Annotated in this window: 55 protein-coding genes and 1 other RNA gene (2 of these 56 cut by a window edge); 39 read left to right on the plus strand and 17 right to left on the minus strand. The window is 45.3% G+C overall.

What is annotated here, in order from left to right; genetic code table 11:
- From ACXAC1_RS15100 to yegD, 3 genes are all read left to right on the plus strand, one after another.
- Positions 1-552 carry the final stretch of an ATP phosphoribosyltransferase regulatory subunit gene (locus ACXAC1_RS15100; RefSeq protein WP_475062514.1) on the plus strand. It extends 624 nt beyond the left edge of the window, so 552 of the gene's 1176 nt are visible here — the last part of the coding sequence; its start codon lies off the left edge, out of view; the stop codon is at positions 550-552.
- Positions 553-593: 41 nt separating this feature from the next.
- Positions 594-1892 carry an adenylosuccinate synthase gene (locus ACXAC1_RS15105; protein WP_475062516.1) on the plus strand — a complete coding sequence of 433 codons (1299 nt, stop codon included), beginning with the start codon at positions 594-596 and terminating at the stop codon, positions 1890-1892.
- A gap of 357 nt (positions 1893-2249) precedes the next feature.
- Entirely contained in the window at positions 2250-3611 is a 1362-nt protein-coding gene (yegD, locus tag ACXAC1_RS15110; RefSeq protein WP_475062518.1) for a molecular chaperone, read from the plus strand.
- A 30-nt stretch (positions 3612-3641) separates the two neighbouring features.
- On the opposite strand, the gene ACXAC1_RS15115 is transcribed toward yegD, so the two are convergent.
- The 5 genes from ACXAC1_RS15115 to ACXAC1_RS15135 all read right to left on the minus strand — a co-directional run bounded on the left by ACXAC1_RS15115 (position 3642) and on the right by ACXAC1_RS15135 (position 7816).
- Complete coding sequence (locus ACXAC1_RS15115; protein WP_475062520.1) at positions 3642-4046, minus strand: DUF2069 domain-containing protein; 405 nt, start codon at positions 4044-4046, stop codon at positions 3642-3644.
- 99 nt (positions 4047-4145) lie between these two features.
- Entirely contained in the window at positions 4146-4748 is a 603-nt protein-coding gene (gene wrbA, locus ACXAC1_RS15120; protein ID WP_133559352.1) for an NAD(P)H:quinone oxidoreductase, read from the minus strand.
- A complete protein-coding gene (gene arsC / locus ACXAC1_RS15125; RefSeq protein WP_475062521.1) occupies positions 4745-5092 on the minus strand; it encodes an arsenate reductase (glutaredoxin) in 348 nt (115 codons plus the stop codon). Before arsC ends, wrbA begins: the two co-directional genes overlap by 4 nt.
- 93 nt (positions 5093-5185) lie before the next feature.
- Positions 5186-6913: a proline--tRNA ligase gene (locus ACXAC1_RS15130; RefSeq protein ID WP_475062523.1), complete on the minus strand. Its 1728-nt coding sequence runs from the start codon at positions 6911-6913 to the stop codon at positions 5186-5188.
- A gap of 33 nt (positions 6914-6946) precedes the next feature.
- Positions 6947-7816, minus strand: coding sequence for an SMP-30/gluconolactonase/LRE family protein (locus ACXAC1_RS15135; protein WP_475062524.1), 870 nt, complete (start codon positions 7814-7816; stop codon positions 6947-6949).
- An 85-nt stretch (positions 7817-7901) separates the two neighbouring features.
- Here ACXAC1_RS15135 and ACXAC1_RS15140 point away from each other — a divergent pair, with 85 nt between their 5' ends.
- The 25 genes from ACXAC1_RS15140 to mutT all read left to right on the plus strand — a co-directional run bounded on the left by ACXAC1_RS15140 (position 7902) and on the right by mutT (position 36774).
- Complete coding sequence (locus ACXAC1_RS15140; protein ID WP_475062526.1) at positions 7902-8330, plus strand: HIT domain-containing protein; 429 nt, start codon at positions 7902-7904, stop codon at positions 8328-8330.
- Positions 8331-8409: 79 nt separating this feature from the next.
- Positions 8410-10095 (plus strand): DUF2786 domain-containing protein, encoded by a 1686-nt coding sequence (locus ACXAC1_RS15145; RefSeq protein ID WP_475062528.1) that lies wholly within the window; start codon positions 8410-8412, stop codon positions 10093-10095.
- 186 nt (positions 10096-10281) lie between these two features.
- A complete protein-coding gene (locus ACXAC1_RS15150; RefSeq protein ID WP_475062530.1) occupies positions 10282-11799 on the plus strand; it encodes a fumarate hydratase in 1518 nt (505 codons plus the stop codon).
- 177 nt (positions 11800-11976) lie between these two features.
- Positions 11977-12672 (plus strand): response regulator transcription factor, encoded by a 696-nt coding sequence (locus ACXAC1_RS15155; RefSeq protein ID WP_475062531.1) that lies wholly within the window; start codon positions 11977-11979, stop codon positions 12670-12672.
- Between the two features lie 26 nt (positions 12673-12698).
- On the plus strand, positions 12699-14021 hold the full coding sequence (locus ACXAC1_RS15160) for a HAMP domain-containing sensor histidine kinase (protein WP_475062533.1): 1323 nt from the start codon (positions 12699-12701) through the stop codon (positions 14019-14021).
- Between the two features lie 62 nt (positions 14022-14083).
- Positions 14084-14435: RNase P RNA component class A (rnpB, locus tag ACXAC1_RS15165), an RNA gene on the plus strand.
- A gap of 163 nt (positions 14436-14598) precedes the next feature.
- Positions 14599-15054: a division/cell wall cluster transcriptional repressor MraZ gene (gene mraZ / locus ACXAC1_RS15170; RefSeq protein ID WP_133559361.1), complete on the plus strand. Its 456-nt coding sequence runs from the start codon at positions 14599-14601 to the stop codon at positions 15052-15054.
- Positions 15051-15989 (plus strand): 16S rRNA (cytosine(1402)-N(4))-methyltransferase RsmH, encoded by a 939-nt coding sequence (gene rsmH, locus ACXAC1_RS15175; RefSeq protein WP_475062535.1) that lies wholly within the window; start codon positions 15051-15053, stop codon positions 15987-15989. The genes mraZ and rsmH overlap by 4 nt, the downstream gene beginning before the upstream one ends.
- Complete coding sequence (gene ftsL, locus ACXAC1_RS15180) at positions 15982-16260, plus strand: cell division protein FtsL (protein ID WP_475062537.1); 279 nt, start codon at positions 15982-15984, stop codon at positions 16258-16260. Before rsmH ends, ftsL begins: the two co-directional genes overlap by 8 nt.
- Positions 16257-18044 (plus strand): peptidoglycan D,D-transpeptidase FtsI family protein, encoded by a 1788-nt coding sequence (locus ACXAC1_RS15185; protein ID WP_475062539.1) that lies wholly within the window; start codon positions 16257-16259, stop codon positions 18042-18044. Before ftsL ends, ACXAC1_RS15185 begins: the two co-directional genes overlap by 4 nt.
- Before the next feature lies 1 nt (position 18045).
- The gene (locus ACXAC1_RS15190; protein ID WP_475062541.1) at positions 18046-19509 is read left to right on the plus strand and encodes a UDP-N-acetylmuramoyl-L-alanyl-D-glutamate--2,6-diaminopimelate ligase; all 1464 of its coding nucleotides are present in this window, start codon (positions 18046-18048) and stop codon (positions 19507-19509) included.
- On the plus strand, positions 19499-20860 hold the full coding sequence (locus ACXAC1_RS15195) for a UDP-N-acetylmuramoyl-tripeptide--D-alanyl-D-alanine ligase (RefSeq protein WP_475062542.1): 1362 nt from the start codon (positions 19499-19501) through the stop codon (positions 20858-20860). Before ACXAC1_RS15190 ends, ACXAC1_RS15195 begins: the two co-directional genes overlap by 11 nt.
- A gap of 14 nt (positions 20861-20874) precedes the next feature.
- The gene (gene mraY, locus ACXAC1_RS15200) at positions 20875-21957 is read left to right on the plus strand and encodes a phospho-N-acetylmuramoyl-pentapeptide-transferase (protein WP_133559366.1); all 1083 of its coding nucleotides are present in this window, start codon (positions 20875-20877) and stop codon (positions 21955-21957) included.
- A gap of 6 nt (positions 21958-21963) precedes the next feature.
- On the plus strand, positions 21964-23313 hold the full coding sequence (murD, locus tag ACXAC1_RS15205) for a UDP-N-acetylmuramoyl-L-alanine--D-glutamate ligase (protein WP_475062544.1): 1350 nt from the start codon (positions 21964-21966) through the stop codon (positions 23311-23313).
- Positions 23310-24500 (plus strand): putative lipid II flippase FtsW, encoded by a 1191-nt coding sequence (ftsW, locus tag ACXAC1_RS15210; protein WP_475062546.1) that lies wholly within the window; start codon positions 23310-23312, stop codon positions 24498-24500. The genes murD and ftsW overlap by 4 nt, the downstream gene beginning before the upstream one ends.
- Positions 24501-25574 carry an undecaprenyldiphospho-muramoylpentapeptide beta-N-acetylglucosaminyltransferase gene (gene murG / locus ACXAC1_RS15215; protein ID WP_475062548.1) on the plus strand — a complete coding sequence of 358 codons (1074 nt, stop codon included), beginning with the start codon at positions 24501-24503 and terminating at the stop codon, positions 25572-25574.
- Complete coding sequence (murC, locus tag ACXAC1_RS15220; protein WP_475062550.1) at positions 25571-26992, plus strand: UDP-N-acetylmuramate--L-alanine ligase; 1422 nt, start codon at positions 25571-25573, stop codon at positions 26990-26992. The genes murG and murC overlap by 4 nt, the downstream gene beginning before the upstream one ends.
- A gap of 2 nt (positions 26993-26994) precedes the next feature.
- On the plus strand, positions 26995-27948 hold the full coding sequence (locus tag ACXAC1_RS15225) for a D-alanine--D-alanine ligase (protein WP_475062552.1): 954 nt from the start codon (positions 26995-26997) through the stop codon (positions 27946-27948).
- Positions 27949-27952: 4 nt separating this feature from the next.
- Positions 27953-28645, plus strand: a complete 693-nt coding sequence (locus ACXAC1_RS15230; RefSeq protein WP_475063842.1) for a cell division protein FtsQ/DivIB — start codon at positions 27953-27955, stop codon at positions 28643-28645.
- A gap of 65 nt (positions 28646-28710) precedes the next feature.
- Complete coding sequence (ftsA, locus tag ACXAC1_RS15235; protein ID WP_475062554.1) at positions 28711-29985, plus strand: cell division protein FtsA; 1275 nt, start codon at positions 28711-28713, stop codon at positions 29983-29985.
- A 43-nt stretch (positions 29986-30028) separates the two neighbouring features.
- A complete protein-coding gene (gene ftsZ / locus ACXAC1_RS15240; RefSeq protein WP_475063844.1) occupies positions 30029-31285 on the plus strand; it encodes a cell division protein FtsZ in 1257 nt (418 codons plus the stop codon).
- A 111-nt stretch (positions 31286-31396) separates the two neighbouring features.
- Positions 31397-32311, plus strand: coding sequence for a UDP-3-O-acyl-N-acetylglucosamine deacetylase (gene lpxC, locus ACXAC1_RS15245; RefSeq protein WP_475062556.1), 915 nt, complete (start codon positions 31397-31399; stop codon positions 32309-32311).
- Between the two features lie 130 nt (positions 32312-32441).
- Positions 32442-35129, plus strand: coding sequence for a preprotein translocase subunit SecA (secA, locus tag ACXAC1_RS15250; RefSeq protein WP_475062558.1), 2688 nt, complete (start codon positions 32442-32444; stop codon positions 35127-35129).
- A 32-nt stretch (positions 35130-35161) separates the two neighbouring features.
- Positions 35162-36382, plus strand: a complete 1221-nt coding sequence (argJ, locus tag ACXAC1_RS15255; protein ID WP_475062559.1) for a bifunctional glutamate N-acetyltransferase/amino-acid acetyltransferase ArgJ — start codon at positions 35162-35164, stop codon at positions 36380-36382.
- Positions 36382-36774 (plus strand): 8-oxo-dGTP diphosphatase MutT, encoded by a 393-nt coding sequence (gene mutT, locus ACXAC1_RS15260; protein WP_475062560.1) that lies wholly within the window; start codon positions 36382-36384, stop codon positions 36772-36774. Before argJ ends, mutT begins: the two co-directional genes overlap by 1 nt.
- A 63-nt stretch (positions 36775-36837) precedes the next feature.
- On the opposite strand, the gene ACXAC1_RS15265 is transcribed toward mutT, so the two are convergent.
- A complete protein-coding gene (locus ACXAC1_RS15265; RefSeq protein ID WP_475062562.1) occupies positions 36838-37635 on the minus strand; it encodes a response regulator in 798 nt (265 codons plus the stop codon).
- A 90-nt stretch (positions 37636-37725) separates the two neighbouring features.
- On the opposite strand from ACXAC1_RS15265, the gene ACXAC1_RS15270 reads away from it, so the two are divergent.
- The 4 genes from ACXAC1_RS15270 to ACXAC1_RS15285 all read left to right on the plus strand — a co-directional run bounded on the left by ACXAC1_RS15270 (position 37726) and on the right by ACXAC1_RS15285 (position 40575).
- Positions 37726-38004, plus strand: a complete 279-nt coding sequence (locus ACXAC1_RS15270) for a peptidylprolyl isomerase (protein WP_475062564.1) — start codon at positions 37726-37728, stop codon at positions 38002-38004.
- A gap of 18 nt (positions 38005-38022) precedes the next feature.
- On the plus strand, positions 38023-38445 hold the full coding sequence (locus tag ACXAC1_RS15275; protein WP_475062566.1) for a protein tyrosine phosphatase family protein: 423 nt from the start codon (positions 38023-38025) through the stop codon (positions 38443-38445).
- Positions 38446-38577: 132 nt separating this feature from the next.
- Positions 38578-39189, plus strand: a complete 612-nt coding sequence (locus ACXAC1_RS15280) for a helix-turn-helix domain-containing protein (RefSeq protein WP_475062568.1) — start codon at positions 38578-38580, stop codon at positions 39187-39189.
- A gap of 36 nt (positions 39190-39225) precedes the next feature.
- A complete protein-coding gene (locus ACXAC1_RS15285) occupies positions 39226-40575 on the plus strand; it encodes a class II 3-deoxy-7-phosphoheptulonate synthase (RefSeq protein ID WP_475062569.1) in 1350 nt (449 codons plus the stop codon).
- An 88-nt stretch (positions 40576-40663) separates the two neighbouring features.
- Here the strand turns inward: ACXAC1_RS15285 and ACXAC1_RS15290 are convergent, their stop codons facing one another.
- Both ACXAC1_RS15290 and ACXAC1_RS15295 read right to left on the minus strand, forming a co-directional pair.
- Complete coding sequence (locus ACXAC1_RS15290) at positions 40664-41428, minus strand: GIY-YIG nuclease family protein (RefSeq protein ID WP_475062570.1); 765 nt, start codon at positions 41426-41428, stop codon at positions 40664-40666.
- Between the two features lie 99 nt (positions 41429-41527).
- Complete coding sequence (locus tag ACXAC1_RS15295; protein WP_475062572.1) at positions 41528-42154, minus strand: O-methyltransferase; 627 nt, start codon at positions 42152-42154, stop codon at positions 41528-41530.
- Positions 42155-42404: 250 nt separating this feature from the next.
- On the opposite strand from ACXAC1_RS15295, the gene thrS reads away from it, so the two are divergent.
- The 7 genes from thrS to ACXAC1_RS15330 all read left to right on the plus strand — a co-directional run bounded on the left by thrS (position 42405) and on the right by ACXAC1_RS15330 (position 49356).
- Complete coding sequence (gene thrS / locus ACXAC1_RS15300) at positions 42405-44321, plus strand: threonine--tRNA ligase (protein WP_475062574.1); 1917 nt, start codon at positions 42405-42407, stop codon at positions 44319-44321.
- A gap of 29 nt (positions 44322-44350) precedes the next feature.
- A complete protein-coding gene (gene infC, locus ACXAC1_RS15305; protein WP_475062576.1) occupies positions 44351-44884 on the plus strand; it encodes a translation initiation factor IF-3 in 534 nt (177 codons plus the stop codon).
- Positions 44885-44957: 73 nt separating this feature from the next.
- Positions 44958-45152 (plus strand): 50S ribosomal protein L35, encoded by a 195-nt coding sequence (gene rpmI, locus ACXAC1_RS15310; protein WP_055464289.1) that lies wholly within the window; start codon positions 44958-44960, stop codon positions 45150-45152.
- A 40-nt stretch (positions 45153-45192) separates the two neighbouring features.
- The gene (gene rplT / locus ACXAC1_RS15315; RefSeq protein ID WP_133559386.1) at positions 45193-45549 is read left to right on the plus strand and encodes a 50S ribosomal protein L20; all 357 of its coding nucleotides are present in this window, start codon (positions 45193-45195) and stop codon (positions 45547-45549) included.
- A gap of 110 nt (positions 45550-45659) precedes the next feature.
- Positions 45660-46655 (plus strand): phenylalanine--tRNA ligase subunit alpha, encoded by a 996-nt coding sequence (gene pheS, locus ACXAC1_RS15320; RefSeq protein ID WP_199463422.1) that lies wholly within the window; start codon positions 45660-45662, stop codon positions 46653-46655.
- 15 nt (positions 46656-46670) lie between these two features.
- Positions 46671-49055, plus strand: a complete 2385-nt coding sequence (pheT, locus tag ACXAC1_RS15325) for a phenylalanine--tRNA ligase subunit beta (RefSeq protein WP_475062577.1) — start codon at positions 46671-46673, stop codon at positions 49053-49055.
- Between the two features lie 4 nt (positions 49056-49059).
- Positions 49060-49356 carry an integration host factor subunit alpha gene (locus ACXAC1_RS15330; protein WP_067210537.1) on the plus strand — a complete coding sequence of 99 codons (297 nt, stop codon included), beginning with the start codon at positions 49060-49062 and terminating at the stop codon, positions 49354-49356.
- A gap of 83 nt (positions 49357-49439) precedes the next feature.
- Here ACXAC1_RS15330 and ACXAC1_RS15335 read toward each other — a convergent pair whose 3' ends face one another.
- The 9 genes in view from ACXAC1_RS15335 to cheB are tightly spaced (at most 27 nt apart) and all read right to left on the minus strand, a layout consistent with a single transcriptional unit that may run on beyond the window.
- Positions 49440-50762: a methyl-accepting chemotaxis protein gene (locus ACXAC1_RS15335; RefSeq protein ID WP_475062578.1), complete on the minus strand. Its 1323-nt coding sequence runs from the start codon at positions 50760-50762 to the stop codon at positions 49440-49442.
- A 27-nt stretch (positions 50763-50789) separates the two neighbouring features.
- Complete coding sequence (locus ACXAC1_RS15340) at positions 50790-51158, minus strand: response regulator (RefSeq protein WP_133559390.1); 369 nt, start codon at positions 51156-51158, stop codon at positions 50790-50792.
- A 9-nt stretch (positions 51159-51167) separates the two neighbouring features.
- Positions 51168-51926, minus strand: a complete 759-nt coding sequence (locus ACXAC1_RS15345; RefSeq protein WP_475062579.1) for a ParA family protein — start codon at positions 51924-51926, stop codon at positions 51168-51170.
- Positions 51926-52189: a hypothetical protein gene (locus ACXAC1_RS15350; protein ID WP_475062581.1), complete on the minus strand. Its 264-nt coding sequence runs from the start codon at positions 52187-52189 to the stop codon at positions 51926-51928. The genes ACXAC1_RS15345 and ACXAC1_RS15350 overlap by 1 nt, the downstream gene beginning before the upstream one ends.
- A complete protein-coding gene (locus ACXAC1_RS15355) occupies positions 52180-55014 on the minus strand; it encodes a chemotaxis protein CheA (protein ID WP_475062583.1) in 2835 nt (944 codons plus the stop codon). The genes ACXAC1_RS15350 and ACXAC1_RS15355 overlap by 10 nt, the downstream gene beginning before the upstream one ends.
- Entirely contained in the window at positions 55011-55382 is a 372-nt protein-coding gene (locus ACXAC1_RS15360) for a response regulator (RefSeq protein WP_475062584.1), read from the minus strand. The genes ACXAC1_RS15355 and ACXAC1_RS15360 overlap by 4 nt, the downstream gene beginning before the upstream one ends.
- Positions 55383-55394: 12 nt before the next feature.
- The gene (locus ACXAC1_RS15365) at positions 55395-56249 is read right to left on the minus strand and encodes a CheR family methyltransferase (RefSeq protein WP_475062586.1); all 855 of its coding nucleotides are present in this window, start codon (positions 56247-56249) and stop codon (positions 55395-55397) included.
- A gap of 3 nt (positions 56250-56252) precedes the next feature.
- A complete protein-coding gene (locus ACXAC1_RS15370; RefSeq protein WP_475062587.1) occupies positions 56253-56873 on the minus strand; it encodes a HEAT repeat domain-containing protein in 621 nt (206 codons plus the stop codon).
- A gap of 12 nt (positions 56874-56885) precedes the next feature.
- Positions 56886-57528, minus strand: partial view of a chemotaxis-specific protein-glutamate methyltransferase CheB gene (cheB, locus tag ACXAC1_RS15375; protein ID WP_475062589.1) — the 3' portion only. The gene runs 476 nt beyond the window's last position; only the last 643 of its 1119 coding nucleotides appear in the window; its start codon lies off the right edge, out of view; the stop codon is at positions 56886-56888.

A 57528-nucleotide genomic window follows, 5' to 3' on the forward strand; every position in this document is an offset into this window, starting at 1 on the left:
GCTCAAGCTAAGCAATGGTTGCTGGCGTTACCTCGCTTGTGTGGTGGGGTTGAAGTGTTAGTCAAAGCAGAGTCTATCTTAGCGGATGTGAGTGAATCAGTTTCTGACGCATTGGCTCAAATTCGTGCTGTGGCTGACGTAGTGGCGACGCGCTTTAGTGCGGTTGGCTTGCACTTTGACTTGTCTGATATGGAATCATACAGCTATCACACAGGTTTGGTGTTTGCGGCTTACGTACCAGGACATGGAAACGCTGTCGCTCGTGGCGGTCGTTACAACTACATCGGTGAAGTGTTTGGTCGTTCACGTCCAGCAACAGGTTTTAGTACTGATGTGAAAACACTTGTGTCTTTAGTGGATGTGGTTGTTGAAGATCGCTCTAGTGTTCTAGCGCCAGCAACGCACAATGACGCACTTTGGCAAAAAATTAAGTCCCTGCGTGCAGAGGGCTATCGTGTGATCCAGCAATTAGATCAAGACACGAATGCATCAGATTTTGATTTCCAGTTGATTGCCAAAGGTGATGACTGGGAATTAGTGAAAGTTAATTAATCGAATTTCGGTTTAGAACAATCTTAAGCGAGACCATAAAAATGGGTAAGAACGTTGTTATTCTAGGCACTCAATGGGGTGACGAAGGTAAAGGTAAGGTCGTAGACCTTCTAACAGAAGATGTTGCTGCAGTAGTGCGCTTCCAAGGCGGTCACAATGCCGGCCACACTTTGGTTATCGATGGCAAGAAAACCGTTTTGCACTTGATCCCTTCTGGCATTCTTCGTGACGGTGTTCAGTGTATCATCGGTAACGGTGTTGTACTGTCTCCTGCTGCATTGCAAAAAGAAGTTAAAGAGCTTGAAGAGCAAGGTGTGCCAGCCGTTGAGCGTTTGAAAGTCAGCCCAGCGTGTCCTTTGATCCTGCCATACCACATTGCAATGGATCAGGCTCGTGAGATCGCGAAAGGCGACAAGAAAATTGGTACAACTGGTCGTGGTATTGGCCCTGCGTATGAAGATAAAGTGGCTCGTCGTGCGATCCGTGTAGCAGATATCCTAGATAAAGAGCGTTTTGCTGAAAAGCTTAAAGAAGTATTGGCATACTACAACTTCATGCTAGAAAGCTTCTACAAAGTAGAGCCAGTGTCATTTGACGAAGTGTACGAAGAAGGTCTGAAGATGGCTGAATTCCTTCGCCCAATGGTGGCTGACACGATTACTCTTCTGCATGACTTGCGTAAAGCAGGTAAGAACATCATGTTTGAGGGCGCTCAAGGTTCTCTACTTGATGTTGACCACGGTACATACCCGTACGTAACGTCTTCAAACACAACTGCTGGTGGTGCGCCAGCAGGTACTGGTTTTGGTCCTCTGTATCTAGATTATGTACTAGGTATTACGAAAGCGTATACAACACGTGTTGGTGCGGGTCCATTCCCAACGGAGCTTGATTGTGAAAACGGTCAGCGCCTTGGTGAGCGTGGCCACGAATTTGGTGCGACGACAGGTCGTCAGCGTCGTTGTGGTTGGTTCGATGCCATGGTTCTTCGCCATGCGGTACAAATCAACTCAATCTCTGGTATCTGTCTAACAAAACTAGATGTGCTGGATGGCTTTGAAACAATCAAAGTGTGTGTTGGCTACCAAAATGCTAACGGTGAATCTGTTTCAGGCTCGTTGGTTGATAGTGAAGGCTACGAACAAGCTACTCCAGTTTACGAAGAGCTTCCAGGCTGGTCTGAGTCTACTGTTGGTGCGCCAAACTTTGAAGCGCTACCAGCTAATGCTCAGGCTTACATCAAGTTCATCGAAGAGAAAATCGGTGTGCCAGTAGATATTATTTCTACAGGTCCAGACCGTAACGAGACAATTGTTCTACGTGACCCATTCAAAGCGTAATAACGATTTGATTTTTAAAAAAAACCGAGACAGTGTCTCGGTTTTTTTATACACAAATCTAATGCATTGATTTTAGTGGTCCGGAGTTAAGCATAATAGATTTATGCTCACAATCTAATTTGAAACAATCCACTTCTCTTATAACTGTTTTGCTTCTTTTCTCAATATCTTCCTCAATTATGTCATCACAAAACGTGACACGATTTCGTCCATTTTATCTACTGTAATAAAGTACCTAAGCAGCCTTCATCAGCCATTTAGGTGGGATGCCAATAGGAAATACCCATTTTTAACTTATGTTTGACTTTTACTTATGCTAGAGTCCGCGCCCCAGTTTTTGATCAGATAGGTTGTTTTGTGCATTGCGGTTTTGATTACGGTACCTCGAATTGTGCTCTCGGAATTTTGAAAGAAGGTAGGCCTGCTTTAGCTAGGCTAGAAGGGGAGCATTGCTATTTGCCCTCGACTGTTTACGCCATGAGTCGTGATTTGATTAGTGAAGCGGTAGCAAAAGGGTTGCCTGAACATTTTAAATCAGAATTTATTGAAAGCCGCCGTGGGATTCTGAGTCGTGCTCGTAGGTTTCGTGTAGAGGAAGATTATGGTGCTGATGATCAGGTGCTATTTTTTGGTCGCGAAGCTTTCTTAGAATACTATCAATTTCCAGAAGACGGCTATTTTGTTAAATCGCCTAAGTCCTTCTTAGGCGGCTCTGGATTAAGGTCTGAGCATATTGCTTTCTTCGAAGATATCGTCACGCTGATGATGCAAAATGTGAAGGAGGCATCAGAGCGTAGTTTGGGAGTTGATTTACGGCACACTGTGATTGGTCGTCCTGTGAACTTCCAAGGAATCAATGCCGAGGAAAGCAATCAACAGGCGTTAGATATTCTGTCGATTGCAGCGCGTCGAGCGGGATTTGAGAGTGTTGAATTTCAGTTTGAGCCAATTGCTGCAGGGTTGGATTTTGAGTGTAACCTAGATAAAGATCAGACGGTATTGGTTGTGGACATAGGTGGTGGTACAAGCGATTGCGCCATGGTTCGAATGGGGCCAAGTTATCGTGATCGATTAGATCGAACTGAGGATTTTCTTTCGTATACAGGTGAGCGTGTCGGTGGTAACGATTTAGATATTCAGTTAGCTGGACGTCAGATTATGCCTTTGTTTGGTATGGGGGCGGAGCTGAAGACCGGTTTGCCTATGCCAACACAGCTTTATTGGAATGCGGTCACCACAAATGATGTCACAGCGCAGTCGACTTTTAATAGTCTTGAAACGAAACAGCAAATGGATCAATTGCGCTTAGATATGGTTCTACCTACTTTGATGGATCGCTTCAAAACCATGCGTGAACATAAGCACAATTTCCACATTGTCAAAGATGCTGAAGAATCCAAGATTAAGCTTTCAGAGCAAGAGAAAGTGAGTGTGGATTTAAGTTACATTGAAGATATGTTGAGCTTAGAGATTGACAGAGAGCAATTTGCTCAATCGATCATTCACCCTGTCGAGAAAATGGTGACGCTGATGTTGGATGCTATAGAGCAAGCAGGTGAAAAGCCTGATGTGATCTATATGACGGGTGGCTCGGCCAAATCACCAGTGGTTCAGGCGGCAGTGAGAGAGCACATCGGCAATATCCCTTTGCTTGATGGTGACCACTTCGGTAGTGTTGCCAGTGGTTTAACCGTTTGGGCGGACCGTATATTCCGTTAGCGGTTCTCCTTAAAGTCTGTCATAAAGGGGTTAGGTCACAGGTAGTTCACTTAATCCCTTCCAGCGCGCGTACAACATTCCAAGGCAAAACAAACCAGCCCCAAGCAAGGCTTCGCTCATGCCGATAGGCCAAAGTGTAGGGTGAAACCAATGTGTCACTCCAGCAGTGAAGTAGAATAAACTGATGAAACAGATGCCGATGGCACCTTTGTAGCTGCCATTGAGATTGCCCCAAAGTGATAAAGATAGTGGTAATAAGACTGCGCTTAATAAAAGCAGAGGGTGTTGTAGTTCAATCTCAGACAAAACAAGATGCCACCAGATCAAAACGAGCATTAGACCAATATGATTCAATATCAGGATAGGGCGATAAGAGCGGCATAGTCCCTGATAGTGCTGCTGTTCGGATGCGGAGATTGAAAATCGTTTTGCCATGGCTTAGTTCAATGCTTATTCAATAATTGAGCGAGCTATAATACTTTCTAATAGCTCGCCTTGTATTGATTTAGGTCGTATTGAGTGTGGTGAAATGACTTAGCGTTTCTTTAGCTTAATGGCCAATTCGGCAATGCGTTGGCCTTGAGCTTCACACAATGCAATTTCTTCGTCACTTAGGCCAGTGTATTGGGTGTGGGGAGCAAAATGAGTCACACCATAAGGTGTACCGCCTGTAGCCGTGTGTATCAGGTCTTTGTTTTTATAAGGGAGTCCAGCCCAAATCATACCGTGATGAAGTAGTGGGATCATCATGGATTGAATGGTCATCTCATGGCCGCCGTGCATGGTGCTTGCGCTGGCGAAACCACAGGCAGGCTTGTCCGCTAATTGGCCGCTCATCCATATAGGGCTCGTCTGATCGAGCATCAATTTTACGGGTGCCGCCATGCTGCCAAAATAAGAAGGGGAGCCAATGGCTAGGCCATCGCACGCCGCAAAATCCTCAACCTCGCAGTACGGATAGCCATCTTCTGGCAGTGCGGGGCTCGTTTGCTCATGGCTAAATGAGGCTTCGGGCAGTTGGCGAATGACGGCATGAGCATTAGGTACTTTTTGTACGCCACGAGCAATGTGTTTAGCCATGGCGGCTACAGAGCCATGGCGAGAGTAAAACACAACCAGAATATTGGCTTGGCTCATGAGAATAGCTCAAGTACGGATTCTGGCGGGCGACCAATTTTCGCTTTGTCATTATGAATAACGATTGGGCGCTCAATTAGCTTCGGGTTTGCTACCATGGCTTCAATCAATGCGTCTTCATTGGACTCTGACTTAAGGTCTAATTCTTTGTAGATGTCTTCTTTAGTGCGCATAAGCTCACGAGCTGATGTCATACCAAGTTGAGTAAGTAGAGTTTTGATTGCGTCGTTCGATGGTGGGGTTTGTAGGTACAAAACCACTTCTGGTGAAATGCCTTCATGTTCAAGAAGGGCTAAGGTTTCACGGGACTTTGAGCAGCGCGGATTATGGTAAATTGTTGTCATGTTGACCTCAGTAAAGGCTTAAGTTTTGTCTTAGCTGTGGATCAGATAAGGCGGCAAGCCTAGTTGTTTTAGCTTGCCGCCTTTGATTTGAGCTTACGTCAATTTTTCTAGTAAGAAAGCCACGACGTCAGCGACGGCAATGTCTTCGCCGTCACCAGTATCACGGCTCTTGTATTCAAGAGTGCCTTCTTTCAAGCCGCGATCACCTACGACAATGCGATGCGGAATGCCAAGCAATTCACAGTCTGCAAACTTAACGCCAGGGCGTTCTTTACGGTCATCAAGGATGACATCAATGCCTTGTGCAAGCAGTGAGTTATAAAGCTCATCACAAGCCTCTTTCACAAACTCAGACTTCTCGTAGTTCATGCCTACAATAGCCACTTCAAACGGTGCGATGGCCAGTGGCCACTTGATGCCTTTGTCGTCAAAGTTTTGCTCGATAGCCGCCGCGACAATACGAGAAACGCCGATGCCGTAACAACCCATATGCATGATTTGAGCTTTGCCGTTTTCATCCAGCACCGTTGCTTTCATTGCTTCAGAGTAGGTTTGGCCAAGTTGGAAGATGTGGCCTACTTCGATACCACGCTTAATAACAATAGTACCTTGACCATCAGGGGATGGGTCGCCTTCAACCACGTTACGGATATCAGCCACTTCAAAGTCATCACAATCACGGCCCCAGTTTAGGCCAGTGAAGTGGTAGTCGTCTTTATTCGCGCCGGCACAGAAATCAGAAATCACAGCAGCGGAACGATCGACCACGACTTTTACGCCTGCTTCTTTTAAGCCGCGAGGTCCGATAGAGCCAGGTTGACAGCCAATCTTGGCAACAATATCTGCTTCGGAAGCAAATTCGAATGGCACAACAGCGCCCTTTAGTTTTTCTACTTTGATTTCGTTAATAGTGTGATCACCGCGAAGAACCAATGCAATAATCGTGCTTTCACCTTCTTCATCAACACCTTTGATAAGCATGGTTTTAACCGTCTTCTCAACAGGTAGTTTCAAAAATTCAGCGACAGCTGCAATGGTTTTGCAGTTTGGTGTATACACTTGTTCGATTTCTTGAGTGGCTGCATCGGGCGTTGATTTCAGGCTAACGGCTTCAGCAAGTTCTACGTTCGCGGCAAAGTCTGACGTATCGCTAAATGCGATATCATCTTCGCCTGAATCCGCTAAAACATGGAATTCATGTGAGTAAGCGCCACCAATAGAGCCTGTATCCGCGCGAACTGGACGGTAATCAAGGCCAATGCGATCGAATACGTTGCAGTATGCTTGGTGCATAATGTCGTAAGTTGATTGCAAGCACTCTTGAGTAGCGTGGAACGTGTAGGCGTCTTTCATGACAAATTCACGTGAGCGCATCACACCAAAACGAGGGCGTACCTCATCACGGAATTTGGTCTGGATTTGGAAAACGTTTAGCGGCAACTGTTTGTAGCTTGTTAGCTCGTTGCGAGCGATGTCCGTGATAACTTCTTCGTGAGTTGGGCCAAGGCAATAATCGCGATCGTGGCGATCTTTCATGCGAAGCAGCTCTGGGCCGTATTTCTGCCAGCGTCCAGTTTCTTGCCATAACTCCGCCGGCTGTACACCAGGCATGATGACTTCAAGTGAGCCTGCTTTTAGCATTTCTTCACGAACGATGTTCTCGATCTTGCGAAACACTTTCACGCCAGTGGGTAGCCAAGTGTATAGGCCTTTAGATACTTGGCGGATCATGCCCGCACGGATCATTAGCTGGTGGCTCGCGACGACCGCATCAGATGGGGCGTCACGAAGAGTAGAAAAAAGATAGTTGCTTGCGCGCATAATATGTCGTCTTTCTAAAAATAAGTGATGAAATTAACCCGCAAAGCGGAATTCAATTTGGCCTTCATTTTCAACATCTAAGGCGAAGATGCCGCCGGCTTGAGGGAATTGCTCAAGTTCTGCGTCTGTTTGTGCTGCTCGGCAAGTAGATACAAATAATGTCTTCATATCTTCACCGCCAAAAGCCACCATCGTTGGGTACGTCGCAGGCAGCGGGTATTCTGCTAGGATTTGACCCTCAGGACTGATTTTTACTACACGTTGGCCTTGGTAAAGTGCCGACCAGTAGTTGCCGTCTGCATCAACAGCTGCGCCATCTGGGCGTCCATTGCCACGAGGAAACTCGATAAAAGTGCGCTTATTAGTCGCTTCACCAGTTGTTACATCATAATCAAATTTGTAAACGATGTGGTTTGGTGTATCTGAGTAATACATGGTTTTTTGATCTGGTGAAAAAGCTAGGCCGTTAGATGTCCATGCTGCTTGATCCAGTATGCGTTGTTGGCCTTTTTCAAACTGATATAAACCGCCTAGGAAGGCATCTTTAGGGGAGTACATTGTGCCGGCTAAAAAACGGCCTGCAGGGTCGCATCGGCCATCGTTGAAGCGCGTGGTTTTTTGATCGTAGTCCGCTTGCCAGTATGACACTAGTGGCGCGTTAAAGTCTGCGAATGTGTAGACACCTGATCGAAACGCGGCGATGAATCCGCCGTTGTTGGCCAATGAAAAGCAGCCGATTTCTTCTTCGAATCTACGAACTGAATGGTCACCAGATTGAGTGTTGTAAGCGTGTAATTCAAAGGAATCGATGTCAACAAAGTAAAGAGTCTGAGTTTGTTCATCCCAGCGAGGGCACTCTGCGAGTTTGGCTTGTGCGTCTAGGACACAACGCATTTCCGTCATGGGAACTCCAAGTCGTAGGGTAAGATTAAAAATAGAATGCTATAGTGCTTATGTAAGGCCATAAAGTAAATAGGAAGTCGGTTACATGTTTGAATTAGATGCCGTTTTGCGGAAAGATTCTGTTCTGATTGGTGATCTTAAGCTTTGCCAGGTTAGGCTTATAAATAATTGCAATGCCCCATGGGTGATCTTAGTGCCTAAAAGAGCCTATGTTGAGGAAATTCATCAGTTAGATCATGGCGATCGCACTCAGTTGATGGCAGAAAGTTGCCTAATAGCGGAAACAATGCAGGATCTTTTTTCCCCTGATAAATTGAATGTTGCCGCCATTGGCAACAAGGTTCGTCAATTGCATCTTCATCACGTGGCTCGTTTTGAGGCTGATGAGTGCTGGCCAGAGCCTGTTTGGGGTAAAATATCGTCGAACCACTATTCTGATCAAGAATTGGCCGATATTTTGCAAAAGTTTAAACGATTGCTTGGTGATGAGCTTATCGAGCCATGTAATGGCTAAGTAAGATAGTGTCAGAATAGGCTTGTTCAAACTCTTCATGGTTGGCATCGCATCCATACAACATTAGGACATTCGAAGTATGAGTATTAGACGAAGAAAAAAAGCAGTGAATAAGGTAGTAAAGCTACTAAATTTAGCGACGTCGACTAATTCTAGTGAATCCGCAATGGCGTTGCGTCATGCGGAATCCATCATTCTTCAAAACGGACTATCCCAAGGGGATATTCCTATGTATCAATTATGCGATAGAACGATGCTGTTCAAAGTAAGCTGGAATGGCCAGCCTCGCCATACAAAGGTAGAGAAGCCAACAGCGACTTCTGAATCCTTTGCTCAACGTCGCTTTAGTGAGAAACCAGCGGATGCAAGTCGAGCTTATGCGGGGGCAAAAACTATCTTAGACGATATAGACGACGCAGCTGAAGATTTACCGACGGCAGAGCAAACAGAAGTTTTTACTTCTGAGTTTCGCGACACTGCTAGCGAAGATGTTTCAGAAGTGTCTTCAACTGAACCTGAAGCTGAGCCAGCAGAAGATATGGCTGAATCTGAAGAGTATGTTGAAATGGAACTTGATCTTGAGAATGAAGATTTGGCGGTTGATGCATCTGTTGACCAAGATGTGGATCAGCAAGTAGATATTGAAGAGGCATTTTCTGAACCTCTTAGAGAAGAAAAAGTGTTCACTCATGATAATGTGATTAATGCAGCGAATGCCTTTAGGCCGACTGGAGAGCAGTTTAAAGAAACTCTTCGTAACCAATATGCGTCAAGTAATCCTGAAGTGCCTTTTGAGGAAGATGCTTATTGGGCAAAAGTGCATGGCTTGCTAATGGATTTCGATGAATCCGAAATTTTGGTTGAGATGGACGGGTTGGAAGGACAGCTTACGTTGGCTCAAGAAGCGCTTAAAGCGAAACGTAGCGAGCGAGCTGCCGTTGAGCAGGAAGAGCTAAAGGAAAGAACAGAGCGGGCGCGCATTGAACAAAGCTTCGAAGAAGCCATTGAGCGTGCGTTTCAAGCAAGGGCGCGTGCCTACGAAGCGTGGGAGTCAAAAAGAGCGCAGATGCGAATGGATTCTATGCGCGCCGAGCAAGATGCTCAGCAAGGCTTTTCCGAGCTGTCTGAGCGTTTAACAGCATGCAAGGAGCAGTATTCCCAGCATTTGCAGTTAAAAGAGGATTACCGTGCAGCGAAAATTATGCATGAGCTTCGTCGCCACCTTGCATTGGCAGCCAAAGGCGATGAGCAAGCCGTTCAATCCTATGACACGGTGATTGCAATTATGTCAGAGAGTGAGCTTTCGCTTAGAGACCTTGAGTTCTCGGATATACGTAACAAAAGCCTATTTATACGACTGTTAGAGCGAGAAGCGGCCCAGATTTCAGATGTGCATGATCGTGAAATGTACACAGAGGAAATGCTGGATAAGTTTCTAATGGCAAGCCGACAATCGCAGCCATCCAAAGCATCTGAAAACCCTATTGAAAGGGTTGAGCGACTTTTAAAAAGTATTGAGGGTGTAGGGCACTTTGAAAGTCAAAAGGTGATCGAGCAGGTGCTTGCTTTAATGGAGTCTCACCAAGTTAGTGTTCGAGATCTCGATTATGGCTGCATCAATAAATACTCAGTGTTTATTTGTTTGATAAATTGGGAAGCAGAACAAATCCACTCTTTGTCAGAGCGCGAGAAGTTCACTTCATCAATTTTAGAAGAGTACGTTCAATATTCTGTTACGAATCCGCGCTCATCACAAAAAGCTTAATTGCAAATAAGACGCTTTTTCATGAAGCCCATATGCTAGCGCTGCTGTCATATGGGCTTTTTTTGTATTGATACCGTGAATGTACGGTATATTTAGTGAAAATTTTGCTTTTGCCTTTCAAAGCTAGTTCGCTTCTTTTAACATTCTGCTTCCACATAAAAATATAATACTCAGCAGGAGAGTCGCATGAGCATTATCAAAGAAGATGACCTGATTAGCAGTGTGGCAGATGCCCTTCAGTTTATCTCTTATTACCACCCTCTAGACTTTGTAAAAGCCGTTCACGAAGCTTACGAGCGTGAAGAAAGCCAAGCCGCTAAAGATTCCATGGCCCAGATCCTTATCAACTCGCGTATGTGTGCGGAAGGTAAGCGCCCAATCTGTCAGGATACGGGTATCGTAACGGTATTTGTTAAAGTTGGTATGAATGTTCAGTGGGAAAGCTCTATGAGCGTAACTGACATGATTAATGAAGGTGTGCGTCGTGCTTACCTTCACCCAGATAACGTTTTGCGTGCCTCAATTCTTGATGATCCTGCTGGTGCTCGTAAAAACACCAAAGACAACACACCAGCGGTGATTCATATGGAAGTTGTTCCAGGTGACACTGTTGAAGTGCATGTTGCAGCTAAGGGTGGCGGTTCTGAGAACAAGTCTAAGCTTGCGATGCTGAATCCATCTGATTCTATTGTTGAATGGGTTAAGAAAACGGTGCCAACAATGGGGGCGGGCTGGTGTCCACCAGGTATGTTGGGTATAGGTATCGGTGGTACTGCAGAGAAAGCCATGGTGATGGCAAAAGAATCTCTAATGGAACCAATCGATATTCACGAACTGAAAGCTCGTGGCCCACAAAACCGTGTTGAAGAGCTTCGTTTAGAAATTTTTGAAGCGGTAAACAACTTAGGAATCGGTGCACAAGGCCTTGGTGGTCTAACAACGGTTCTTGATGTGAAAATCATGGACTACCCAACGCACGCAGCCTCTTTGCCTGTGGCAATGATCCCTAACTGTGCGGCAACTCGTCATGCGCACTTTGTTCTAGATGGTTCTGGTCCTGCTGATCTTGTACCACCATCATTGGATGATTGGCCGGATATTACTTGGGAAGTAGGTGAAAGCGTTCGTCGAGTTAACCTGGATGACATTACTCCTGAGGCGGTTAAGGAGTGGAAGCCAGGCGAAACGGTTTTACTTAATGGTAAAATGTTAACTGGTCGTGATGCAGCCCATAAGAAAATGGTTGAAATGATGGCCAATGGTGAAGAGTTGCCGGTGGACCTAAAAGGCCGTTTCATTTACTACGTAGGTCCAGTGGACCCTGTGCGTGATGAGGCTGTTGGCCCTGCAGGCCCGACTACGTCGACTCGTATGGATAAGTTCACGCATACTATGCTTGAAAAGACAGGCCTGCTTGGCATGATCGGTAAGGCTGAGCGTGGACCTGTTGCGATTGAAGCGATCAAAGAGTTCGGTGCAGTTTACTTGATGGCTGTGGGAGGTGCTGCTTACCTAGTTTCTAAAGCGATCAAGAAGGCAGAAGTTGTTGCATTCCCTGAATTGGGCATGGAGGCGATCTACGAGTTTGATGTCGTAGATATGCCGGTAACCGTTGCCGTGGATGCGTCTGGTACATCAGTTCACTTGACTGGTCCAGCCGAATGGAAAGCAAAAATTGAAGCGCAAGTTGTTGAAGTGAAATAACTTTCTGTTTCTCTCTTAATAAGCGCCCCATGAATTGATTTTTGCGGGGCGCTTTTTTATGTCAATGTGTCAGTCCCATAGCAAAAACTGTCAGTTCTTTGAAAAGAGGGGTTTAATTGTTCACTTACTACCATACTATTGAATAGTCAAACGACTTTACATTTATAAGGGTTGAATATGGTTAAGTTACTATTAGCGGATGATGATGCGCGCTTGTCGGATTTGGTTAAAGATTATTTTGATGGTGAGGGATATCACGTAACGCATGCGTGGAATGGGCAGGAGGCACTTGATTATATGGAGCAAGAGCGGCCTGACATTGTTATCCTTGATGTCATGATGCCTGTTCTTGATGGGTTTGAAACTCTAAAGCAGATTCGTAATAAGTGTTCTATCCCTGTCATCATGCTAACCGCTAAGGGTGATGATATCGACCGAATTCTTGGTCTTGAGATGGGGGCTGATGATTATCTATCTAAGCCGTTTAATCCGCGCGAATTGTTGGCACGTATCAAGGCGATCTTGCGCCGCGCGTCTCAAGAAAAAGAAGATGATCCTATGTCTGATTTGGTATTGTCAGACTTGTTGTTGAGGCGTCGTGATCGGACCGTATTCTTGCATGATGAGCTGGTAGAATTGACCACCTCAGAGTATGCGCTTTTGGAATGTATGATGCTTGTTCCTGGTCAGGTTATGACGAAACAAGAGCTTTCTGAAAAGGCGCTTGGCAGAAAGTTGGCCATGTACGACCGAAGCTTAGATATGCATATTAGTAATTTGAGAAAAAAAGTTGGTAGTTTTGACAATGATGAGCCTCGCATAAAAACTGTTCGTGGTGTGGGATATATATTTGTAGATGGAGCTGATGGCTAGCGTTTTTACGCTGGCTACCTGAAGGTATGAAAAATACATTTTTGCGTGTTTTCTTAGTTGTTCTTTTTTCTAACATGGTAGTGGTTGCAATAGGGTTAGGGGTTGTAAACTTTTTAAATGATAAAGATCAGGTGTCGGCTGACATTCTTGGGGATGTTGGGGTTGATCTGGTCTCGATTTATGAAAAAAGTGGTGCAAGTGAGCTTCAAGCTCAGGCACGAATCTATGAGCAACAGCTTCAGGGTAGCATTTATATCTATCAGGAGAATGGTCTGCCGTTACTAAGACCATTGCCAAGAAACTTCAAAGAGCAGGCTTCTGTTGAAGGGAGCGCTGAATCAGATTCTGCTCAGGCCGCAGCTGATGCGAGACGCAGCCAATTCATACAAGTTATTGGTGCTAGTAATACGCAGTATCTACTGGTTTTTAGGCCACAGGATCGAAGTGATACCGTAAGTCCGTGGATGATTTCTTTGTTGTCTTTGCTTGGCTTGTTAGTTTCGAGTGCCATTTTGGCTTATTGGCTACTGGGGCCATTGTTAAAGCTTCAGAAAATCACTCGTTCATTTGGTCAGGGGGATATGGGGGCTCGGGTGGACTCTCGTCTGGTTAAACGTAATGATGCGATTGGTAATCTCGCTCGTGAGTTTAATGAAATGGCAGGTCGTTTGGAGACACTTTTAAGTTCCAAGGAGCGTCTTTTGAGAGATGTTTCACACGAATTGAGGACGCCTCTTGCGCGCATCGAAGTGGCTTTGACTATTGCTGAGGATAAGCAAGGTCAGTCTGCCCAACAGAATTATTTTGAAAGAATACGTGCCGAGCTTCACGAGTTAGATGAGTTGATTGGACAAGTTTTAATGCTTTCTAGATTAGAAGCTGCGTCTATGCAAAAAGAGTCAATGAATTTGCAGCAATGGTTGAAAGATATTGTCGATGATGTTCAGTTCGAGTCTCAGCTTCGAGGTATAGCGATTACTAAAACAGGTGTGGCTCCAAAAACACTCTATGGTGACCCTGTTCAATTACGTCATTCATTAGAAAATGTGCTGAGAAATGCATGTTTTTATTCTGGTGATGGGGGAGCGGTAGAAGTTAATGTAACAGAGGTTAATCGAAGAGCGATTATTGCAATAAAAGACAGTGGTCCTGGTGTGGCGGATGAAATGCTCGAAAAGATATTTCATGCTTTTTTTCGGTCGTCTTCAGCTAGGGAAGCCAATAGTGGCGGGTTTGGTGTTGGCTTAACCATTGCGAAGCGTATTGTTCAGGCACATAATGGTGAGATCCAAGCTTTTAATCGGCCAGAAGGCGGCTTAGAAGTAAGGATTTGTTTGCCAATCTCATAAAAATACGCAAAAAACGATATTTTTGTTGCATTTCATCTGTCGCCCTGTAGTATGCCCCACCGCAAGTTGGCCAGACAGTCGCCGCTTTAACGTTGTTAAAGGGGAGGAAAGTCCGGGCTTCGCAGGGTGAAGTGCCAGGTAACGCCTGGGGGGCGAGAGCCTACGGAAAGTGCAGCAGAAAATATACCGCCTAAGCAGTTTACTGCCGGTAAGGTTGAAATGGTGCGGTAAGAGCGCACCGCGCGACTGGCAACAGTTCGTGGCATGGTAAACCCCACTTGAAGCAAGACCAAATAGGAACTCATTGGTGTGACCCGCACTGAGTTCGGGTAGGTTGCTTGAGCTGTGCAGCAATGTACAGCCTAGATGAATGACTGTCCACGACAGAACCCGGCTTATCGGCCAACTTGCTCCCTCTCTCCTCGACAAACTCCTTTCAATCTTAAAGATTTCGTAAGTTTTCCCTTAGAGGCACAACAAGAATTCGCATTTTGCGAATTTTTTTTTGTATTTTTTTAACTAATACTAAAATTAGTGTTAAATTGTGGGGGAAAGTGTCGATAAGTGGGATATGGGCATGTTTAGAGGTATTCATCAGGTGAGTGTGGACGCAAAAGGGCGATTGTCTCTTCCTGCGCGCTTACGTGATGAATTTCTTCAGTACGAGGATGCTGGTGTTGTTGTGACAATTGACCCTATGTCGCGATGTTTGTTGCTGTACCCGCTTTCAGAGTGGGAGCAGATACAAGAGAAGCTCGATCGCTTGCCTTCATTTCAGCCGCAGGCAAGGCGTCTTCAAAGGTTGCTAGTTGGTCATGCAACCGACCTTGAGATAGACAGTGCAGGGCGCTTGCTCTTGCCTGCACCATTGAGAGAATTTGCCAAGATACAACGTAAATCCACGTTGCTTGGGCAAGGAAAAAAACTGGAAATCTGGGGCTTGGAAGAGTGGGAATCGCAACGCGAAGAGTACTTGTCTGAAGTCTCCTTAGAAAATTTAGAAATTGATACGTTAATGGATATCTCATTATGACAGATACAACACCTGAACATATTAGCGTCATGCTGAATGAGTCGGTCGACATGCTAGTGACCGATGAGGCGGGGATTTACGTGGATGGCACCTTCGGTCGTGGTGGTCATACCCGCTTGGTGTTGTCTCGTTTGACCACTGGCAAAATGCTTGGTTTCGATAAAGATCCAGTCGCTATCGGGCACGGAAAGGCACTAGAGCAAGAGGATGATCGATTTACCATTGTTCAAGATAGCTTTGCCAACATGGCGGAACATATTCCGCAAGTCTTTGGTGCTGACAAAGTCGATGGCGTGATGATGGATCTAGGAGTGTCATCACCACAATTAGACGACGCTTCACGCGGTTTTAGCTTTATGAATGATGGCCCACTGGATATGCGCATGAACCCTGACGCAGGCATAAGCGCGGCTCAGTGGATTGCTGTCGCGCCGGAGAAAGAAATAGCAGATGTCATGTATCAGTACGGTGAAGAGCGTTTCTCTCGTCGAATTGCGCGTGCCATTGTCGAGTTTCGCTCGCACACACCCATTACAACCACTAAACAGCTAGCCAAGATCGTTGCAGAAGCTCACCCAGCTTGGGAAAAAGGCAAAAATCCTGCTACGCGAGCGTTTCAAGGAATTCGCATTCATATCAACAACGAGCTTGGTGATTTAGAAAAAGGGTTAGAGGCTGCTGCCAATGCGCTCAAGGTGGGCGGGCGCTTGGTGGTTATTAGCTTCCATTCTCTTGAAGATCGCATTGTGAAGCAATTCATGAAAAAGCAATGCAAAGGGCCGGACTTGCCGCGCCATTTACCTATCCAGAATGCGCACATGAATATTCACTTTAAAACGGTTGGTAAGGCGATCAAGCCATCGAAAGGTGAAGTGAGTGACAACGTTCGCTCTCGCAGTGCAGTGCTTCGGATTATGGAGCGAATCAGTGAGTAATGATTTGGCTAAGCCGCTTAGTTTTCTACTAAGTCTGGTATTGCTAGGCGTGCTCGCGATAGTTCTTGTTGTTCAAGTTTATGATTTTCGTAGGGACTTTGCATACCTGCAGAAGCTAAAAAAAGACGAAGTGAATTATGAGGTGGTTTGGGGGCAGTTGCTGCTAGAGCAAAGTGCGTTAACCCAACCTAGTCGATTAGAACAGGCTGCTGTGAGAGAGCTGAAAATGCATGCTCCGGGCCCCGAAGAATTGGTCATTGTGAAACCATGAACTCAGACGATAAACAATACTCACCCAGCAAGATAAGATTATACGTTGTCTATGCCATCGCGTTTGCTTTGTTTTCTGTAGCGGCAGGGCGTCTATTTTATCTGACGGTTTTGGATAAAGAGTTTTTACAGAATCAAGGGGAAATGCGTGCGGTAAGGACGGAGTCAATTCCTGCCACTCGTGGCATGATTCTGGATCGCAATGGTGAGCCATTAGCTGTTAGCACACCGACTTGGACGGTTATTGCTAATCCGCGTGATTTATGGGGGCTAGCGGAAGACCCTGAAAATCTATCTAAGCCTGCTTCTGAGCGTAAAACACCAGAAAAAGAGATTGCCAGATTAGCAGAAGCTATGGGGGTGGGGTCTGCACTTCTGAAAGAGCGTTTTGAGATCAACCGTAATAAAGGCTTTATGTATCTAAAGCGTCAGGTGCCGCCACATGAGGCTGAGGCGATCTTAGATGCGAAAGTGGTTGGTGTGACGAAGATCAAAGAGTACAAACGCTTCTACCCGGCTGGAGAAGTGACCGCTCAAGTAGTAGGTTTCACTAATATTGACGATAAAGGCCAAGAGGGTTTGGAGTTGGCCTATGATCAGTCATTACAGGGTACGCCCGGTAAAATCTCGTATATGAAAGATTTGAAAGGCAATATTATTCGCACCCTTGGACAAGAGGTGCCTGAGCGTGCAGGAGAGAATATTGAATTAAGTATCGATATGCGTCTGCAATACTTGGCATATCGTGAGCTTAAAGCGGTTGTGACAGAGCAGCGTGCGACGTCAGCATCTGCGGTTATACTTGATGTTCGAACGGGGGAAATTCTTGCGATGGTGAATCAGCCATCCTTTAACCCTAATGACCGCTCTAATTTGGAGCCTGAAGAGCTACGCAATCGTGCTGTGATTGACTTGTTTGAACCCGGTTCTACTATGAAGCCTTTTTCTATTACAGCTGCGCTTCGTTCCGGTCAATATTCAACAGAATCCGTTATTGATACCAGCCCTGGCTACATGAAGTTTGGACGCTACACAATCCGTGACTTCCGTAACTACGGCAAAATTAATTTAGAAACCGTATTGGTTAAGTCGAGCAACGTTGGAACATCGCACATTGCTCTATCTTTACCTCAGGACACCATCTGGAATATGTTCTACGAGCTAGGCATTGGTTCGCCTGTAGGGTTAGGATTTCCTGGTGAGGCCACCGGTAAGCTACCTATGCATCCAAAATGGCACCCATCGGAAATCGCTACGTTGTCCTATGGTTATGGTTTGTCCCTTTCTACTTTGCAGCTTGCACAAGCGTATATGACTTTAGCGAATCATGGCTATAAAGTACCCGTTACAATTTTTAAACAGGATATTCCTCCACAAGGTGAGCAGATCGTGCCAGCTAATATAGCTCAAGATGTGGTAAAAATGCTGCAGGCTGTTGTAACTGAGGGGTCAGGTAAAAAAGCCCAGATCCCTGGCTACAATGTGGCGGGTAAAACCGGAACTGTACACAAAGTTGGTGCTGGTGGTTATGAATACGATCAGTATATTTCCCTGTTTGCTGGTATGGCGCCCGCAACTAATCCGCGTTTAGCAATGGTAGTGATGGTTAATGATCCTAAAGGCCGACAATACTATGGTGGTGAGGTTTCTGCTCCAGTATTTTCCCGTGTTATGGAAGGGGCCTTAACAACGCTAAATGTTCCGCCGGATCGTCCTGAAGGGCTTCGTGAAGTACGCTTAGACGATACGGCAAAAACACCATATCGAATCGTACAAGGAAACTAACATGTTTACCCTTGAGCAGCTTTTAGAGTGGTTAAGTCTCGAAAACTGTTGGAAAAATGAGCATATTGAGTATCGGTCCTTAGAGACCGATTCTCGTTTAGTGGGGGGCGACTCAGTCTTTATCGCCTTGCCTGGGGTGGCCAGCAATGGTTGGGACTATCTAGATCAAGTTGCAGCGAAAGGTTGCTCTGTCGCCATATTACCTAGAGGCTTAAATCTTAACCACGACGATCTTAAACTCCTAGAAGTTGACGATATTGAGCTGCAATTAGCTCTGCTTGTGAGAGAAGTTTACGGGGCGCCACCTAAGCACATTATTGCTGTGACCGGCACAAATGGTAAATCCAGTATTTGCTACTACATTGCGCAGCTTGCGCAAGCGGCAGGTTTCTCTAGTGCGATGATTGGCACTTTTGGCATTGGTCCAATCAATCAATTGCAAGAAGCCAAGCAAACGACACCAGATCTCCTTACTTTACACAAGCTTTTGTCTAGCTTTGCGGCGCAAGGTGTTGAATTGGTTGCTTTTGAAGCTTCATCACATGCGCTTGATCAAAAGCGTTTGGCTGGTGTTCCTGTGTCAACAGCCGTTTTCTCAAACCTTACGCGTGATCACCTTGATTATCATGGCTCAATGGAGTCTTATGCTCTCGCAAAACGACGCTTGTTTGAATTTGACTCCTTAACCTACGCCATCGTCTGCGCTGATTCGGATTACGCCGATTTTATGCTTGAAACATGCCACGCTAAGGCGTGGCGTTATTCTGCTCAAAGTAAGACGAATACTGACTTTTTTGTGGTGGATAAAGCCTTTCGTCAGGATGGTTTGGAGTTAAGCATTCAAGTACATGACAAACAGTATACGGTGTCATTACCGTTACTTGGTGATTTCAATGTACAAAATGCCTTGGCCGCATTAGCAGCAGTGGAAAGTATTGCGGCGGATGTCGATAAAGTTGTGCCAGCCATGATGCATTTAAAAGGTGCGCCAGGGCGAATGGAGCCTTGCAAGCGTAGCGGTGCACCATTGGTAATTGTGGATTATGCCCATACTTCGGATGCACTCGAAGTGGCGCTTAAAGCGGTGCATGAGCATGTTGCTGGAAAGTTAGTGTGTGTATTTGGTTGCGGTGGTGATCGAGACAAAGGAAAGCGCCCGATGATGTTGCAGGTGTCTCAGCAGTTTGCCGATAAAGTTTACCTTACATCGGATAATCCTCGCTCAGAGTCTCCAACGGCCATTATTGATGATGCGATGTGTGCTTTTGATGAACAGCTTGCTGAAGTGGTGGTCGAGCCTGATCGCCAACGCGCTATTGAGTCAGCTATCGCATCCGCAAGTTCTGAAGACATTGTGCTGATCGCTGGTAAAGGCCATGAAACGTATCAAGAGATTAAGGGTGTCAGACAGCATTTTGACGACCGAGAGGAGGCGCTGAAAGCGCTTAGCAAGTATGTTAATTAACCTTACCTTATCTGATATTGCAACCATTGTTAGCGGTCGTCTCATTGGTGATGATGCCGTTGTTTCAGAGGTCTCAACAGATTCTCGTGATGATTTGTGCGACAAGCTTTTCGTTGCTTTAGTGGGAGAGCGCTTCAATGGAAACGAGTTCGCAAGTCTTGCTATAGCGCAGGGCGCCACTGCGGTTTTAGTCAGTGAGGAAGTTGACGTCAAGCCTCGTATCCATGTGGCCGATACCGCACAAGCATACCGGGCTATAGCAAGACATATTCGAAGGGCATTTCAGCATCCAGTAGTGGCGATTACTGGAAGTAATGGTAAGACGAGTGTGAAAGACTGGTTATCACAGGCGCTCTCTACGGATGCAATCACACTCAAAACTCAAAGTAATTTAAATAATCAGATTGGCGTGCCTAAAACATTGTTGGGGTTGGCTGCTGACCACCAGTATGCAGTGATTGAGGCTGGTACGAGTTTCCCAGGTGAGATTGAAATACTGGGCAATACGATAGAAGCCGATGTGGTGGTTTTAACCAATGCAAGTGGCGGCCATCTTCAGGGTTTTGGTTCCATCCAAGGGATTGCGGTAGAGAAAGGTAAGCTTATCGAAACGGCTCGGCCTAGCGCATCGGTTGTATTGAATGCTGATGATTCCTCCTATTCATACTGGTTAGGGTTGTTGGCTGAAAGAAGTTTGCTGAGCTTTTCGTTTCATGATCATGAGGCGACGTTGTTTGCCAAAGATATGCAGGAAACGGTGGGTGGCTCACAAACTACTCTGATTTACCAAGATGAGAGCTTTCAGTTGAAGCTAGACCGACCTGGGAAACATCATGTAGCGAATGCTATGGCGGTTGCATTGGCTATGGTGGCCTTAGGGTTTGAGTTTGAACGGATCATTAATAGCTTAAAGCATCCTGAACAGGTGCCAGGGCGAATGGAGCTGGTTCCTACAAAAAGTGAAGCTGTTGTCATTAATGATTGTTACAATGCTAGCCCTAAATCCGTTGAAGCGGCGATCGATGTTTTATCCTTGTATAAACAGCATACAAAATGGATGGTTCTTGGTGCGCTAGGGGAATTGGGTGATCAAGAAATTGCAATTCATGAGGCGCTGGGTAAGTACGCTGCCAAAGCGGGTGTAGATCGATTGGTAACCATCGGTCCGGTTGCAAAGTTTGCAGCGGAAGGGTTTTCAAACAACATAAAGTCTGAACAGCAGCTTTATGCTTGTCATAGTAAAAACGAAGCGTTAGAGCTTCTCTCTACGCTTGATGCTGAACATGTCATTTTGGTTAAGGGGTCTCGCTCTGCCAAGATGGAAGATATTGTAAACGCTCTAAAAATTTAGGAATTGGCATAACCATGCTACTGCTATTAACGGCTTATCTTAGCAAATACTTTACGTTTTTTACCGTCTTTAACTACCTATCGTTGCGAGCGATCCTAGGTGTGTTGACGGCATTGTTTATTTCTTTACTGATTGGCGGCAAAGTGATCCGTTTGCTGCAGCGTTTACAGATTGGACAGGCGGTGCGTGATGATGGGCCGCAATCTCATTTGAGCAAAGCTGGAACCCCGACCATGGGTGGGGTAATGATTCTGTTTTCGATCGCCATTAGTACGTTACTGTGGGGTGACCTGACTAACCCATATGTTTGGGTGACTTTGCTGACAATGATTGCCTTTGGTGCCGTGGGCTGGGTAGATGACTATCGTAAAGTGGTAGAGAAAAATTCTCGAGGTTTGCCCGCGAAATGGAAGTACTTCTGGCAGAGTGTGTTTGGCTTATCCGCAGCTATTTATCTGTATTCAATCGCTTCAACACCTGCTGAGACAGAGTTGCTTATTCCTCTATTCAAAGATGCAGCCATTCCTCTGGGGATATTCTTTGTTGTATTTACCTATTTTGTCATTGTCGGCACGAGTAACGCGGTTAATTTAACAGATGGCTTAGATGGTTTGGCAATACTGCCGACAGTTTTGGTCGGTGGTGCGTTGGGATTATTTGCTTACTTAACAGGTAACATTAAATTCGCGGAATACTTGTTGATTCCTTATGTGCATGGAACAGGTGAGTTGATTGTATTCTGTGCGGCATTAGTTGGTGCTGGATTGGGCTTTTTGTGGTTCAACACATACCCTGCTCAAGTGTTTATGGGTGATGTGGGGGCGTTGGCGCTGGGTGCTGCGTTAGGTGTGATTGCAGTGATCGTTCGTCAGGAACTGGTTTTATTTATCATGGGAGGCGTGTTTGTAATGGAAACGGTCTCTGTGATACTGCAAGTCGCATCTTATAAGCTAACCAAACGCCGAATTTTCCGTATGGCCCCGATACACCATCACTTTGAGTTAAAAGGTTGGGCGGAGCCGAAGGTCATTGTGCGTTTCTGGATTATTACCGTCTGCCTTGTCTTGGTTGGACTGGCAACGTTGAAGGTGAGGTAGTCTACCATGTCGCTAATCTCATCAGATCGCATTCGTGCAGTAGTCGGTCTTGGTGTCAGCGGTGTTTCGACCGCTAACTTTTTAGCCAAACAAGGCTTGGATTTCTTTGTTGTAGACTCCCGTGAAAATCCTCCAGGTTTAGAGCAGGTGAAAACCATCTGTCCTGAGGATCGAATTTATACGGGCAGTCTAGATGCGCTTAAAGAGCTCGGTGTAACGGAGCTTTTTGTGAGCCCCGGCATCGCACTGTCTACTCCTATTCTTAAAGAGCTTGCGGCCCAAGGCGTGCAGATGCGAGGCGACATAGATTTGTTTCGTGATTATGTTCAGGCTCCATTTGTTGCGATCACAGGCTCCAATGCGAAAAGCACCGTAACAACCCTGCTTAATGAATTACTATTGGCGCTGGGCAAAAAGTCTGTTGCTGGCGGAAATCTTGGTCGTCCAGCATTGGACCTATTAGAGGATCAGGCTGATATATATGTGCTGGAGCTGTCTAGTTTTCAGCTTGAAACGACTCACCATCTTCAGGCCGATGTAGCATGCTTGTTAAATGTCTCTGAAGATCATATGGATCGCTATGATGACTTATACAGTTATCAAAGAGCCAAGCAGCGTATTTATAGAGGCTGTAAAGCTGCAGTGTGTAACAAGCAGGACATCCTGACCGCGCCGCTGCTTGCCCAAAATACGCCGGTGCGTGCTTTCACAAAAGGGATGCCAGACCTAAAAGAATTTGGATTGCTAAAAGATGATGAAGGTACTTGGTTGTGTCATGGCGTGAAACGTTTGCTAAATACCCAACATGTTCGTTTAAAGGGAGAGCATAATTACGCCAATGTGTTGGCATGTTTAGCCATGTTGGACGTGATGGGGCTCCCTGTTGACGCGCCAGAAGTCGTTGCCGTTCTCGAGCAGTATGCCGGATTGCCGCACCGTTGCGAGACAGTTCGTGAGCTAGATGGTGTGGTATTCATTAATGATTCTAAAGGTACTAATGTTGGGGCAACATTGGCTGCATTAGAAGGACTTGGCGACAGTAAAGCAAAGTCTATCCATTTGTTGTTGGGCGGTGTGGGCAAGGGAGCAGACTTTTCTCCTTTGGCACCAGTCATTGAAAAATACGTCAAGCAAGTTTATGTGTTCGGTAAAGATGCTGATCGGATCATAGACATTATTCCGACTGATACGCCATGCTCACATTATCAAGATCTTTCTGAGGTGATTGACTCGGTTAGAAGTAATGTGAAGGTGGGTGACATAGTTTTGTTTTCTCCTGCTTGCGCAAGCTTTGATCAATACAAGAGTTTTGAGCACCGTGGTACGCATTTTCAGGAGCTTGTTAACCAACTATGAACATTAGAGCAATCCTAGAGCCTATCTCAATTAAAGAGTTTCGTAATGCTGATCCTATTTTATTAGCATCAGTTGCGTGCGTATTAATGCTTGGGATTGTCATGGTGTCGAGTGCTTCAATCTTTCTTTCGGAGACAAAATACGGCCACCCTTTTTATTTCATGGCTCGGCAGCTGATCTATCTGGTGATTGGCTTGGGCTTTGGTTATTTCATGATGTCTATTCCGACAGAAACGCTACATAAGTGGGGTGTGCCACTTATGATGTTCTCGTTGTTGTTGCTGATTTTGGTGCTGATGCCGGGGATCGGTAAAACGGTTAACGGTAGTCGTCGTTGGATTAACTTGGTGGTCTTTAACTTGCAGGCTTCAGAGGTTGCTAAAGTCTGTATGGTTGTTTATGTATCTGGCTATTTGGTACGACGAGCTGATCGTGTTAGGCAGCAATTAGTAGGTTCAGGCATGCCGATGGTCGTGTCGTTTTTGTTTCTCATTTGCTTATTACTAGAGCCTGATTTTGGAGCATCGGTGGTATTAGTGGGAACGGTGATTGCGCTGCTATTCATCGCTGGTGCGCCCATTTACCAGTTTATTGGTCTTGTGATCGCTGTGGTGGCTGCACTTGGTGTTGTGGCCGTATCAGAGAGTTATCGACTAAAGCGGCTCATGAATTTTATCGACCCTTGGGCAGACCCGTATAATGATGGGTACCAGCTTTCTCAGGCGCTAATCGCCTATGGCCGCGGTGAGTGGTTTGGTTTAGGTCTTGGTAATAGTGTTCAAAAGTTAGCCTATTTGCCTGAAGCCCATACTGACTTTGTGTTCTCTATCTGGGTAGAAGAAACTGGTATGCTGGGAGGGCTTGTGTTGTTGGTCGCTTTTGGTTTGATGTTGTCTCGTGTTTTTAAAGTAGGACAACATGCCATGCGATTAGGGCGCTTATTTCAAGGTTATATGTGCTTTGGTTTTGCGATTTTGATTTTGGCTCAAGTCATCATCAATGTTGGCGTAAACACCGGCTTCTTGCCAACCAAAGGTTTAACACTGCCACTTATTAGCTACGGTGGTAGTAGTCTCATCATTACTCTGGCCAGTTTGTTTGTCGTAGCGCGAGTCGATATAGAAAATCGTCGTCAAGACCCTGTTACAGAGTTGTCTAAATCTCCCGTTACTGCAGAGGAAGCTTAAGTGTCTAAACCCCGTAAAATAATGTTGATGGCTGGCGGTACTGGTGGACATATCTACCCAGCACTGGCGTGTGCAGCTGAATTTAAGCGTTTAGGTTTGGATGTTTGTTGGCTAGGCTCTGCTGGTGGTATGGAGGAATCTCTTGTTCCTAAGTATGACATTCCTTTGAAAACGGTCTCAATTAAAGGAGTGCGTGGAAAGGGGTTCGCAGGTTTGGTGATGGCACCGTGGCGTATAGCTAATTCAATTGGTCAAGCGATTGCCATTCTTAGGAATGAAAAACCAGATTTAGTCTTAGGGATGGGTGGTTTTGTTGCGGGACCAGGTGGTGTTGCAGCCAAAATGCTGGGAATACCACTGGCAATCCATGAGCAAAATGCTATTGCTGGCACCACTAACAAGCTGCTCTCTAAAATTGCAAAATTGAAAATGCAAGGGTTTGAGGGGGCTCTTCAAGATGGCTTGACGCTAGGGAATCCTGTGCGGAGTGATATTTTATCTCAGCAGAGTCGAGAGCCCAGGAAAGACAGCGCGAGGCCTTTGAAGTTGTTGGTTGTAGGCGGCAGTTTAGGTGCTAAAGCTATTAATGATGTAGTGCCAACACTACTAGAGCAGTGGTCACATGGGGTTCGCCTTGATGTTTGGCATCAGACTGGTCCTAAACTTCATGAGTCGGTCGTACAGGATTATAAAAAGCACAACGTTGAAGCGCGTGTGGATGCCTACATTGATGATATGAGCCAAGCATATTATTGGGCTGATATTGTACTGTGCCGTTCTGGAGCGATGACAGTCAGTGAGCTTGCTATTGCCGGACTGCCTTCAATTTTGGTTCCGTATCCACATGCTATTGATGATCATCAAACTGCCAATGCGCGCTCTTTAGAGATTAAGGGTGCTGCATATCTAATGCCTCAGCCTACTTTAAATGTAGATGCTTTAAATGCCTGTTTGGCTGAGGTTGTTGGGAATATTGAAAAATTACAAAACATGTCGGTGTCTGCTAAGCAAGCAGGCCACCCAGACGCTACACGAAACGTGGTGTCTCATTGCATAAGGTTAATAAAAGAATGATGGAAGCAAAATTTCGCTACGATATCCCTACCATGCGCCGTATTCAAAATATCCACTTTATCGGTGTGGGTGGTGTTGGTATGTCAGGTATTGCCGAGGTGCTATGTAACCAGGGTTACAACGTAAGCGGCTCAGATATGAAGGCTTCAGTAACGACGGATCGTTTGGCTAAATTGGGTGTGGAAATCTTTATTGGCCACCAAGAGTCAAACGTAAAAAACGCTCATGTTATTGTCGTTTCCAGCGCAATTGATGCGAGCAACCCAGAGATTCAGTGGGGCAGAGAGCATCGAATTCCGATCGTTAGACGTGCGGAAATGTTGGCTGAATTGATGCGCTATCGACACGGCATAGCCGTTGCTGGGACGCATGGCAAAACCACCACTACTAGTTTGATGGCATCCATTTTGGCTGCGACAGATGAAACACCAACATTTGTTATTGGTGGTCGCTTGACCAGTGCAGGAGCCAATGCGCAGTTAGGTAGCAGTAAGTATCTGGTGGCAGAAGCCGATGAAAGTGATGCGTCGTTTTTACATTTGCAGCCACAGACCGTGATTGTCACCAATATCGATGAAGATCACATGGACACTTACAATGGTGATTTTGAACAGGTTAAGCGTACCTTTATAGAATTTATTCATAATCTACCATTCTATGGCTTGGCCGTTTTATGTGTCGATGATGAGAATGTTCGTGAGATCATGCCCGAGTTAAGTCGTCCAGTTTTAACTTATGGCATTGATGAGCCTGCTGATTTTTATGCGACGGAGATTTCACAAAAAGGGCGTTTTTGTGAGTTTTTAGCACATCGTCCCGAAGGTGAGCCGCTTCGGATTCGTTTGCCAATGCCTGGACGCCATAACATTCTGAATGCTTTGGCGACCATCGCAGTAGCGACAGATCTAGGTGTGGAAGCGGCTGCAATACAGGCAGGCTTAATGGGGTTCGAGGGAGTGGGTCGACGTTTTCAAGAACAAGGCGACCTTTCTCTTCCTGCTGGTGGCAAAGTTATGTTTATAGATGACTACGGTCACCACCCGAGTGAAGTGAAGGCGACCATTAAGTCTATCCGTGCAGGCTGGCCCAAGAAACGCTTGGTGATGGTGTATCAGCCGCATCGTTATACGCGTACCCGCGACCTCTATGAAGATTTTGTGAAAGTGTTATCTGAAGTGGACGTGTTGTTGTTGTTAGATGTTTATTCAGCTGGAGAAACGGCAATTAATGGGGCTGATAGCAAATCTATGTGCGGTAGTATCCGTCAGCGAGGTTCTGTTGATCCGATCCATGTAAGCGGAACCGATGATTTAAGAGCCATCCTAGCCAATGTGCTGCGCCCAGATGACCTGTTGATTACTCAGGGGGCAGGTGATATCGGCTCTATTTCTAAAAAGCTTGCGGCAGAGGGTGTGTAGGAATGGAGCTTTTAAAAAATAAAACGATTGCTGTGATTTACGGCGGTCGTTCTGCTGAGCGAGAAGTGTCTCTTGAAAGTGGTGAGCGTGTTGCTCAAGCTTTAATAAACAGAGGCTATCAAGTTGTTAAAATTGACTTGTATGGCGCTGATGGTCAAAGGGATCCAGTGAAGCAACTGCTAGAGGCTTCCTATGAGTTTGCTTTCATAGCACTGCATGGTGGTGAAGGTGAGGATGGCCGTGTTCAGGCGTTGTTGGATATGCTTGAGAAACCATATACCGGTAGTCGTCCATTGGCTTCTGGGTTTGCAATGGATAAGGCGCTGACTAAAAAGTTTTGGCAGGGCCTTGGTATACCAACGCCCAACTATATTTGTTTCACTGATACTCCCAACGTTGATCAGATTAACAAGGAAATGAGTTATCCATTGATAATTAAGCCCTCTCGAGAGGGATCAACCATAGGTATTAGTAAAGTGCACAATGCCTCTGAGTTGGCGAAAGCGCTTGAGGATGCTAAGCGATATGACTCAGATATATTGGTAGAAGAATTTGTATCGGGCCCTGAATTTACTGTCACAATTATTGATGATGTTGCTTATGCGCCGATTGGCTTAAAGCCTTCTGAAAGTCATGAGCTGTATGACTATGACGCTAAATATTTGTCGGACGATACCCAGTACCTATTGCCATGTGGTCTTTCTGAAGAGCTGGAGCTTGAAGTGCAGGCTTTGGCGCTAGAAGCCTACCGTTCGATGAACTGCGAAGGGTGGGGGCGTGTGGATGTCATGCAAAATGCTGAAGGTGGGTTTACCGTGCTTGAAGTAAATACATCACCAGGTATGACATCCCATAGCCTAGTCCCTATGGCGGCGGCATATGCTGGAATTAATTACGACGCGCTAGTAGAAATGATTGCAGAGAAAGCATGGCAGAATTTTACAGGGGCTCGCTAAAGTGATGCGAACGGCTGCATTTATTGGGGCGGTTTTATTAATTGTGTTTGCGCTTTTTCAGGAAAATCCTGATCAAGTGGCTAGCAGTGCTCCAATGTTTGATATTCGTAAGGTCGAAGTAGTAGGAGATTTACAATATGCTGACCGCGAAACTCTTCAAAAAAGTTATAATCGTTTGATTGGATTAGGTTTATTCACTGAGCCAATGCAAGCGCTTAAGTATGTGGCGGAGCAGCCTGCTTGGATTGAGTCCGCTCAAATACGCAGAGTCTGGCCCCATACTGTACGAATTGAGGTTCATGAGCACAAACCCGTTGCATACTGGAATGATGGGAAAATTATTACCGCTGATGGGAAAGTTATTTCGCCAAACGGTGCTTTAGACTTGCCTCTTACTCAGCTCTACGGCCCATTGGATACTGAGCATGTTGTATTGGATCAATTTATCCTCATTAGTCAAATGCTCTCTACGACGTCATTGAGAGTGGCCAGTTTGAAGCTCGAAAGCCGTGGTGCCTGGATGATTTCATTCGTCAATGGTGTGTCAGTGAAGCTAGGCAGAGATACGGTTTTAGAGCGATTACAGCGCTTTGTGGCCGTGTATAAAAGCGATTTATCGGGTAGAATAGATCGAATTGCTTCGGTGGATGCGCGTTATCCTCATGGTGTGGCTGTAAAATGGCTTCCAGAAGAGTGAAAAGTTGGTCTGATTGTTGCTTTTTTGAACAGTAGTGGGTTTCTTTAAGGGTTTCTAGGAAAATTATGATTGTTGGATTAGACGTTGGTACTTCAAAAATCACCTGTGTTGTAGGTGAAAAAAGTGCTGATGGCATAATGGAAGTCGTTGGTGTTGGTACTCATGTCGCCAAAGGCATGAAGCGTGGCGTTGTGATCAACATTGAGTCTACTGTGCAATCTATTCAAAGAGCAGTTGAGGAAGCTGAATTGATGGCTGGTTGCAACATTCACTCGGTTTATGTGAGTGTGGCCGGTAGTCATGTGCGGAGTCAGAATTCTCACGGTATTGTTGCAGTGAAAGATGGTGAGGTCCACGTTGAAGATATTGAGCGTGTGATTGATGCGGCTCAGGCCGTACCGATTTCTTCTGACCAACGTTTGCTGCATGTTTTGCCTCAAGAGTTTAATATTGATTCTCAAGAAGGTATTCGAGACCCCTTAGGTATGTCAGGGGTTCGTCTTGAAGCAAATGTTCATTTAGTATCTGGCGCGGCCAATGCGGTTTTGAATGTTGAGAAGTGTATTCGACGTTGTGGTCTTGAGGTTGATGGAGTTGTTTTATCACAGTTGGCATCGAGTCAAGTTTGCTTAAGTGAAGATGAAAAAGATCTTGGTGTCTGTCTGGTCGATATCGGCGCTGGTACCGCAGATTTGGCTGTTTGGTTGGATGGTGCAATGCATCATACCGCTGTGGTTGCAATTGCTGGAGATCAAGTCACTAACGATATTTCGATGGCATTAAGAACGCCAACGTTCCATGCCGAAGATATCAAAATTAAATATGCCTGCGCGATGTCAAGTTTGGCTTCAGCAGATCAGCGTATTGAGGTGCCAAGTGTTGGCGACCGTAAGCCTAGGTCCATTTCGCGTCATGCGCTTGCAGAAGTTGTCGAAGCAAGGTACGAAGAAGTTTATAAAATGGTGCTAGACGAATTGAATCGCAGTGGTTTTGCCGAGCGTATTCCAGCTGGCATTGTTTTAACGGGGGGGACCTCGTTGATGGAGGGCGCAGAAGCCCTTGCTGAGCGTGTTTTTGATATGCCGGTAAGGATTGCGTCTCCCAAAGTCGCAAGTGGGCTCAATGAAATGATTGATAATCCGAGCTATTCTACTGCAATTGGCTTGTTAGAGTTTGCCGGATCTGGAGTGCCTGTGCCTGATATGAGTGATTCTCCTATCAGCTCAAGAGCTCCTAATAAAAAATTTCTGCCCGAAGTGGCGAACGGTGAGGCCAAGCCTGCTTTCAGTCCAGCGAAGGCGTGGCACAAGGTAAAAGATTGGTTTCAAAGTTATATTTAGTCAGGAATGACAGCAGAATTATAGGAGCTTAATGCCCATGTCTATGAACGTATTTGATTTAGCTGAAGAAAATTTATCCGACAATGCTGTCATCAAAGTAGTTGGTGTTGGCGGTGGTGGTGGCAATGCTGTTAAGCATATGCTTGAAAGTAATCTTGATGGCGTTGAATTTATCTGCGCGAACACGGACTCTAAAGCTCTTATCGGCTTAGACTCTGGAATTACCTTGCAGTTAGGTACTACGGTTACTAAAGGTCTTGGGGCGGGGGCCAATCCTAATATTGGCCGTGACTCTGCTCTTGAAGACCAAGAGAAGATTACTGAGCTGCTAACAGGTGCAGACATGGTATTTATTACTGCTGGTATGGGTGGCGGTACTGGTACAGGTGCAGCACCGGTCATTGCTAAAGTAGCTCGTGAACTTGGTATTCTTACAGTTGCTGTGGTAACTAAACCGTTTCCGTTTGAGGGGCGTCGCAGAGCCAAAGTTGCGGATGAAGGTATTAAAGAGCTGCGTGACAATGTTGACTCTTTGATTACTGTTCCTAATGAGCGATTGCTTCCCGTCCTAGGTAAAAATATTTCGTTATTGAAAGCATTTGGTGAGGCAAATAATGTCTTGTTGAATGCAGTGCAAGGTATTACTGACTTGATCATGCGTCCTGGCCTGATTAACGTTGACTTCGCCGATGTTCAAACCGTTATGAAAGAGATGGGGATGGCGATGATGGGGTCTGGATCGGCGACAGGTGAAGAACGCGCCCGAGTGGCTGCTGAGGCTGCAATCCATAATCCTTTGCTAGAGGATATTAACCTTAAAGGTGCGCGTGGCGTACTTGTTAACATTACTGCAAACGATGAAGTGGGTCTTTCTGAGTTTACCGAGGTGGGTAATATCATTGAAGAATACGCCTCTGAAGATGCAACGGTCGTAATTGGTTGTGCTATTGACCCAAGTGTTGGTGAAGAGATGCGTGTAACAGTTGTAGCGACAGGGCTAGAAGGTAAGGGTGGCATGGCGCAAATACAATCTGCCGTCGGCTCTTCGTTAACCTCTACTGCTTCTTCTACTTCTGTGCCGCAGTCAAACGCAGCGGCTGAAAAAATAGTTGAGCAGAAACCTGAGGTAGCTGTGCCTGTTAATACATTGCCTCCTCAAGCGGAGCCCGCTCATACTGCTGCTGAGTCAGTTTCTCCAAAGGCAGATAGTAAAGCAGGTGATAATGGGGCTTCTCAAGCAACAGAAGACAAATTGTCGTACCTTGATATTCCCGCGTTTCTTCGACGTCAGGCGGATTGATACTTTGCTTTGCGTAAAAAATGCGCAGCATTGGTTTGGTTAATTGTATAAAACGATGGTTGTTGGTATTATGCCGACAAATTTTAACTGTCATCATATTGTAGGAATATAATGGTACGTCAGCGCACGCTAAAAAACATTATTCGCGCTACCGGAGTGGGTTTGCATTCCGGCGAAAAAGTTTATCTAACACTTAAACCTGCGCCTGTTAATACGGGTGTTGTTTTTGTGCGTACAGACTTAGAGCCAGCTGTAGAAATTCTTGGTACAGCTCAAGCGGTAGGTACTACTAATTTTGCGACAGCGCTGCGTGATGGAGAGGTTACAGTAAGTACTGTAGAGCATCTGATGTCTGCTTTTGCTGGTCTAGGTATTGATAATGCTTATGTTGAGCTGAGTTCTAGCGAAGTGCCTCTAATGGATGGCAGTGCTAGCCCTTTTGTTTTTCTTCTTCAGTCTGCGGGTATTGAAGAGCAGAATGCTGCAAAGAAATTTATTCGCATTAAGAAGTCTGTTCGAGTTGAAGATGGTGACAAATACGCATCTTTAGAGCCATTTAATGGCTTCCGTTTGTCATTCACTATTGATTTTCAGCACCCAGCTATTGACGAGGAAGTGCAGTTTACTTCGGTCGATTTTTCAACAACGACCTTCGTGAAAGAAATTTCTCGTGCCCGGACTTTTGGTTTTATGAAGGATATTGAGTACTTCAAAAATAATAATCTTGCACGTGGCGCTAATATGGAAAATGCCGTAGTGCTTGATGATTATCGTGTTCTCAATAGCGAAGGTCTGCGTTACCGTGATGAGTTGGTTCGCCATAAAGTCCTAGACGCGATTGGTGATTTATATCTTTTGGGTCATAGTGTGATCGGTGAGTATAAAGCATTTAAATCAGGGCACGGATTAAATAATAAATTGCTGCTTGAGCTATTACAGCATCAAGACGCTTGGGAGTATGTTACATTCGAAGAGGATGAATCATTAAACCCAATTTCCTTCACGGAATCTGCTGCAACTGCATAGTTATTGAGCAATAACATAAAAAGCCAGACATATGTCTGGCTTTTTTCGTTATAAGGGCTTGATAATTCATGTTTTGTAGCTATCTACCATGTTAGACTCTAAATCATTCAAATATTAAGTTGTGTGAAAAATGTTCGGAACAGTCATTAAAAAAATTGTCGGTACAAAAAACGACCGAGAAGTAAAGCGCTATAAAAAAGTCGTCTCTCAAATCAACAAGTTAGAAGATTCTTATAAGCAATTATCCGATGATGATTTGATGGCTAAATCAGCTGAGTTTCGGGAGCGTCTGGCTAAGGGCGAGTCTCTGGACTCTCTTTTGCCAGAAGCTTTTGCAACCGTTCGTGAGGCAAGTAGCCGTGTGATGGGGATGCGTCATTTTGACGTGCAGATGATCGGTGGCATGGTGCTTAACGATGGCCGTATTGCTGAAATGCGAACGGGTGAAGGTAAAACGCTGGTTGCAACCTTGGCAGTATATTTAAATGCCTTAACTGGTAAAGGTGTACATGTTGTTACGGTGAACGATTACTTGGCTCGACGTGATGCTAACTGGATGCGTCCTTTGTACGAGTTTCTTGATATGAGTGTTGGTGTCGTATATGCAGGACAAGATCGAGAAGAGAAGCGTGCTGCCTATCAGTCTGATATTACCTATGGAACGAATAATGAATTTGGTTTTGACTACCTTCGAGACAATATGGTGTTCCGTATGGAAGACCGTATGCAGCGTGAGTTGGCGTTTGCTGTTGTCGATGAAGTTGACTCGATTCTGATCGATGAAGCGCGAACGCCGCTTATTATTTCGGGTGCAGTGGAGGATAGCTCCGAGCAGTACCGCAAAATTAATGCCCTTGCACCATTGCTGGTTAAACAAGAGGAAGAAGGTGAAGAAGTAGGTCATTACACGTTTGATGAATCTCAACGTAATGTCGAACTAACAGAAGCTGGTCACCAGTTTGTTGAAGCATGGCTGGTAGAACAAGGTATGTTAGAAGAAGGTGACAGCCTTTATGCGGCCAGCAACTTGCAATTGCTGCATCATGTATACGCTTGTATGCGTGCACATGTTGTGTTCAAGAAAAATATTGATTACGTCGTACAAGGTGGTCAGGTTGTCATCGTCGATGAACACACTGGTCGAACAATGGCTGGTCGACGTTGGTCTGAAGGTATTCACCAAGCTGTTGAGGCAAAAGAAGGTGTGGAAATTCAGGCAGAAAGTCAGACGCTTGCATCGACAACCTTCCAAAATTATTTCCGTTTGTATGAAAAACTGTCTGGTATGACGGGTACGGCAGATACTGAGGCATTTGAGTTTCAGCAAATTTATGCACTGTCAGTCATTGTTATTCCAACTAATAACCCCGTTCAGCGTAAAGATTTTAACGACTTAATCTTTATGACAACGGAAGAAAAGTTTGAAGCGATTGTTAAAGACATTGAAGAAAATGTCCAAGATGGTCGTCCTGTTTTGGTGGGTACAGCTTCGATTGAGTACTCAGAGCTGTTGTCTGGGTTCTTAGAGAAAAAAGGCGTTAAGCATAATGTATTGAACGCAAAGCAGCATGACCGTGAAGCAGATATTGTTGCGGAAGCTGGTCGTCCAGGTGCAGTTACTATTGCGACCAATATGGCTGGTCGTGGTACAGATATCGTTTTAGGTGGTAACTTACAAGTTGAGTTGTCACAGCTAGGTGAAGATGCAACTGAAGAGCAAAAAGAAGCTCTGAAAGCGGATTGGCAAACTCGTCATGAGGCGGTGCTGGCTGCGGGTGGTCTTCACATTATTGGTACTGAGCGTCACGAGTCACGTCGTATTGATAATCAGCTTCGTGGACGTGCGGGTCGTCAAGGTGACGTCGGTTCCTCTCGCTTCTACTTATCTCTAGAAGATAATCTAATGCGTATCTTTATGTCTGAGCGTATCAAGAAAATGATGCAGGCTTTGGGGATGGAGAAAGGTGAAGCGATTGAGCACAAAATGGTATCAAATGCCATTGAGAAAGCTCAACGTAAGGTAGAGGGGCGTAACTTCGATATTCGTAAGCAATTGCTTGAATACGATGATGTTGCAAACGATCAGCGCCAAGTAATTTATCGTCAGCGTTACGACATGATGTCTTCTGATGATTTGTCAGCAGCGATTCAGTCTATGCGTGAAGAAGTTGTGGCGGGCTTAATCGATGAATACATCCCACCACAAAGTATCTTTGATCAATGGGATCTTGAAGGTTTAGAAGAGCGCATCCGTAATGAATTCGGCTTAGAGTTAGCGATTCAACAATGGGTGGCAGAAGACAAAAAATTGTATGAAGAGCCGCTGCGAGAAAAGATTCTGCAGTCATTTGTAGATGACTATGAGGCTAAAGAAGCGGTTGCGGGCGCTGAAGGGCTTCGTAACTTTGAGAAGCAGGTTCTTTTGCAAGTTCTTGATACGCTTTGGAAAGAGCATCTTCAAACAATGGATATGTTGCGCCAAGGAATTCACCTGCGTGGCTATGCTCAGAAAAACCCTAAACAAGAGTACAAGCGTGAAGCGTTTGAGTTGTTCCAGGGTTTGCTTGAGCAGATTAAGTTTGAAGTCATTCAAGTTGTTACTCGTGTAAAAGTACAATCGGCTGAAGAGGCTGAAAAGATCGAGGCGGCTCGTCGTGAGCAGGCTGCTAAAACAACAGTAACAACTAATGTGTCTGATTCTACCGACAGTCAGTCGTCTGCAAGTCAAGCGGGTGATGTGCCTCGAGTAGGTCGTAATGAACCGTGTCCTTGTGGATCAGGTAAGAAATACAAGCAGTGTCACGGTAGTTTAGTTTAGTTTAGTCATTTAGTTTAGAGCGAGAGGCCAATATGGCAGTTGGATTAGGTTCTTTTCCTGTGATCCCTTCGATTGAAGGTGTTCGTTTTGCGGCAATGGAAGCAGGTATAAAAAAAGCAAACAAAAAAGATGTTGTTGTCTTTGAGTTGGCCGAAGGCTCCGCGGTAGCGGGTGTTTTCACACAGAATCAGTTCTGTGCGGCGCCAGTTCGAGTTTGTCGCGAGCATCTCGCCAAGGCTAAGCCTCGCTATCTTGTGATTAATACTGGTAATGCAAATGCTGGTACGGGTAAATCAGGTATGCAAAATGCTTTGCATACTTGTGAGACGCTAGCGAATCTAACGGGAGTGGCTCTTGAGCAAGTGTTGCCATTCTCAACTGGAGTGATTGGTGAGCCATTGCCAGTCTCTAAAATTACCAGTGTTTTGCCAAATGCTTTGACTTCTCTTACTTCAGAGGGTTGGGAGGATGTAGGGCGTGGTATTATGACAACAGATACCTTGCCCAAAGGTGCTTTCCGTCAAATCGAGCTGTCGGGTGAAACCATCACCATTGGTGGTATTTCGAAAGGTGCAGGCATGATTCGTCCAAATATGGCGACTATGCTGGGCTTCGTTTTCACGGATGCTGCTGTTGATCCTCTTGCTTTGCAGGCGTTGTTGGCTCAAACAACAAATCAGAGTTTTAATAGGATTACCATCGATAGCGATACTTCGACTAATGACTCCTGTATCGCTGTGGCAACGGGGAAGGCTGCTAACCCTGTTATTTCTGACCTTACACAAGGTGAGGGTGCTAAGTTTGCTCAGGCATTTCTTGAGGTTATGCAAGAGCTTGCTCATGCCATTGTTCGCGATGGGGAAGGGGCGACTAAGTTTGTCACAGTAGAAGTGAAGGGTGCCAAGGTTCAGTCAGATGCAACTAAGACCGCATTTGAGATTGCGCATTCGCCACTTGTTAAAACTGCGTTATTTGCATCAGATCCAAACTGGGGCAGAATCTTGGCTGTTGTTGGTCGTGCTGGTGTTGAGAATCTAAACGTTGACAAAGTTTCTTTGTCTATTAATGGTTGCAAAATTGCTCGTGAGGGCGGTCGTTCTCCTGATTACAGTGAAGAAGCGGGTCAAGCAGCAATGAATCCCGAAGAGATTCATATTGTCGTGGATCTTGGTGCAGGTGATGCTTCAGATACGGTTTGGACAACTGATTTCTCCCATGAATACGTAACAATTAACGCAGAGTACCGTACTTAATGGTTATTCGAGTTGCCGCAGGCGTCATTATGCGTAATGAGCAGGTGTTCATTGCGCTACGCCCGCATGATAAGCATCAAGGCGGTTGCTGGGAGTTTCCAGGAGGGAAGGTCGAAATCGATGAAGAGCCTCAAGCTGCGTTAGAACGTGAGTTGCAAGAAGAGTGTGGGATCGAGGTAATTGATTCACAGATCTTCAAGCTTATTAAGCATGATTACCCGGATAAATCTGTTGAACTGCACTTTTTCAAAGTCACGGATTTCTCAGGGGAAGCACATGGGAAAGAAGGTCAAGAAGTGGCTTGGGTGCCTGTATCCGATCTTGCTAATTATCACTTTCCAGTGGCTAATGTCCCTGTCGTAGACGCTTTGTTAGATGATTCGTTGATGTAAATTTGTTTGATGCTTTACTAATTTCATTAAATGTAAGTGGCCCGCTCAAAGCGGGCCATTTTTTTAGTCGAGAATCTTATGTAATAGCACTCGTAGAGTTTCTGGCTCAAAGACTTTGTCGCATATGGCGTCAACGCCTTCTTGGGTGATATTGGCTAATTGTGGTTGGTCTGCATTAGATGCCACCATCAGGATGGGGATATGAGAAAGGTGTTCGGTCATTCTTACGGTGTGAGTAAATTCAATGCCGTCCATCTCAGGCATATTGTAATCCGTTATCACAAGGTCGTAGGCTTCATCGTTCATAAGTGTGATGGCATCAGCACCATTGGCGGCAACATCAATATTGGTGATCCCCATGCTTTCTAAGACCCTGGTGATATGTTTTTGCGCGAGGCGGCTATCATCCACTATGAGAACCTGCATTTCATGAGGGTCGAGTAGCTCTAAATCAATTTCTTGCTCAATGCTTAGGTCAAGTGTTGCGTTGATGGCTCTACGAAGATCTTTTATATCAAAAGGTTTTGGCAGGATAGCGATGACACCTGCTTGTCTTAAAGTCTCAAGCTGCTCACGGTTACGTTCGCTTGATACTAGCATAAAGTGTATATGCTCTGTATCGGGGTGTTTTTTGACTAAAGTAACGAGTGTTTCGGCTGTACCGTCAGGTAAATACATCGAAGAAACAATGAGGTCTGGCTCGTTTTCCTTGATCGCGTATATAGCTGACTTAACAGAGTCAGCGAAGTACAGATGGCGAACGCCTGTCTCTTCAAGTGCCTGTTGAATTATTTTTTGTTGAGTGGAAGATGGTTCGACTAATAGAATCGATAACTCTTCCGAAGATGGCGTTAGCTCCATACTATCCTCTTAGGCTAAACAAGTTATACTATCTGAATGTAGCACAGCTTTTGTTGTGATTGTTTAAAATGAGTCACGAAAGAGGTCATAATGGCGACAGCAAGTGCTTGTCATATATTAGTTAAGACAAAACAAGAAGCGGAACAACTTAAAGTTAAGCTCGACAAAGGGGCTGACTTCCATCAATTGGCTAAGAAGTTTTCCACTTGTCCCTCTGGTAAGAAGGGTGGGGATTTGGGTGAGTTTCGTAAAGGAGATATGGTTGCGCCTTTTGATAAGGCTGTTTTTGGTGGTCCTTTGTTAAAGATTCAGGGACCAGTGAAAACAAAGTTTGGTTTTCATCTTATTAAAGTGCTTTATCGTTCATAGATTAAAGGTTGTATAGTTATGAAGATCACGGAATTGTCTCCTCAATACTCTGTTTCGCCTCAAGTTTCACCGCTAGATATTCCTGAATTGAAGCGACTTGGTTTTGATGTGGTGGTTAATAACCGCCCTGATGGTGAGTCTGAAGACCAGCCTTCGAGTGAGGATATTCAATCAGCAGTAGAAAGTGCTGGCCTGAGATACGTATATAATCCAATTAACTTAAATCAGCTTTCGTCGGCTGAAGTGTCCATTCAAAATGATCTGATTCAATCCAAAGATAAGGTGTTCGCCTACTGTCGTACAGGTACTCGATCGTCGGTTCTGTGGGTATTGGCGCGACATAATGATAAAGCTAGTTTTAATCAGCTTTTCAGTGAGGTGGTAGAAAAAGGATTTGATTTAAATCGCTGTTTGCCGACTATGAAGTCATTGATTAAGTGATTTTTAACACTTTGATTCTAAAAGCTCGCATGTCGGGCTTTTTGTGCTTTTTGATAAGCAGTGGGTCGGATATCCTATGGGTCAATAGAGTTTATTTTAGTAAACTTGCGAAGCGTAAAGGAGAAATGATTGATGGTAAGTAGACCTTCATTAGAGACTGCAACCGCTTCTGATCCGGATCATTTTGTTGAGCCGCTTGAGCTTGGTAAGCGGGTCAAAGAGATTCGTCTGACGAAAGGTTGGACGTTAGAAGAAGTTAGTAAGCGAACAGGTATCGCACGCTCCACTTTATCGAAAATTGAAAACGATCAAGTATCCCCGAGTTTTGCAATTGTGCAGAAGTTGATTGGTGGGCTTGGTATGGATCTCCCGCAGCTTTTTGTAGAGGCGCAAGAGCACTCGATGGCTGGTCGAAGAGATATTACACGCTCTGGGGAGGGGGAGCCCCATCCAACGGCTACCTATGAGCATGAATTGCTCAGCTATTCCATTAGCCGTAAAAAAATGGTGCCTTTTAAGACTATCGTCAGAGCTCGCAGCTTCTCGGAATTTAAGGAGTGGGTGCGTCACGATGGAGAAGAATTTCTCTTGGTTTTATCGGGTAGCGTGGTATTTTATTCTGAGTTCTATGAGCCAGTAGAGCTTAATGAAGGGGATAGTGTGTATTACGATGCGACAATGGGTCACATCGTTGTGTCTTTATCCCAAAAAGATGCGCAGATTTTGTGGGTTGTTGCCCGCTAACTGTCGTAAGTGTGAGAATGATAACAAGAGGTATAAATGCCTAATTCATGGGACGTACAGAGCTGGCGTCAGAAAACGGCTTTGCAACAACCGGAGTACCCAAATGCAGAGGCGTTATTGGGTGTTGAGCAGACTTTAGCTAAAATGCCGCCTTTGGTGTTTGCGGGTGAAGCGCGTCAGTTACGATCTGACCTTGCGCAAGTTGCCCGAGGCGATGCTTTCTTACTGCAAGGTGGAGATTGTGCAGAAAGCTTTGCGGAGTTTGCTGCGAACAACATTCGCGATACTTTTAAAGTGTTGCTGCAAATGGCTGTAGTGATGACTTACGCAGGGAAGTGTCCCGTTGTTAAAGTTGGGCGAATGGCTGGTCAATTTGCTAAGCCAAGATCTTCTGGCTCAGAGACTGTTAATGGTGTGGAGTTACCAAGCTATCGTGGGGATATCATCAATGGTATTGAGTTTGATGAAGTTGCTCGTATCCCGGATCCTGAGCGTTTGGTGAAAGTTTATAACCAAAGTGCTGCGACTATGAACTTACTGCGTGCTTTCTCCCAGGGCGGTTTTGCAGACTTGCATCAAGTGCATCAATGGAACTTGGACTTTATTAGTGCGAGCCCTGCAGGTGAGCGTTATAAAGTTATTGCAGATAAGATCGATGACGCACTGCAATTTATGGAAGCGTGTGGATTGGGTGCGGGAACTTCTCAATTCAAAGAGACTTCTTTCTACACTTCTCATGAGGCATTGTTGCTACCGTATGAGCAGTCGCTCACTCGCCAGGATAGTTTAACAGGCAAATGGTATGACTGTTCTGCTCATATGCTCTGGATTGGTGACCGAACGCGTCAAATTGACGGTGCTCATGTGGAGTTTCTGCGTGGCGTTCATAACCCAATTGGCGTCAAAGCAGGGCCATCAATGGATCCTGAAGATCTAATTCGTCTATGCGATATTTTGAATCCAAATAACGAAGAAGGGCGCTTAAATGTCATTGTTCGCATGGGGGCTGACAAAGTTGCTGATGGTATGCCTGACCTGATTCGTGCGATTGAGCGTGAGGGTAAAAAGGTGGTTTGGAGTAGTGATCCAATGCATGGCAATACGGTCAAAGCCAGCACGGGATACAAAACTCGTAAAGTCGATGATGTGTTGCGTGAAGTGCAGCAGTTTTTCGAAGTGCATAAGGCCGAAGGGACTTACCCAGGTGGCGTGCATTTTGAGATGACAGGGCAAAACGTGACTGAGTGTGTAGGTGGCGCTTTTCAGGTAACGGAAGCCGATCTGGCTAATCGTTATCATACCCATTGTGATCCTCGCCTGAATGCAGATCAGTCTTTAGAGTTGGCATTTATGATTGCTGAAACTCTTAAGAAAGCACGTGGTTAGATGGTGTATTTGGTTAATAAAAAACCTTGGTAACGTAGGAGTTGCCAAGGTTTTTTTTGGTTTGATTGCTGGTGGATGCGGTCCGGTTTTAGCCTTTGCGACGACGGAAAGCTGAGTTTGCAGACTTGGCTGTGACATCAAGTTTGGCCATAATCATTGCCATTTCATCTGCTTGCTCTTCTTGTTGTTTACGAAGTTGCTCTGCTCGTTCCGCTTTCGCTTGCTTTTCTGCTTCGCGAAGCATTTTTTGAATGTTGCTGGCACTACGTGTCGTTGGTTTTTTAGCGCTTGCTGTTGTGCTTGCACTACGCTTTATTGTTGATGGTTTAGTTGGGTCTTCGATCTGTCCTGATGCAGGTGTGTCAAGGCGATCTTCACCGATTAGCTCACCAAAAAAAGAAGCTACAGTTGGTTTTGGGGAATCTTTCTTTGGGAGCTCGACCTTCGGCATTTCAGCTGTTTTTTTAGTGGCGGCTGCTTTGCGTGCAGTAGGTTTCTTTACTGGTTCAGCTGTTGAGTTGCCATTAGTGTCGAACATGGCTTTTTTACCAAAATCAAAGGTTTTAGCTTTTGATGAGGTTTGGCCAATTTTGTAGCCGCGAAGGCTTTCAGCGTTATAGATGACAATGTAGTCTTGTTCAAGCTCGTATAGCTCTTCTTTGTCGCTGGTTTCAAATAGCTCTTCTACTGAAAAAGCATCGGCACCGTGAGTGCGGATGTCTTCATAAAGTGGATAGTCTAGATCTTCACTTGACGCTTCAACGTATTGCTCAAAGCGCTGAAAGCCACTATTGAAGGATGTGCCGACATAGTGCTTTCCGGTGACATTATTTGTGATTTTAAAAACAACCAAAATCCCTGCCTCTTGAATTTCTTACAGTCAAATGCAAAAGCGTACCCAACCTCGCCTATAAGAGGCGATGTCTGGGCGCTTGCAATAAATTAATGGGTTTTAAAGCTTGAAAACGAGATTTAAACCGTCTCGCACGTGGAGGTGAACATTTTCCACTCTCGGGTCTTGAGCGATACGTTGGTTCATTGCGTCCACTGCGATATCGCTATTCTCTTCGGGAGAGAGTACTCGTCCTTGCCAAATCGAATTGTCAATTATGATGAGGCCACCGCTCCGCACAAGCTGTACAGTGGCCTCATAATAATTTAGATAGTTGCGTTTATCGGCGTCGATAAAAACAAAATCTAGTGGGCCTTCAAGTGTTTGGATGGTATCCAAAGCTGGGCCAAAGATAGGGTTGATCTTGCTGCCAAAAGGGCTGCGATCAAAAAACTTTTGCGCAAACTCAATTGCACGAGGGTTGGTTTCACAACAAATGAGTTGGCCGTCTTCAGGCATGCCTTCTGCAATTGAAAGAGCAGAGTAACCTGTGAACATACCGATCTCTAGTGCTCTTTTAGGTTGGTGGATTTTTGCCAGCAACTTAAGTGTGCGACCAATTGTGCGACCCGATAACTTATTCGGGTAGCCCATGTCGGTATAAGTTTTTTCAACTAATTCCAACAAAAGGTCGGGTTCTGCTTGAGTTGTCTCAACGCAGTACTTGTCAATTGCTTCGTAATCCATAAGGCCTAAAAATAATCTGGAGCGGTTGTTGTGAAACGAGCGCCATTTTACTCGCTTGGGTGGGAAAGTCTACGGCCGAAAAGCACAAAAAAAGGTTGATTTTTGTGTACTTTGTAGAGTCATTTAAATTAGCCGTTTTGTTGGATTTAACAAGGTCGCAAATTGAATCGATTAATGTTAGGTTAATGCGCTTAAATTTACACGTGCTCTTACGTACGGAGCACCACTGACTCCAAAATAGGGGAAACAAATGCCAGTAATTACTTTACCAGATGGAAGTCAGCGTTCGTTTGCTGAGTCCGTTACTTTAATGCAGGTTGCAGAGGATATCGGTCCGGGCTTAGCAAAGGCTACTGTTGCAGGGAAAATCAATGGTGAGTTAGTCGATGCCTGCGAGCTGATAACTGAAGACTCTGATGTGAGCTTAGTAACGGGACGTGATGAGGAAGGCCTTGAAATTATTCGCCACTCATTTGCCCACCTGGTAGGTCACGCTGTTAAGCAGTTATTCCCAACCGCTAAAATGGCGATTGGTCCAGTAATTGATGAAGGCTTCTATTACGATATTGCTTACGAGCGTCCATTCACGCCTGATGACATGGCGGCGATCGAAAAACGTATTGGTGAGCTTGTTAAGAAAGATTATGACGTTATCAAAAAAATGACGCCCATCGATCAAGCCCGAGCTCAATTTGTAGAGCGGGGCGAAGATTACAAAGTTCAGTTGATCGATGACATGGATGATTCAGTTACTGAAGTCGGCTTGTATCATCATGAGGAATACATGGATATGTGTCGTGGGCCTCACGTACCGAATACTCGTGTATTGCGTCACTTTAAATTGATGAAGCTTGCTGGTGCATACTGGCGCGGTGACTCAAGTAACGAGCAGCTTCAACGTATTTACGGCACAGCATGGTCAGATAAGAAAGACCTGAAGGCTTACCTAACGCGTATCGAGGAAGCCGAAAAGCGCGATCACCGTAAACTAGGCAAAAAGCTGGATTTGTTCCACGTTCAAGAAGAAGCGCCAGGTATGGTCTTCTGGCATCCGAAAGGTTGGAAACTGTACCAAACAGTTGAGCAGTACATGCGCCAGAAACAACTTGATAATGGTTATCAAGAGGTGAAAACACCTCAAATTGTTGATCGAGTTTTGTGGGAGAAGTCTGGTCACTGGGGTAAGTATCATGAAAACATGTTTACTACTCATTCAGAAAACCGCGACTACGCTGTGAAGCCGATGAACTGCCCTTGCCACATTCAAGTGTATAACCAAGGGCTGAAGAGTTACCGTGACCTTCCTTTCCGTATGGCGGAATTCGGATCATGTCACCGTAATGAACCATCAGGTGCATTACATGGTATTATGCGTGTGCGCAACTTTGTGCAAGATGATGGTCATATTTTTGTGACAGAAGACCAAATTCAAAATGAAGTATCTGAATTCATTGACTTGCTTCATGAAGTATATGCTGATTTTGGTTTTGATCAAATTATCTACCGCCTTTCAACTCGACCAGAGCAGCGTGTAGGTTCTGATGATGTATGGGACAAAGCTGAGAAAGCCTTATCTGATGCCCTGAACTCAGCTCAGCTTGATTGGGAAGAGCTTCCTGGTGAAGGTGCTTTCTACGGTCCAAAAATTGAGTTCTCATTGAAAGACGCTATCGGCCGTGTATGGCAATGTGGTACTGTTCAGGTTGATTTCTCAATGCCAACTCGACTGGGAGCGCAATACGTTGCGGAAGATGGGTCACGTCAAACTCCTGTCATGTTACACAGAGCTATTGTTGGATCTTTAGAGCGTTTCATTGGTATCCTTATTGAGGAAACAGAGGGTTCGTTCCCTGTTTGGCTTGCACCTGAGCAGGCTGTTATAATGAACATCACTGATCGACAAGCCGAATACTGTGCTAATTTAGAGAAAACTCTTAATTTAAAAGGCTTTCGTGCAAAACTTGACTTGAGAAACGAGAAGATCGGGTTTAAAATCCGCGAGCATACTTTACAACGAGTGCCGTATTTGATCGTTGTCGGTGATAAAGAAGTCGAAAACCAGCAAGTTGCTGTAAGAACTCGTACTGGCGATGATCTGGGTGTGATGAGTATTCAAGAATTTGAAGAGTTGCTTCAAAAAGACATCTCACGCCGTAGTCGTAAATAACAAATGGAGATAGAGCTATAAAAGGTAATATGAATCGTGGACGTGCCAATGCTAAGCAACGTCCTCAAATCAACGAAAACATTCGAGCTACCGAAGTGCGCCTTATCGGTGCTGATGGTGATCAAATTGGTGTTGTTTCGATTGAAGAAGCACTACAAGCAGCACAAGAAGCTGGTCTTGACCTAGTGCAGATTGCTGATTCAGATCCGATTGTTTGCAAAATCATGGACTACGGTAAGCATATCTTTGAGCAGAAGAAAGCTAAAGCTGCTCAGAAGAAGAATGCGAAGCAAATCCAAGTAAAAGAAATGAAATTCCGTCCAGGGACGGAGGAAGGGGATTATCAGGTAAAACTCCGCAACCTGATACGTTTCCTTGAAGGAGGGGATAAGGCCAAGGTATCACTACGTTACCGCGGTCGTGAAATGGCCCATCAGGAGCTAGGCATGCAACTTATGAATCGAGTCGCACAAGACTTGGAAGAACATGGTGTTGTAGAGCAAGCTGCGAAAATGGAAGGTCGTCAATTGACTATGGTGCTGGCCCCTAAAAAGAAGAAGTAATAAAAGCGGCTAAGTTTTATGCTTAGCCCTTGTTATTACATTTAACATTAACGAATGCGAGAGTGGTTTTACCATGCCAAAAATTAAATCTAACAGTAGTGCTCTTAAGCGCTTCAAACGTACCGCTAACGGTTTTAAGCATAAGCAGTCTTTCACTAGTCACATCCTGACTAAAAAGTCTACTAAGCGTAAGCGTCAACTTCGTTCAATGCAGCAAGTTAAATCTTGCGACAAGCCATTGATCGTTCGCATGCTTCCATACGCTTAATCGATATTTTCAGTCAACAACTAGTTAAAGGGTTTATATTATGCCTCGCGTAAAACGTGGTGTTCAGGCTCGTCGCCGTCACAAAAAGATTTTAAAGCAAGCTAAAGGTTACTACGGTGCTCGTAGCCGTGTGTTTCGTGTAGCGAAACAAGCGGTTATCAAAGCAGGTCAATACGCTTACCGTGACCGTCGTCAACGTAAACGTCAATTCCGTGCTCTATGGATTGCTCGTATCAACGCGGCGTCTCGTCTAAACGGTCTATCTTACAGCCGCTTCATTGCTGGTCTGAAGAAAGCTTCTATTGAAATCGACCGTAAAGTATTGGCTGACTTGGCAGTTTACGAAAAAGAAGTTTTTGCTGCGATCGTTGAAAAAGCGAAAGCAAGCTTGGCTTAATTGAGACGTAGTGCCTAGGGTGAACATGCATTTAATGTGTTGTCACTCAAGCAGTCTTTGATAGGGGAAGAGCCAACGCTCTTCCCCTATTTTATTTTTTGGAGTATGAAATGGAGAACCTAAACCAGATTCTTGCTGACGCCTTAGCTGCGGTAGCTGCATCTGATAACGAGGCCGGTCTTGACGAGGTGCGCGTTCAGTACCTTGGTAAGAAAGGTGCTCTTACATCGCTTCTAAAGCAACTAGGTAACGTTGCGCCGGAAGATCGACCTAAGTTCGGTCAATTGGTAAACGAAGCAAAACAGCAAGTTCAAGAGAAAATGAACGAGCGTAAGACTGCTCTAGCAGCTGCCGCATTGAACGCAAAGCTTGCCACTGAAACAATCGATATTTCTTTGTCTGGTAAAGGTCAAGAAATCGGTGGTTTGCACCCGGTTACTCGTACTATGGAGCGAATTGAAAACTTCTTTCGTGGTATTGGTTTTGATGTTGCCTCTGGCCCTGAAATCGAAGATGACTACCACAACTTCGAAGCGCTAAATATTCCTGCGCACCACCCAGCACGTGCGATGCAAGACACATTCTACTTTAATCCGAATACGGTTCTTCGTACTCACACTTCTCCTGTGCAAGTGCGTACCATGGAAAACAACCAGCCGCCGATTCGTATTATCTGTCCAGGTCGCGTTTACCGTAGCGACTCGGATCAAACCCATACGCCGATGTTCCACCAAGTGGAAGGTCTACTGATCGACGAAAATATTTCATTCGCTGATCTAAAGGGTATTTTGCAGCAGTTCCTAAACGTATTCTTTGAAGATGATCTAAAAGTACGTTTCCGCCCAAGTTATTTCCCATTCACAGAGCCTTCAATTGAAGTCGACATTATGCGTACTAACAGCAAAGGCGAAGAGTCTTGGTTGGAAGTCTTGGGTTGTGGCATGGTGCATCCAAAAGTATTGGAAATGTCTGGTATTGATCCAGAGAAGTACACTGGTTTTGCCTTTGGTATGGGTGTCGAGCGTTTCGCGATGTTGCGTTACAAAGTAGACGACCTACGTATGTTCTTCGAAAACGATCTTCGTTTCCTAACGCAATTCAAGTAAGGACCAAGGCTAACTATGAAATTCAGTGAAAATTGGCTAAGAGAGTGGGTCAATCCAGAAGTCACGACAGATGAGCTTGTGGCTCAAGTGACATTGGCTGGTCTAGAAGTGGATGAAGTGGAAGCTGCTGCAGGTGTGTTCACTGGCGTTGTCGTTGGTGAAATCCTAGCAGCCGAGCAACACCCTAATGCTGACAAGCTGCAAGTGTGTACTGTTTCTGATGGTACTGAGCAGTTCCAGGTAGTGTGTGGTGCACCGAATGCTCGTCCAGGCATTAAGATTCCGTTCGCGAAAATCGGTGCTGTGCTTGGTGGCGATTTCAAAATCAAAAAAGCGAAGCTACGCCAAGTTGAGTCGTTTGGTATGCTGTGTTCAGCGTCTGAGCTTGAAATCAGCGATGATAACGATGGCATTATGGAGCTTGCTGCAGACGCGCCAGTCGGTGCAGACATCCGTGAATACCTAAACCTGAATGACAGCATTATTGACGTTGATCTAACGCCAAACCGTGCTGACTGCTTAAGCATTGCTGGTCTTGCTCGTGAAGTGGGTGTTATCAATAAAGTCGATCTAACGCCTGTTGCGATTACGGAACAAACTGTTTCCATCGACGATACCTTCCCAATCCGAGTTGATGCAACCGAAGGCTGTCCGCGTTACCTTGGTCGTGTGATCAAAGGTGTCAACGTTAAAGCAGAAACTCCGCTTTGGATGGTTGAAAAGTTACGTCGTAGTGGTATCCGTTCGATTGACCCAATTGTCGACATTACTAATTACGTAATGATCGAACTTGGTCAGCCAATGCACGCTTTTGATCTGAACAACCTTTCTGGCTCTATCGTTGTACGTATGGCCGAAGAGGGTGAAAAGCTATTGCTACTGGACGGTCAAGAGATCGCGTTACGCGCTGATACAATGGTGATTGCGGATGAGCAAAAACCATTGGCGATGGCGGGTATCATGGGTGGTGAGCACTCTGGTGTGAACGATCAAACGCAAACCATCTTCCTAGAAAGTGCTTTCTTTGCGCCACTGGCTCTAGCGGGTAAAGCGCGTTCATACGGATTGCATACCGATTCATCTCACCGTTTTGAGCGTGGTGTAGACGCGAGCCTAGCGCCAAAAGCAATTGAGCGTGCGACTCAGTTAATCCTGGAGATTGCAGGCGGCGAAGTGGGCCCTGTCAATGAAGTGGTAACAGAAGCAAACTTGCCGAAAGCGAACCAAGTAACATTGCGTCGTAAGAAGCTTGACCAGTACTTGGCGACCTCTCTAGATAAAGATCTAGTGACTGACATCCTTACGCGCCTTGATCTTGAAATGGTTGACGTAACGGACGAGCAGTGGGTAACGATTGCGCCGTCACATCGCTTTGATATCGAAATTGAAGCTGACTTGATTGAAGAAGTGGCACGTATCTACGGCTACGACAATCTGCCTTCTTCAATGCCTACGGCTGCAGTGAACTTTACTCCATCGTCTGAAAGCAAAACGCCGATTCAGTCGCTACGTGCGACTTTGGTTTCTCAAGGTTACCAAGAAGCGGTGACCTACAGCTTTATTGATCCTGTGATGAGCAAGCAGTTCTTCCCTGCGATTGACCCAGTACCACTAGAAAACCCAATTTCTGGTGACATGGGTGTGATGCGTCCAAGCCTGCTTCCTGGTCTTGTGAAGGTTTACCTTCATAACCAAAACCGTCAGCAGTCTCGCGTTCGTATTTTCGAAACGGGTAGCCGCTTCGTAGGGGATGTGAACAAACTAGATGAACTGGATCAGAAGCATCAAGTAGCCGGTCTAATTGCAGGTTCTCGTTACCCTGAAGGTTGGTACCACAACAACGAAAAAGTGGACTTCTACGACCTTAAAGCGCATGTAGAAGCACTGTTCGCACTAAACCAGGGTCCTAAGCCAGAGTTCGAACGTGCAGATGAGGTATACTTGCACCCAGGCCGTTCAGCTTATGTATTAGTAAATGGTGAGCGTGTGGGTGTGATTGGTGAGCTTCACCCGCAACTAGCGAAGCAGCTGGGTACAAACCAAGCGGTTTATGTGTTTGAAATGGATTTGAACACTGCGCTTGGCGCGAAGCTTCCTGAGTACCAACGTGTATCGAAATTCCCAGAAGTACGTCGTGACCTTGCTTTGCTAGTTGATCGTGCAACACCGGTTAATGAGCTTGAAAAAGTCATTGCTGATAATGCTGGTGAAGCGTTCCAAAAAGTCGCTGTTTTCGATGTTTATCAAGGCCAAGGCATTGATGAATCTAAAAAAAGTGTCGCTTTGGGCTTGACGTGGCAGCATCCTTCACACACTCTTAGTGATGAAGAAGTGAACAGTGCGGTGGAAGCTGTCACTACAGCATTGGCTGAGAAACTCGGAGCAGTTATTCGGGGGTAATGATATGGCGTCCTTGACGAAAGCAGATATTGCAGAAAACTTAGTAGACTCACTTGGCTTAAGCAAAAAAGATGCGAAAGACCTTGTTGAGAGCTTTTTTGATACCGTTAGAGAAACCTTGGTAGAAAGAGAGCAAGTAAAACTGTCTGGCTTCGGTAATTTCGAAGTGCGTGAAAAGAGCCAACGTCCAGGGCGTAACCCGAAAACGGGAGAGGAAATTCCTATTACTGCTAGAACCGTCGTGACGTTCAAACCTGGTCAAAAGTTAAAATCCAAGGTTGAAAGTTACATGGAAGAGTAATCTTTAAGTTATTAAAAAAACCGCTTTAAGTTACGCTTAAAGCGGTTTTTTTTATGGTTCTTGATTTAACCAGATCAATCCTGTTAGAAGAGTTCTATATTTGAGCTGCCCGCTTTTGATTCGGTAAAGACACTTGTTGTGTCTTGTGTTGCCCCTGACCCATCTATTGCCGCTTGATGTCGTTTACGTTGGTCTTCCATTTTATATTCTTTGTGTAGTAACTCTAAATCTAGTGGCTCTAATTTGCGAAGCTCAATTTTGTCCAAGGCTGATTCATCAAGCTCCGAGAAGTAGTCATCAACGGTCTTGTGAGCAGAGATGACTTGTTCTAAGCGCTGTCTGGTGATGTCTTGGAACTGAGCTCCTGCAAAGATCTCTGCAATGGTATTGATTAAGTTAGCAGAGGTTACGTCCACTTTGTTTCTGACAGAATCTTGTAATTCGCTAAGATGCTCTAACTCTTTGATGGCTTCTAGAAAAGCATCTGCAAATTCATGCAGCGAGTCATGGGTATCTCCACCTGAATCATTATTAAAGAAACCGTTAAGGCTCTCATGTACTTTTTCAATAACGCCACTGATCTCACCATCAATTCTTGAGGCAACTTCTAGTGATTGGTTCGAAAGAGTTCGTACTTCATTGGCGACCACTGCAAAACCTCGACCAGCATCGCCAGCGCGAGCGGCCTCTATAGCCGCGTTTAGCGCCAGTAAATTCGTTTGCTCGGCGATATTTTTGACCAGATCTGTTAGTTCAGAGAGCTTGTCTAATTGCCCTAAAGCATTTTTAACCGATTCCGCACGTTCATGATTGGCACTCACCTGGGTTTTTAAGAATTCGCTAAGCTCGTGGGCACTGGTTCTATTTTCTGCGAGTTTCTCGCGGTAGAGGTCAGTAGTCTTAGAGGTGCTCGATACCGCATCAAAAATATCGTTTAACGCCTGAGTGGCTTCGTCTTCTGCGGTACGTATTTTTGTCATGAGATTGATAGCGGCATCGTCTGTCAGCTCAATGATCCCGGTTAACTGCTCATCTAAAATCTTATTGCATTGTTTGACGGTTATATTGGACTCTTTGTAGCGACTGATGCAGTCCAACATATGTTCTTGATCAAGTAGGTCGGACTCCATTAAATGCATACAGCCAAGATCTACAAATGCGATTTTAATTTTTTGCTTTTGTAGATAGTACTTATAACTCATGCCACAGGCATATGCCGTGATGCATGCAGTAACCAAAATAAGAAGGATTTCTTGTGTGAGTCCTAAATTAAACTCATACCAATTTACAACGGTCTCAAAGGCAATCAAAAGTAAAGCCGTTATTAATGCGGTAAAGGTTGTCAGTTTGAGCACTTCTTTCTTTGAAGAGCGCTGTTCAGTGTTCTGCGGCTTCATCTCAGACATGAGGGCCCCCTTGAATTGAGTTAAAATCTAGGCACCAGGGAGAACTTTTTTGATGACGCCAGTTAGATCTGTTGGTGATACAGGTTTCACTAGCCAACCTGTTGCACCAGCTGCTTTGGCCTCAACTTTTTTCGATTCTTGCGACTCTGTGGTGAGCATCAATATGGGTTTGAAGCGCATGCTGGCGTTTTGTTTAATCTTTTTGATCAGCTCAATCCCATCCATGCCGGGCATGTTTAAATCGGTGATCACTAAATCAGGCGCGTAGCTATCAATGAGCCCAAGGGCTTGGTTACCGTCAGTCGCTGTTTTGACATCAAAGCCAGCGCGTTTTAAAACACCCTCCATGCTCATCAACATGGTCATAGAGTCATCTACGAGAAGTATCTTTTTCATTGCGTTCTCCTAATGAATCACTAAATCTAGATCATGAGCGAGCATGTGATAATCCATCGCTCCACGGCAGTTGGGAGAATAATCTTGGATCGGTGATCCTTGTTCGAATGCTTCTGCCAACCGTATATTTGTTCTGATTCCTCTTAACAGTTTGTGCGATCCAAACCGATTTGACAGTGTGTTTATTACACGATTTTGTAATCTAATGTGACGGTCTTCCATCACAGGTAACAGTCCCATGAGCTTTAGTGTCGGATTGTGTTTGGTCGCGATATCTTTGAACAACTCGCTAAGTTGCATGATGCCGTTCAAGGATAATGCGTGAGGAATAAAGGGAATTAACACCCATTGCGAACAGACTAAAGCAGATAACAAGGCATTACTGAGGGAAGGGGGAGTGTCGATGACAACCAGATCAAAATCGTATTGAGGTAGACCGCGTAACAACTCTCGCAATCTTGTAATGTCCGCAGTCAAATCTGATTCGTTAAAATTCAAGTCTGCTGGGAGTACACTCAACTGCTCAAAATCAGTTGCTAATATATGTGGCTCAATGACTGAATTAGCTCTACTCAGTATCGAATGAATTCCCAGTTGAGGGCTCGTCATGTACTTTGTGCCCAGTAAACCAAGGGTAGCATGACCTTGCGAGTCTAAATCTATCACGAGCACTTTCTTGCCCTGTAGAGCCCATTGTCTGGCTAAGTTGACTACGGTGGTGGATTTCCCCATACCTCCTTTGCGATTGCATACCGTGATCACGTTCATTAAGTAGTCTCCGTCTCCGCTGACATCATTGCTGCGATTGACTCACGCCAGAATACTTCAAATTCAGGATCTTCTGGCGCAACAGACACTGTAGGCTGCTGACACATGATGATTTGAATCAGTGCTGTGTGAATGTGCGTGGACTGTTTCAAATTGATTTTGCCTTTGGGGTGTTCACTAAACCATTGCAGTAAGTCATCGCCTTCTTCAATACCGCAAACGCCATCGAATACGGCTACGTTGGTTTTGTAGGTTATTGGCATGATAGCAACTCCTTAATGTTGAGGATCAGCAATACTCGGCCATCGCCTAATAGTGCGGATCCTGAATAGTAGTTGTATTGAGACATCAATCCCGCAAGAGGTTTTTGGACAATGTCGATTCCTTCATGGAACTGGTCAATTTTCAGCGCGATGTCTTCTCCATTGAGGCTCATGATGAGAAGTGGCACTTCCTCTTCGTACTCTGTTTCGGGCATAGACAATAAAGAGTGCAGGGACAAAACAGGAATGACTTTATCTCGTAAGACAATGGCTTCTCCCTGCTTGATGCGCAGTAAGCGATCGTGAGGCACTTTTACTGTCTCAACAATATTCTCCATGGAGATACCAAAGCATTGATGCTGAACCTCCACCATCATGACGCGACTCACAGCCATGGTAAGTGGTAAGAATAGACGAATGGTGGTGCCTTTACCCAATTCACTATCAATGGTGACCTTGCCGCCAGCCTGTTGCACCAAGCCATTAACAACGTCCATGCCAACACCTCGGCCGGATAAGTCGGACACTTGCTCTGCCGTAGAGAAGCCAGGCGCGAAGATCAGGTACAGTGCTTCTTGGTCGGTGATGGATTCGAGTTTTTGTTCATTGATGATGCCTTTGCGATACGCACTTTGCTTGAGCTTTTCAGGGTCCATACCGCGGCCATCGTCTACCACCTCAATAATGACTTGATCGTCTTTCGGAATGGCCCTTAAGTAAAGCGTACCTTGAGCAGACTTGCCTTGGTCAACGCGTTCTTGCTCCGTTTCAAAACCATGGTCTAAGCTGTTGCGAACCAAGTGAATCAATGGGTCGGCTAGGTTTTCAACCACGTTCTTATCCGCTTCTGATTCTTCCCCTTCTAAAATTAGGCGCACATCCTTATTCAATTTGCGTGACAAATCTCTGACAAGGCGCGGAAAGCGTTGAAAGATCGTTGACACTGGTACCATGCGGATTTGCATCATTGTGCTTTGCATGGACTCTGCTAGGCGGTTAATCACGGCGTATTGGCTTTTAATCTCTTTAGCTAAGGCCCTGACTTGGTAGTCATCTTCCGCCTTTTTAGCGAGATAGGGGAGGCTGTTCTTAGCGACTACTAATTCCCCCACCAAATCCATTAAAAGATCGATACGGTGTTGGTCGACCTTTAAAACCTGTGGTTTTTGGTTGTGACTCGTTTCATGTGTGGTATTGCTTGAAGCCGATTTGGTTGTAGGTGTTAAGGGGGTATCCGCATCGTTAGAAAGAGCATGAGATGTCACTACAGTTGTGCTATCTGTCGCTTCGGTGGCTTCCTCTTGATCAGGTGCTTGGCGAAGCTGCTGCTCTTGTCTAACGAGGGATGCGATATCCATTTCATCCTCTTCATCGCTACAGTTTGCATCGGGCTCTGAAGTATTGCCAACGTCTTTGCCTTCAGTAACGGCGGTGGCTTGAGTCTGATCTGAATGACTTAATTCAAGTACATTTTGAATCAGTGATATCAACCCGATAGTAGAACTGCTTTCAAGGCATTCGTGAACGACAGCCCCTAAGTTAGAAGGTGTAAGTGCATCACCTAAGATTCGCTCTATTACTAATTGAGTCGATGCGATTCTGCCTTCAATATCTGATTCGGTACTGAATTCAAGCATCTGCATTTGGGTGGCGAGGAGAGTTTTTTGAGCTTCGCTTAATGCATGGCAAGAAGCTTCTTCCGGCGCGTTCTCTGTGTCATGTTCACTGCTGTTTGCTTCGGATAAGGTTACCGTTTCAGAAATCTGCTCGTCGTAATCATATACGAATGCGCCATTTTCTAAAGCGTTAAGTAGTGCGCTCATAAGCGTCGGTTCAGCTGCGTCTTTCTCGGCGAGCGCTTTGATCCATTGCAAGCAACTAACCTGATAAAAGTCTGGGTTGGCTAACTCAATAACAGGTTGCAGTAAGTTAGGAATGGCATTCCAAGTCTGGTTTTTAATGTGCTCTGACAATGGCGCTAGGACATCTTGGAACAAACTTTGATCGTCGCTCCACTCTCCGCTTGGGAATACTAGCCAAGGCAATTCAATGCCTAAGATCTTGGTGTCGTCTTCTACATATTTGAAGTGATCTAAAAGTGGTTCGATGTCCGCACAAGAGATAAGATCGAAGCTAAGGTTACATGCATAAGGATCTAGCTCTGTTATGGCTGGCCAAGGTGCAATAGAGGCTATTTGGGTAACCAAACAATCTGGAGTCAAACGAACGGTATGGATTGGATCATCACCAGTGAAGAAACAGTCTGTCTGAGGCGTGTAATGAATATAGGTTGCCAGATCATGCTGAGTGAAAATACGCAATCGAGTTGCTGTGGAAAGTGTTTCTAGCACATGCTTGAGGTCTTCTCGGCTATGATCGCTTGATTGATTTCCGCCTTGATGGCTTGGCGCGCTGACTGAATCAAGTGTGTCACCGACCTCTTTGGGAATGATGGCTAACAACTCAGACATGTGTGGCGCTCCTTGTTGCTCAGCGTCACTACCTAATTCCCCAAGTTCTTCGAGTTCGTCAATCCAAACTGTTATTTGGTCCATTGCGTTGAGTAACACATCAATATGTTCCGAGCTGAGGCTTAAATCTCCTGCTCTGGCCAAATCAAGGATGTCTTCTGCTACATGCATTAAGCGTGTGAAAGGACCAATATCAAAGAGTCCTGATGATCCTTTAATCGTGTGCATCGCTCTGAATAAGTTTTGCATGATACTGGCATCATCTGGTGACTGCTCCAATGCTAGGAAACATTGGCTGGCTTCTTCTAAGTTGTCGCGTGACTCGGAAATAAAGGATTCCAGCATTGGATTCATTGTACACCTCCTGTTAGAAGCTCTGCGTAGGTTTGTAAGGCCTCAATTCGAACGGGCTTCACTAAATAGAAATTGGCGCCTGCTGCGTAAGCTTTATCTTGGTCCTGCTCAGTTTCTTCGGTACTAATCATGATGGCAGGGATGGCACGTACGTCGGGTGTTTTCCTCATTTCTTCAATAAAAGTGTAGCCATCCATCTTTGGCATATTGATATCGACCAATAGCAAATCAAAACTTTCTTGATTAATGCGTTCTAATGCTTCAAGCCCATTGCCAGCTTCCTCTACCTGATAGCCTATGCTCTCCATCAGTTGACGGTGATACATTCGAACAGTTGTGGCGTCGTCAACGATTAATATTTTTTTCATGACTAACGTCTCCTATGCAATCGGCTTTTGGTAGGCCAGCGCTTCTTTGAACTTGCGTACCTTGAATAATGAAGAGATTCGACTCATTGACTCTGAATGGCCAAGGAAGATAAAACCACCTGGTGCTAGAGCGTCATAGAGTGTTTCAGCAGCGTTTCTGCGCGATACATCATCAAAATAGATCAGTACATTTCGACAAAATATTAGGTCAATGTCGCGATACTTTTGCATGTCTTTTTGTTCATTTAGGTTTACTTTTGAAAAATGAACGCAGCTACGTAAATCGTCTGTTGCTTGGTAAAGACCGTGTTCTGTTTTGGTAAAGTATTTTTTCTTTAAGCTTGGCCCTAAATTTTGCACCGAGCGCTCGTTGAATATTCCGGCTTTTGCTTTTTCTAGAACAGAGGAGTCTATGTCTGATGACATCAGTTCGATGTCGACATGCTCTATAGAAGGCCAACGCTCCATCAAATAAATGGCGATGGAATAAGGTTCTTCGCCAGTGCTCGAAGGAATTGACCATATTTTTAATTCCTTTTTCTGTTGGGTCGTGATGATTTCATCGAGTAACTCTTCTACCATGCAGTCAAATTGATGGGCTTCCCTAAAGAAGTAAGTCTCATTGACCGTCATGATGTTGATCAATTCTTGCAATTCCGCCCCTGAGGCTTGGAAACGCATGGCGGTGAAGTAGTCTCTGAAAGAATGCGCCCCCGTTTTTTTAACGCGATCAACTAAGCGCTTATCAACGAAGTAGCGTTTACTGTCTTCGAAGCGAATTCCCGTTTTGCGATAAAAAAAGTCACGAAAGCGCTCGAACTCCGAATTAGTGATTTTAATATCTAGATCTTTGTGAGTAAGGGTCATGAACTACTCCTCAGTTAAGCGTTTAACTGCAAGGTTCACTACAAATTCGATATATGGCTCACCTGGAAAACGTGCTTTAACAGCGCTGATTGCTGGTAGCATTTCTGGTGTGCCGATCTCTGTCAGCCGGTCAATGGCAGTGGCAACGACGTTAATGTGCTTATCGTGTAAAATCACATCAATCAACCAGTTAGGGGAATCAGGGTGAGCGAGGGTTTGCAATATATCGATGGCAAAAATTCTGACATCTGAGTCATGGTCGTGAAGTAGGTCTTTGATGTATTCGCCAATCTCTTCTGGCATGCCCTGAAGAATTTCAATGACGCCATTTCTAAGGGCTGCATTTTCTGAACGCAAGAAGGGCAGTAACCCTTCTAGCACTCGGTGACCGCCAATATATTGCAAACTCACTAAGATAGCCCCTTTGACGCGGATGCTTTTCTCTCGAGCAAGTGCGTTCAATAAAGCGGGTGTTGCGACAGAATACTCGCCAAGGGCTCGAGCCGCTAAACGCCGTTCATCTGTGTCTTGGCTGTCCAGCAATGTAAGCCATTCTTGTAAACCGCGAACAGCTGGCGCGGTGTTTGGATTGCTGGCAATCGCCGATGCTTTTTTCAGAACCATGAGTCATGTCTCCTAGGCTGTACGCATTACCCATTTCACCAATTGATTAGCGACTTTGTGTGAGGGCAAGACGCAGCTCGCACCATTCTTTTTTATTAATTCTTGGGGCATACCAAATACCACAGCAGTCTCTTCAGATTCTGCAATGGTAAGGGCTCCCTGTTGTTTCAGATTAGCCATTTCTTGTGCGCCATCGTTACCCATGCCTGTAAGCTGGACACATACAATGCGCTTTGCCTGCGCTGCTCGACCTGCTGACTCCACCATCCTCGACACGCTGGGGTGCCATAGATGGTTCTCTGAACTGGGTGCTGGTTGAGCGACTAACTTAGCGTTACGGCGCTGAATCAAAATGTCTGCATCACCTCTGGCAATGTACACTTTGCCGGGCTCCAAAGACGTCATTCTTTCAACATGCTCCACTTGAATGCCTACGAGCCCATTTAAGCGTTTAGCAAGGTTATGAGTGAAGGTGGCTGGCATATGTTGAGCAATCACCACTGGCGCTTTGAAGTTTGCTGGTAGGCCTCTGAGTAATTCCTCCAGTGTGCTCGGGCCACCTGTTGAAACACCGACGACGACTAGGTCAATGTCTGCGGAAGGTTCTATGTTGATCACCTTCTCTTGCAGTGTGGTTCTAGCCTCTTGCACCGGT

The organism is Marinomonas sp. AWM4_232 (assembly GCF_056158325.1).

Excerpts from the sequence above, each read along its gene's own strand:
- ACXAC1_RS15105 (WP_475062516.1), top strand. The coding sequence starts at position 594 with ATGGGTAAGAACGTTGTTATTCTAGGCACTCAATGGGGTGACGAAGGT.
- ACXAC1_RS15115 (WP_475062520.1), bottom strand. The coding sequence starts at position 4,046 with ATGGCAAAACGATTTTCAATCTCCGCATCCGAACAGCAGCACTATCAG.
- wrbA (WP_133559352.1), bottom strand. The coding sequence starts at position 4,748 with ATGAGCCAAGCCAATATTCTGGTTGTGTTTTACTCTCGCCATGGCTCT.
- arsC (WP_475062521.1), bottom strand. The coding sequence starts at position 5,092 with ATGACAACAATTTACCATAATCCGCGCTGCTCAAAGTCCCGTGAAACC.
- ACXAC1_RS15130 (WP_475062523.1), bottom strand. The coding sequence starts at position 6,913 with ATGCGCGCAAGCAACTATCTTTTTTCTACTCTTCGTGACGCCCCATCT.
- ACXAC1_RS15135 (WP_475062524.1), bottom strand. The coding sequence starts at position 7,816 with ATGACGGAAATGCGTTGTGTCCTAGACGCACAAGCCAAACTCGCAGAG.
- ACXAC1_RS15140 (WP_475062526.1), top strand. The coding sequence starts at position 7,902 with ATGTTTGAATTAGATGCCGTTTTGCGGAAAGATTCTGTTCTGATTGGT.
- ACXAC1_RS15145 (WP_475062528.1), top strand. The coding sequence starts at position 8,410 with ATGAGTATTAGACGAAGAAAAAAAGCAGTGAATAAGGTAGTAAAGCTA.
- ACXAC1_RS15150 (WP_475062530.1), top strand. The coding sequence starts at position 10,282 with ATGAGCATTATCAAAGAAGATGACCTGATTAGCAGTGTGGCAGATGCC.
- ACXAC1_RS15155 (WP_475062531.1), top strand. The coding sequence starts at position 11,977 with ATGGTTAAGTTACTATTAGCGGATGATGATGCGCGCTTGTCGGATTTG.
- ACXAC1_RS15160 (WP_475062533.1), top strand. The coding sequence starts at position 12,699 with ATGAAAAATACATTTTTGCGTGTTTTCTTAGTTGTTCTTTTTTCTAAC.
- mraZ (WP_133559361.1), top strand. The coding sequence starts at position 14,599 with ATGTTTAGAGGTATTCATCAGGTGAGTGTGGACGCAAAAGGGCGATTG.
- rsmH (WP_475062535.1), top strand. The coding sequence starts at position 15,051 with ATGACAGATACAACACCTGAACATATTAGCGTCATGCTGAATGAGTCG.
- ACXAC1_RS15185 (WP_475062539.1), top strand. The coding sequence starts at position 16,257 with ATGAACTCAGACGATAAACAATACTCACCCAGCAAGATAAGATTATAC.
- ACXAC1_RS15190 (WP_475062541.1), top strand. The coding sequence starts at position 18,046 with ATGTTTACCCTTGAGCAGCTTTTAGAGTGGTTAAGTCTCGAAAACTGT.
- ACXAC1_RS15195 (WP_475062542.1), top strand. The coding sequence starts at position 19,499 with ATGTTAATTAACCTTACCTTATCTGATATTGCAACCATTGTTAGCGGT.
- mraY (WP_133559366.1), top strand. The coding sequence starts at position 20,875 with ATGCTACTGCTATTAACGGCTTATCTTAGCAAATACTTTACGTTTTTT.
- murD (WP_475062544.1), top strand. The coding sequence starts at position 21,964 with ATGTCGCTAATCTCATCAGATCGCATTCGTGCAGTAGTCGGTCTTGGT.
- ftsW (WP_475062546.1), top strand. The coding sequence starts at position 23,310 with ATGAACATTAGAGCAATCCTAGAGCCTATCTCAATTAAAGAGTTTCGT.
- murC (WP_475062550.1), top strand. The coding sequence starts at position 25,571 with ATGATGGAAGCAAAATTTCGCTACGATATCCCTACCATGCGCCGTATT.
- ACXAC1_RS15225 (WP_475062552.1), top strand. The coding sequence starts at position 26,995 with ATGGAGCTTTTAAAAAATAAAACGATTGCTGTGATTTACGGCGGTCGT.
- ACXAC1_RS15230 (WP_475063842.1), top strand. The coding sequence starts at position 27,953 with ATGCGAACGGCTGCATTTATTGGGGCGGTTTTATTAATTGTGTTTGCG.
- ftsA (WP_475062554.1), top strand. The coding sequence starts at position 28,711 with ATGATTGTTGGATTAGACGTTGGTACTTCAAAAATCACCTGTGTTGTA.
- ftsZ (WP_475063844.1), top strand. The coding sequence starts at position 30,029 with ATGAACGTATTTGATTTAGCTGAAGAAAATTTATCCGACAATGCTGTC.
- lpxC (WP_475062556.1), top strand. The coding sequence starts at position 31,397 with ATGGTACGTCAGCGCACGCTAAAAAACATTATTCGCGCTACCGGAGTG.
- secA (WP_475062558.1), top strand. The coding sequence starts at position 32,442 with ATGTTCGGAACAGTCATTAAAAAAATTGTCGGTACAAAAAACGACCGA.
- argJ (WP_475062559.1), top strand. The coding sequence starts at position 35,162 with ATGGCAGTTGGATTAGGTTCTTTTCCTGTGATCCCTTCGATTGAAGGT.
- mutT (WP_475062560.1), top strand. The coding sequence starts at position 36,382 with ATGGTTATTCGAGTTGCCGCAGGCGTCATTATGCGTAATGAGCAGGTG.
- ACXAC1_RS15265 (WP_475062562.1), bottom strand. The coding sequence starts at position 37,635 with ATGGAGCTAACGCCATCTTCGGAAGAGTTATCGATTCTATTAGTCGAA.
- ACXAC1_RS15270 (WP_475062564.1), top strand. The coding sequence starts at position 37,726 with ATGGCGACAGCAAGTGCTTGTCATATATTAGTTAAGACAAAACAAGAA.
- ACXAC1_RS15275 (WP_475062566.1), top strand. The coding sequence starts at position 38,023 with ATGAAGATCACGGAATTGTCTCCTCAATACTCTGTTTCGCCTCAAGTT.
- ACXAC1_RS15280 (WP_475062568.1), top strand. The coding sequence starts at position 38,578 with ATGGTAAGTAGACCTTCATTAGAGACTGCAACCGCTTCTGATCCGGAT.
- ACXAC1_RS15285 (WP_475062569.1), top strand. The coding sequence starts at position 39,226 with ATGCCTAATTCATGGGACGTACAGAGCTGGCGTCAGAAAACGGCTTTG.
- ACXAC1_RS15295 (WP_475062572.1), bottom strand. The coding sequence starts at position 42,154 with ATGGATTACGAAGCAATTGACAAGTACTGCGTTGAGACAACTCAAGCA.
- thrS (WP_475062574.1), top strand. The coding sequence starts at position 42,405 with ATGCCAGTAATTACTTTACCAGATGGAAGTCAGCGTTCGTTTGCTGAG.
- infC (WP_475062576.1), top strand. The coding sequence starts at position 44,351 with ATGAATCGTGGACGTGCCAATGCTAAGCAACGTCCTCAAATCAACGAA.
- rpmI (WP_055464289.1), top strand. The coding sequence starts at position 44,958 with ATGCCAAAAATTAAATCTAACAGTAGTGCTCTTAAGCGCTTCAAACGT.
- rplT (WP_133559386.1), top strand. The coding sequence starts at position 45,193 with ATGCCTCGCGTAAAACGTGGTGTTCAGGCTCGTCGCCGTCACAAAAAG.
- pheS (WP_199463422.1), top strand. The coding sequence starts at position 45,660 with ATGGAGAACCTAAACCAGATTCTTGCTGACGCCTTAGCTGCGGTAGCT.
- pheT (WP_475062577.1), top strand. The coding sequence starts at position 46,671 with ATGAAATTCAGTGAAAATTGGCTAAGAGAGTGGGTCAATCCAGAAGTC.
- ACXAC1_RS15330 (WP_067210537.1), top strand. The coding sequence starts at position 49,060 with ATGGCGTCCTTGACGAAAGCAGATATTGCAGAAAACTTAGTAGACTCA.
- ACXAC1_RS15335 (WP_475062578.1), bottom strand. The coding sequence starts at position 50,762 with ATGTCTGAGATGAAGCCGCAGAACACTGAACAGCGCTCTTCAAAGAAA.
- ACXAC1_RS15340 (WP_133559390.1), bottom strand. The coding sequence starts at position 51,158 with ATGAAAAAGATACTTCTCGTAGATGACTCTATGACCATGTTGATGAGC.
- ACXAC1_RS15345 (WP_475062579.1), bottom strand. The coding sequence starts at position 51,926 with ATGAACGTGATCACGGTATGCAATCGCAAAGGAGGTATGGGGAAATCC.
- ACXAC1_RS15350 (WP_475062581.1), bottom strand. The coding sequence starts at position 52,189 with ATGCCAATAACCTACAAAACCAACGTAGCCGTATTCGATGGCGTTTGC.
- ACXAC1_RS15355 (WP_475062583.1), bottom strand. The coding sequence starts at position 55,014 with ATGAATCCAATGCTGGAATCCTTTATTTCCGAGTCACGCGACAACTTA.
- ACXAC1_RS15360 (WP_475062584.1), bottom strand. The coding sequence starts at position 55,382 with ATGAAAAAAATATTAATCGTTGACGACGCCACAACTGTTCGAATGTAT.
- ACXAC1_RS15365 (WP_475062586.1), bottom strand. The coding sequence starts at position 56,249 with ATGACCCTTACTCACAAAGATCTAGATATTAAAATCACTAATTCGGAG.
- ACXAC1_RS15370 (WP_475062587.1), bottom strand. The coding sequence starts at position 56,873 with ATGGTTCTGAAAAAAGCATCGGCGATTGCCAGCAATCCAAACACCGCG.